This window comes from Streptomyces smaragdinus (assembly GCF_009604385.1).
GTDB lineage: Bacteria > Actinomycetota > Actinomycetes > Streptomycetales > Streptomycetaceae > Streptomyces > Streptomyces smaragdinus.
In genome coordinates this window covers 563,385-619,947 of record NZ_WEGJ01000001.1, presented here as the reverse complement: position 1 = coordinate 619,947, position 56,563 = coordinate 563,385, and the positions used below count along the sequence as shown (strand labels likewise).

50 protein-coding genes (2 of these 50 only partly in view) are annotated in these 56,563 nt (G+C 73.2%); 22 read left to right on the top strand and 28 right to left on the bottom strand.

Translation table 11 applies throughout. The features are described 5' to 3' along the window. From SRB5_RS02970 to SRB5_RS02950, 5 genes are all read right to left on the bottom strand, one after another. A protein-coding gene (locus SRB5_RS02970; RefSeq protein ID WP_153449746.1) for an SRPBCC family protein crosses the window boundary here: on the bottom strand, positions 1–541 show its 5' portion. Its footprint begins 89 nt before the window's first position; only the first 541 of its 630 coding nucleotides appear in the window; its start codon is at positions 539–541; its stop codon lies off the left edge, out of view. An 85-nt stretch (positions 542–626) separates the two neighbouring features. Continuing rightward, on the bottom strand, positions 627–1,481 hold the full coding sequence (locus SRB5_RS02965) for an FAD binding domain-containing protein (RefSeq protein ID WP_153449745.1): 855 nt from the start codon (positions 1,479–1,481) through the stop codon (positions 627–629). After that, positions 1,478–3,853, bottom strand: coding sequence for a xanthine dehydrogenase family protein molybdopterin-binding subunit (locus tag SRB5_RS02960; protein ID WP_153449744.1), 2,376 nt, complete (start codon positions 3,851–3,853; stop codon positions 1,478–1,480). The genes SRB5_RS02965 and SRB5_RS02960 overlap by 4 nt, the downstream gene beginning before the upstream one ends. Then, positions 3,850–4,350, bottom strand: coding sequence for a (2Fe-2S)-binding protein (locus SRB5_RS02955; RefSeq protein WP_153449743.1), 501 nt, complete (start codon positions 4,348–4,350; stop codon positions 3,850–3,852). Before SRB5_RS02955 ends, SRB5_RS02960 begins: the two co-directional genes overlap by 4 nt. Positions 4,351–4,529: 179 nt before the next feature. Continuing rightward, positions 4,530–5,906, bottom strand: a complete 1,377-nt coding sequence (locus tag SRB5_RS02950; protein ID WP_228389694.1) for an alpha/beta hydrolase domain-containing protein — start codon at positions 5,904–5,906, stop codon at positions 4,530–4,532. Between the two features lie 153 nt (positions 5,907–6,059). On the opposite strand from SRB5_RS02950, the gene SRB5_RS02945 reads away from it, so the two are divergent. Next, entirely contained in the window at positions 6,060–6,638 is a 579-nt protein-coding gene (locus tag SRB5_RS02945; protein ID WP_153449742.1) for a QsdR family transcriptional regulator, read from the top strand. Between the two features lie 43 nt (positions 6,639–6,681). Then, positions 6,682–7,404 carry a class I SAM-dependent methyltransferase gene (locus SRB5_RS02940; RefSeq protein WP_153449741.1) on the top strand — a complete coding sequence of 241 codons (723 nt, stop codon included), beginning with the start codon at positions 6,682–6,684 and terminating at the stop codon, positions 7,402–7,404. A gap of 4 nt (positions 7,405–7,408) precedes the next feature. Here the strand turns inward: SRB5_RS02940 and SRB5_RS02935 are convergent, their stop codons facing one another. After that, positions 7,409–7,771 (bottom strand): DUF6223 family protein, encoded by a 363-nt coding sequence (locus SRB5_RS02935; protein ID WP_153449740.1) that lies wholly within the window; start codon positions 7,769–7,771, stop codon positions 7,409–7,411. 212 nt (positions 7,772–7,983) lie between these two features. Between SRB5_RS02935 and SRB5_RS02930 the strand changes: the two genes are divergently transcribed. From SRB5_RS02930 to SRB5_RS02920, 3 genes are all read left to right on the top strand, one after another. After that, the gene (locus tag SRB5_RS02930; RefSeq protein ID WP_153449739.1) at positions 7,984–9,099 is read left to right on the top strand and encodes a sensor histidine kinase; all 1,116 of its coding nucleotides are present in this window, start codon (positions 7,984–7,986) and stop codon (positions 9,097–9,099) included. Then, positions 9,096–9,758: a response regulator transcription factor gene (locus tag SRB5_RS02925; RefSeq protein WP_323376910.1), complete on the top strand. Its 663-nt coding sequence runs from the start codon at positions 9,096–9,098 to the stop codon at positions 9,756–9,758. Before SRB5_RS02930 ends, SRB5_RS02925 begins: the two co-directional genes overlap by 4 nt. A 97-nt stretch (positions 9,759–9,855) precedes the next feature. Then, on the top strand, positions 9,856–11,106 hold the full coding sequence (locus SRB5_RS02920) for an alginate lyase family protein (protein WP_153449932.1): 1,251 nt from the start codon (positions 9,856–9,858) through the stop codon (positions 11,104–11,106). 22 nt (positions 11,107–11,128) lie between these two features. On the opposite strand, the gene SRB5_RS02915 is transcribed toward SRB5_RS02920, so the two are convergent. Next, positions 11,129–12,367, bottom strand: a complete 1,239-nt coding sequence (locus SRB5_RS02915) for an MFS transporter (protein ID WP_228389692.1) — start codon at positions 12,365–12,367, stop codon at positions 11,129–11,131. A gap of 175 nt (positions 12,368–12,542) precedes the next feature. Here SRB5_RS02915 and SRB5_RS02910 point away from each other — a divergent pair, with 175 nt between their 5' ends. Together SRB5_RS02910 and SRB5_RS02905 are read left to right on the top strand one after the other, a co-directional pair. Beyond that, positions 12,543–15,026 carry a helix-turn-helix domain-containing protein gene (locus tag SRB5_RS02910; protein WP_153449738.1) on the top strand — a complete coding sequence of 828 codons (2,484 nt, stop codon included), beginning with the start codon at positions 12,543–12,545 and terminating at the stop codon, positions 15,024–15,026. A 165-nt stretch (positions 15,027–15,191) separates the two neighbouring features. Further along, positions 15,192–15,524, top strand: a complete 333-nt coding sequence (locus SRB5_RS02905; RefSeq protein WP_228389691.1) for a hypothetical protein — start codon at positions 15,192–15,194, stop codon at positions 15,522–15,524. A gap of 46 nt (positions 15,525–15,570) precedes the next feature. Here SRB5_RS02905 and SRB5_RS02900 read toward each other — a convergent pair whose 3' ends face one another. The 4 genes from SRB5_RS02900 to SRB5_RS02885 are packed head-to-tail and all read right to left on the bottom strand — an operon-like array spanning position 15,571 to position 20,171. Beyond that, positions 15,571–16,656 (bottom strand): amidohydrolase family protein, encoded by a 1,086-nt coding sequence (locus SRB5_RS02900; RefSeq protein WP_153449737.1) that lies wholly within the window; start codon positions 16,654–16,656, stop codon positions 15,571–15,573. Next, entirely contained in the window at positions 16,656–17,975 is a 1,320-nt protein-coding gene (locus SRB5_RS02895; RefSeq protein WP_153449736.1) for a type I glutamate--ammonia ligase, read from the bottom strand. The genes SRB5_RS02900 and SRB5_RS02895 overlap by 1 nt, the downstream gene beginning before the upstream one ends. Continuing rightward, positions 17,972–19,516, bottom strand: coding sequence for an ATP-dependent DNA ligase (locus tag SRB5_RS02890; protein WP_153449735.1), 1,545 nt, complete (start codon positions 19,514–19,516; stop codon positions 17,972–17,974). The genes SRB5_RS02895 and SRB5_RS02890 overlap by 4 nt, the downstream gene beginning before the upstream one ends. Positions 19,517–19,574: 58 nt before the next feature. Then, a complete protein-coding gene (locus tag SRB5_RS02885; protein WP_153449734.1) occupies positions 19,575–20,171 on the bottom strand; it encodes a lytic polysaccharide monooxygenase auxiliary activity family 9 protein in 597 nt (198 codons plus the stop codon). A 459-nt stretch (positions 20,172–20,630) separates the two neighbouring features. On the opposite strand from SRB5_RS02885, the gene serS reads away from it, so the two are divergent. Next, positions 20,631–21,896 carry a serine--tRNA ligase gene (gene serS, locus SRB5_RS02880; protein WP_323376908.1) on the top strand — a complete coding sequence of 422 codons (1,266 nt, stop codon included), beginning with the start codon at positions 20,631–20,633 and terminating at the stop codon, positions 21,894–21,896. Here serS and SRB5_RS02875 read toward each other — a convergent pair. Then, a complete protein-coding gene (locus SRB5_RS02875) occupies positions 21,858–22,481 on the bottom strand; it encodes a TetR/AcrR family transcriptional regulator (protein WP_323376906.1) in 624 nt (207 codons plus the stop codon). The genes serS and SRB5_RS02875 overlap by 39 nt on opposite strands. Before the next feature lie 20 nt (positions 22,482–22,501). Beyond that, positions 22,502–24,058 carry an alpha/beta fold hydrolase gene (locus SRB5_RS02870; RefSeq protein ID WP_153449733.1) on the bottom strand — a complete coding sequence of 519 codons (1,557 nt, stop codon included), beginning with the start codon at positions 24,056–24,058 and terminating at the stop codon, positions 22,502–22,504. 121 nt (positions 24,059–24,179) lie between these two features. On the opposite strand from SRB5_RS02870, the gene SRB5_RS02865 reads away from it, so the two are divergent. Further along, positions 24,180–25,709, top strand: coding sequence for a cytochrome P450 (locus tag SRB5_RS02865; RefSeq protein WP_153449732.1), 1,530 nt, complete (start codon positions 24,180–24,182; stop codon positions 25,707–25,709). On the opposite strand, the gene SRB5_RS02860 is transcribed toward SRB5_RS02865, so the two are convergent. Next, positions 25,696–26,523, bottom strand: a complete 828-nt coding sequence (locus SRB5_RS02860; RefSeq protein ID WP_153449731.1) for a M15 family metallopeptidase — start codon at positions 26,521–26,523, stop codon at positions 25,696–25,698. The two genes, SRB5_RS02865 and SRB5_RS02860, sit on opposite strands and share 14 nt — an antisense overlap. Before the next feature lie 123 nt (positions 26,524–26,646). On the opposite strand from SRB5_RS02860, the gene polX reads away from it, so the two are divergent. Beyond that, positions 26,647–28,380 carry a DNA polymerase/3'-5' exonuclease PolX gene (gene polX / locus SRB5_RS02855; RefSeq protein ID WP_153449730.1) on the top strand — a complete coding sequence of 578 codons (1,734 nt, stop codon included), beginning with the start codon at positions 26,647–26,649 and terminating at the stop codon, positions 28,378–28,380. A gap of 13 nt (positions 28,381–28,393) precedes the next feature. On the opposite strand, the gene SRB5_RS02850 is transcribed toward polX, so the two are convergent. After that, entirely contained in the window at positions 28,394–28,735 is a 342-nt protein-coding gene (locus SRB5_RS02850) for a DUF3140 domain-containing protein (protein WP_323376902.1), read from the bottom strand. A gap of 243 nt (positions 28,736–28,978) precedes the next feature. On the opposite strand from SRB5_RS02850, the gene SRB5_RS36225 reads away from it, so the two are divergent. Next, complete coding sequence (locus tag SRB5_RS36225) at positions 28,979–30,730, top strand: alpha/beta fold hydrolase (protein WP_323376900.1); 1,752 nt, start codon at positions 28,979–28,981, stop codon at positions 30,728–30,730. Positions 30,731–30,741: 11 nt separating this feature from the next. Here SRB5_RS36225 and SRB5_RS02830 read toward each other — a convergent pair whose 3' ends face one another. Further along, positions 30,742–32,520, bottom strand: a complete 1,779-nt coding sequence (locus SRB5_RS02830; RefSeq protein ID WP_153449729.1) for a beta-N-acetylhexosaminidase — start codon at positions 32,518–32,520, stop codon at positions 30,742–30,744. A gap of 164 nt (positions 32,521–32,684) precedes the next feature. On the opposite strand from SRB5_RS02830, the gene SRB5_RS02825 reads away from it, so the two are divergent. Next, entirely contained in the window at positions 32,685–33,065 is a 381-nt protein-coding gene (locus SRB5_RS02825) for a nuclear transport factor 2 family protein (RefSeq protein WP_153449728.1), read from the top strand. On the opposite strand, the gene SRB5_RS02820 is transcribed toward SRB5_RS02825, so the two are convergent. After that, on the bottom strand, positions 33,062–33,841 hold the full coding sequence (locus tag SRB5_RS02820) for a DeoR/GlpR family DNA-binding transcription regulator (protein ID WP_153449727.1): 780 nt from the start codon (positions 33,839–33,841) through the stop codon (positions 33,062–33,064). The two genes, SRB5_RS02825 and SRB5_RS02820, sit on opposite strands and share 4 nt — an antisense overlap. 201 nt (positions 33,842–34,042) lie before the next feature. Between SRB5_RS02820 and SRB5_RS02815 the strand changes: the two genes are divergently transcribed. Continuing rightward, on the top strand, positions 34,043–34,924 hold the full coding sequence (locus SRB5_RS02815) for an SIS domain-containing protein (protein ID WP_153449726.1): 882 nt from the start codon (positions 34,043–34,045) through the stop codon (positions 34,922–34,924). A 66-nt stretch (positions 34,925–34,990) separates the two neighbouring features. Here SRB5_RS02815 and SRB5_RS02810 read toward each other — a convergent pair whose 3' ends face one another. From SRB5_RS02810 to ppgK, 7 genes are all read right to left on the bottom strand, one after another. Continuing rightward, entirely contained in the window at positions 34,991–37,294 is a 2,304-nt protein-coding gene (locus SRB5_RS02810; RefSeq protein WP_323376897.1) for a glycosyl hydrolase family 18 protein, read from the bottom strand. 263 nt (positions 37,295–37,557) lie between these two features. Continuing rightward, a complete protein-coding gene (gene ggt / locus SRB5_RS02805; protein WP_153449725.1) occupies positions 37,558–39,363 on the bottom strand; it encodes a gamma-glutamyltransferase in 1,806 nt (601 codons plus the stop codon). 134 nt (positions 39,364–39,497) lie between these two features. Then, positions 39,498–39,788 carry a hypothetical protein gene (locus SRB5_RS02800; RefSeq protein ID WP_153449724.1) on the bottom strand — a complete coding sequence of 97 codons (291 nt, stop codon included), beginning with the start codon at positions 39,786–39,788 and terminating at the stop codon, positions 39,498–39,500. Positions 39,789–39,791: 3 nt separating this feature from the next. Continuing rightward, complete coding sequence (locus SRB5_RS02795) at positions 39,792–40,151, bottom strand: cupin domain-containing protein (RefSeq protein WP_153449723.1); 360 nt, start codon at positions 40,149–40,151, stop codon at positions 39,792–39,794. Between the two features lie 165 nt (positions 40,152–40,316). Then, positions 40,317–42,353, bottom strand: a complete 2,037-nt coding sequence (locus SRB5_RS02790) for an NAD(+) synthase (RefSeq protein ID WP_323376894.1) — start codon at positions 42,351–42,353, stop codon at positions 40,317–40,319. A gap of 78 nt (positions 42,354–42,431) precedes the next feature. Then, positions 42,432–42,920 (bottom strand): GNAT family N-acetyltransferase, encoded by a 489-nt coding sequence (locus SRB5_RS02785; RefSeq protein ID WP_153449722.1) that lies wholly within the window; start codon positions 42,918–42,920, stop codon positions 42,432–42,434. A 95-nt stretch (positions 42,921–43,015) separates the two neighbouring features. Beyond that, entirely contained in the window at positions 43,016–43,765 is a 750-nt protein-coding gene (ppgK, locus tag SRB5_RS02780) for a polyphosphate--glucose phosphotransferase (RefSeq protein WP_323376891.1), read from the bottom strand. A 78-nt stretch (positions 43,766–43,843) separates the two neighbouring features. On the opposite strand from ppgK, the gene SRB5_RS02775 reads away from it, so the two are divergent. Both SRB5_RS02775 and SRB5_RS02770 read left to right on the top strand, forming a co-directional pair. Then, positions 43,844–44,149, top strand: a complete 306-nt coding sequence (locus tag SRB5_RS02775; protein WP_153449721.1) for a GNAT family N-acetyltransferase — start codon at positions 43,844–43,846, stop codon at positions 44,147–44,149. Between the two features lie 97 nt (positions 44,150–44,246). Further along, positions 44,247–45,245, top strand: coding sequence for a lysylphosphatidylglycerol synthase transmembrane domain-containing protein (locus SRB5_RS02770; protein ID WP_194292811.1), 999 nt, complete (start codon positions 44,247–44,249; stop codon positions 45,243–45,245). A gap of 63 nt (positions 45,246–45,308) precedes the next feature. Here the strand turns inward: SRB5_RS02770 and SRB5_RS02765 are convergent, their stop codons facing one another. The 3 genes from SRB5_RS02765 to SRB5_RS02755 are packed head-to-tail and all read right to left on the bottom strand — an operon-like array spanning position 45,309 to position 48,843. After that, a complete protein-coding gene (locus SRB5_RS02765) occupies positions 45,309–47,828 on the bottom strand; it encodes a VIT domain-containing protein (RefSeq protein ID WP_153449720.1) in 2,520 nt (839 codons plus the stop codon). Then, on the bottom strand, positions 47,825–48,496 hold the full coding sequence (locus tag SRB5_RS02760; protein ID WP_153449719.1) for a helix-turn-helix domain-containing protein: 672 nt from the start codon (positions 48,494–48,496) through the stop codon (positions 47,825–47,827). Before SRB5_RS02760 ends, SRB5_RS02765 begins: the two co-directional genes overlap by 4 nt. 32 nt (positions 48,497–48,528) lie before the next feature. Beyond that, the gene (locus SRB5_RS02755) at positions 48,529–48,843 is read right to left on the bottom strand and encodes a YkvA family protein (RefSeq protein WP_153449718.1); all 315 of its coding nucleotides are present in this window, start codon (positions 48,841–48,843) and stop codon (positions 48,529–48,531) included. Positions 48,844–49,129: 286 nt separating this feature from the next. On the opposite strand from SRB5_RS02755, the gene SRB5_RS02750 reads away from it, so the two are divergent. The 7 genes from SRB5_RS02750 (at position 49,130) to SRB5_RS02720 (ending at position 55,874) form a co-directional block, all read left to right on the top strand. Next, positions 49,130–49,927, top strand: a complete 798-nt coding sequence (locus SRB5_RS02750; RefSeq protein WP_153449717.1) for an SGNH/GDSL hydrolase family protein — start codon at positions 49,130–49,132, stop codon at positions 49,925–49,927. An 89-nt stretch (positions 49,928–50,016) separates the two neighbouring features. Then, positions 50,017–51,411 carry an amidase gene (locus SRB5_RS02745; RefSeq protein WP_153449716.1) on the top strand — a complete coding sequence of 465 codons (1,395 nt, stop codon included), beginning with the start codon at positions 50,017–50,019 and terminating at the stop codon, positions 51,409–51,411. A gap of 163 nt (positions 51,412–51,574) precedes the next feature. Then, positions 51,575–53,086 (top strand): sensor histidine kinase, encoded by a 1,512-nt coding sequence (locus SRB5_RS02740; protein ID WP_153449715.1) that lies wholly within the window; start codon positions 51,575–51,577, stop codon positions 53,084–53,086. A 20-nt stretch (positions 53,087–53,106) separates the two neighbouring features. Further along, a complete protein-coding gene (locus tag SRB5_RS02735; protein WP_153449922.1) occupies positions 53,107–53,499 on the top strand; it encodes a roadblock/LC7 domain-containing protein in 393 nt (130 codons plus the stop codon). Next, the gene (locus tag SRB5_RS02730) at positions 53,496–53,849 is read left to right on the top strand and encodes a DUF742 domain-containing protein (protein WP_153449714.1); all 354 of its coding nucleotides are present in this window, start codon (positions 53,496–53,498) and stop codon (positions 53,847–53,849) included. The genes SRB5_RS02735 and SRB5_RS02730 overlap by 4 nt, the downstream gene beginning before the upstream one ends. A 4-nt stretch (positions 53,850–53,853) precedes the next feature. After that, positions 53,854–54,450 carry a GTP-binding protein gene (locus SRB5_RS02725; RefSeq protein ID WP_153449921.1) on the top strand — a complete coding sequence of 199 codons (597 nt, stop codon included), beginning with the start codon at positions 53,854–53,856 and terminating at the stop codon, positions 54,448–54,450. Positions 54,451–54,515: 65 nt separating this feature from the next. Further along, positions 54,516–55,874, top strand: a complete 1,359-nt coding sequence (locus SRB5_RS02720) for a cytochrome P450 (protein WP_228389690.1) — start codon at positions 54,516–54,518, stop codon at positions 55,872–55,874. A gap of 47 nt (positions 55,875–55,921) precedes the next feature. Here the strand turns inward: SRB5_RS02720 and SRB5_RS02715 are convergent, their stop codons facing one another. After that, positions 55,922–56,563 carry the 3' portion of a class I SAM-dependent methyltransferase gene (locus tag SRB5_RS02715; RefSeq protein WP_153449713.1) on the bottom strand. Its footprint extends 87 nt past the window's final position, so 642 of the gene's 729 nt are visible here — the last part of the coding sequence; its start codon lies beyond the right edge, outside the window; its stop codon occupies positions 55,922–55,924.

Below are 56,563 nucleotides of genomic sequence, written 5' to 3'. Positions count from 1 at the left end.
ACCCGGCCCGGCGGGCGACCGGCGCCCCGGCCGTACGCAGCAGGTCGAGCGGCTCGTCGGCCGGGATCAGGGGCGGGACCGGGTCCTCCCGCTCCCGCTCGGCGAGCCGTTCGGCCAGACAGCCCGCGAACTGCCCGATGAGCCTCTCCCCGACGTCGGCCATCAGGCTCCGCCCGAACTGCGCGGGCCGCCCGGTGATCGTCAGATCGGTGATCACCGACACCTGCGTCCCGCCGTCGTCCCGCTCGGTCAGCTGCCCGGTCACCCGGGCCCGCGCGGTGCCCTGACCGCGCGTCTCGCGGCCGGAGGCGGCCAGCACCATCCGGCGGATCTTCTCGTCGCGTTCCTCGAAGACGGCCGTGCCCCGGTACGTCACGGTGATCGGGCCGACCTTCACCTTCACCGCGCCCCCGACGGTCTCGCCGTCGTACGACTCCACCGTCGCGCCGGGCATGCAGGGCGCGATCCGTTCGATGTCGAGAAGGACCTCCCACGCCTGGTCCGCCGGGACGGGGACGGTGAACTCGTGCTGCAACTCCATGCTGTGGCTCCTGTGCTGCTCCGGTGATGCCGGTCGGGGGTGGTACGGGGGCGGCCCGCTGACGCCGGCCGCCCCCGCCGCTGCCTCAGCCCGCGGCCGCCGTGACCGCGCGCCGGGTCAGCACCCGGGCGAGGTGCGCGCGGTACTCGGCCGACGCCGCCAGATCGGTGCCCGGCGCGGTGCCCTCCGCCGCGCTTGCCGCCGCGCGGGCGATCGCGTCGCCGGCGACGTCGGCGCCGGCGAGGGCCGCCTCCGTGGCGCGGGCCCGTACCGGTGTCGGCCCCATGTTGGTGAGGGCGACCCGGGCCTCCTCGATCCGGCCGTTGGTGCGCCGTACGGCCGCCGCGACGCCGACGACCGCCCACTCCTGGGTGGCGCGCCGGAACTTCTCGTAGTGGAAGCCCCAGCCGTCGCCCGGCTTCGGCAGCCGTACCTCGACCAGCAGTTCGTCGGGGGAGAGGGTGCTCTGCAGATAGTCGGTGAAGAACTCCGCCGCCGGAATGCTCCGCCGCCCGTCCGGCCCCTGCGCGACCAGCTCGGCGTCCAGGGCCACGATCGCCGTCGGCACGTCACCGGCGGGGTCGGCGTGGGCCAGGGCCCCGCCGAGGGTGCCCCGGTGGCGTACCGCCGGGTCGGCGACCGTCGCCGTGGCCTTGGCGAGCAGGCCCGCGTGGCGGCGTACCAGCGGATCGCGCAGCACCGTGTGATGGGTCGTCAGGGCCCCGATGACCAGGGTGTCGCCGTCCTCGCGCACCCCGCGCAGCTCCGGGATCCCGCCGACGTCGACGACCAGCTCGGGGAAGGCCAGGCGCATCCGCAGCAGCGGCATCAGGCTCTGCCCGCCGGCCAGCACCTTCGCTTCCTCACCGCCCTCGGCGAGGGCCCGTACCGCGTCCTCGACGGAGCGCGGCGCCGTGTACTCGAAGGACGGAGGGATCATGACGCCTGCTCCTTCGGCTGCGATGCCGGCTGCGCTGCTTCCTGTACGGCCCGCCACACGCGCTCCGGGGAGCACGGCATCCGCATGTCCGTCACCCCGAGCGGACGCAGCGCGTCCACCACGGCGTTGACCACGGCCGGCGTCGAGGCGATCGTGCCGGACTCGCCGACGCCCTTCGCGCCGAGCGGGTTGGACGTCGCCGGTGTCTCGGTGCGGTCGGTGACGAAGTCGGGGAGGTCGGGGGCGGCGGGGACCAGATAGTCCGCCATGGTGCCGGACACCAGGTTCCCGTCGGCGTCGTACACCGCCTCCTCGTACAGCGCCTGGGCGATGCCCTGCGCCAGTCCGCCGTGCACCTGGCCCTCGACGATCTGCGGGTTGACCACCCGCCCCACGTCGTCCACGGCGACGTACTTGCGGATGCGCACCGCGCCCGTCTCCGTGTCGACCTCCACCGCGCACAGATGCGTGCCGTGCGGATAGGAGAAGTTCTCCGGCTCGGTGACGTGCTCGGCGTTGATCGACGCCTCCATGCCGTCCGGGAGATCGTGGCTGGTGAACGTCGCGTACGCCAGCTCCTGGATGGTCTTCTTCGCCTCCGGGTCGCCGCGCACCGAGAACGCCCCGGCGGAGAACTCCAGGTCGTCCTCGCCGACCTCCAGCAGATGCGCCGCCACCCGCCGCGCCTTGTCCACGACCTTTTCCGCCGCCCGGTGCACGGCCGTCCCGCCGACGACGAGCGACCGCGACCCGTAGGTGTCCATGCCCAGCGGCGCCGCCCGGGTGTCGCCGTGCACCACCTCGATGTCGTCGAACGGCACCCCGAGGACGTCCGCGGCGATCTGGCTCCAGGACGTCACGTGCCCCTGCCCGTGCGGGCTGGACCCGGTGACGACCTGCACCTTCCCGGTCGGCAGCATCCGTATCTGCGCCGCCTCCCAGCCGCCCGCCCCGTACCGCAGATCGCGCAGCACCCGGCTCGGCGCCAGCCCGCACATCTCCGTGTACGTGGACACGCCGATGCCCAGACGCACGCTGTCGCCGCTCTCGTTGCGCTTGCGCTGCTCGGCGCGCAGCTCGTCGTAGCCGAAGAGGGCCAGCGCCTTGTCGGTGGCCGCCGCGTAGTCACCGCTGTCGTACGTCAGACCCGCGATCGAGGTGTACGGGAACTCCTCCGCCTGGATCCAGTTGCGGCGGCGCAACTCCAGCGGGTCGAGGTCCAGCTCCACCGCCAGGTCGTCCATCAGCCGCTCTACGGCGTACGTGGCCTCCGGCCGTCCGGCGCCGCGGTAGGCGTCCGTGGGGGTGCGGGTGGTGAACACGCCCGTACAGCTGAAGGAGTAGGCGTCCATCTTGTAGATCGCCGGATACATGAACGCGCCCAGCAGCGGCACGCCCGGGGTCACGATCATCAGATACGCGCCCATGTCGGCCAGCAGATCGACCTTCATCCCCAGCAGCGTCCCGTCGCGGCGGGCGGCGATCTCCACGTCCTGGATCTGACCGCGGCCGTGGTGGGTGGCCAGATAGCCCTCGGAGCGGGACTCGGTCCACTTCACCGGCTTCCCCAGGCGTTTGGCGACGACCAGGGTGATCGCCTCCTCCGCGCACACCTGCAGCTTGGAGCCGAACCCGCCGCCCACGTCGGGGGCGACGACCCGCAGCTGGTGCTCGGGGATGCCCGTCTGGGCGGCGAGCAGCACCCGCAGGATGTGCGGGATCTGGGTGGAGGAGTAGACGGTGTACTCGTTGAACTCCGCGAGCGGGGTGACCACCACGGCGCGCGGTTCCATCGCGTTGGGGATCAGCCGCTGCTGGTGGTAGCGGCGTTTGACGACCACGTCCGCCTGCGCCCGGGCGGCCTCGTAGTCGCCGCTCTCCAGCGGCCACACGAAGCACCTGTTGGTGCCCTTGTCCGCGTGCACCAGCGGCGCGTCCGGCTCGAGGGCGGCCTCCAGGTCCAGGACGGGCGGCAGCGGGGTGTAGTCGACCTCGATCGCCTCGAGCGCGTCGGCGGCCGCGTACCGGTCGCGGGCGATCACGACGGCCACCGGGTCGCCGGTGTGGCGCACCTCGTCCAGGGCGAGCGGCGGATGGTCGGGCAGCACGATGTCCTCGGTCACCGGCCAGGCGCAGGGCAGCGAGCCCAGCTCCGCGCCCAGGTCGGCGCCGGTGAACGCGGCGACCACACCGGGGCGTCCGAGCGCCGCCGACACGTCGACGCGGTCGATGCGGGCGTGTGCCATGGGGCTGCGGAGGACGGCCATGTGCAGCAGTCCGGGGGCGGTGATGTTGTCCGTCCACCGGGTGCGGCCCGTGACCAGACGGGCGTCCTCCTTGCGGAGCCGGGAGCGGCCCACTTCGGTGGTCATACGGACGCCTCCTCACCGCTGGGCGCCGGCTGCTCGCGCTGTTCCCGGGCGGCGGCCAGGACGGCGCGCACGATGTTCTGGTATCCGGTGCACCGGCAGAGGTTGCCCTCCAGCCCGTGGCGCACCTCATCGGCGGTGGGGTCGGGGTTCTCGGCCAGCAGGTCGCGGGCCGCCATCAGCATGCCGGGCGTGCAGTAGCCGCACTGCAGCCCGTGACGTTCGTGGAACGCCCGCTGCAGCGGGTGCCACTGGCCGTCGGAGGCGAGGCCCTCGACGGTCGTCACCTCGCTGCCGTCCGCCTGCACGGCGAGGACGGAGCAGCTCTTGACGCTCTGCCCGTCGAGATCCACGGTGCAGGCGCCGCAGTTGCCGGTGTCGCAGCCGATGGGGGTGCCCGTCAGGCCGAGGCGGTCACGCAGGTAATGGATGAGCAGGAGACGTGGTTCGACGTGGTCCTCGTAGGTGGTGCCGTCCACTTTCAGCGAGATGCGGTGCATGTGCCCTCCCCGGTACGGGTGGGTGATCCGTCATACGGCTGGGATGCGCGTCACTCTAGGACGGGATCACTGGGCTGCCCAGACGGCGTGGTCGGCATTTTCCCCGGGGTTCGGGCAGGTCGATCGGGCGTACGAAAGGGGGCGGCGCCCGGCGGGGGCCGCCCCCTCGTCGCGGACGTTCAGCGTCCGACGCCGGACCCCACGGCCTCCCGCAGGTTCTCCCGGGCGTCGGCGGCGGCGAGGTAGCCGGCCCGGACGTTGGCCGCGTCGGTACGGGCCACCGCGCCGATGTAGCCGCCCGGGTTCGGGTACAGCGCGTCCAGCACGGACCCGTCGAACGGGACGTGGGTGCCGAACAGGGTGCAGAAGGACTGGCCCGTGTTCCGCCCGGTGTTGAGCGCGGTCGGCACGGCCACCTGCGACAGCTGGATGCCGCCTTGGGCCAGCCCGAGTTCGTTGCGGACCGGTTCGGTGCCGGCGAACTCCAGATACGGCGCGTGCGGCGGGGTGCGCCCCTGCACCCAGGCGTCGAGGAGGTCGTACGCCCGGGTCGTCACCTGGCTCATCGGCACCCGGCTGAACGGCGGGGCCGTGCACTCGTACTGCGGCGCGGCGCCCAGATCACGCTCCGAGACCGGCGCCCGGTACACCTGCCCCTCCCACCCGGAGTGCGCCGCGCCGGCCACCTCCCAGCGGCGGTAGAGGTCGGTGTCCGCCCGCCGGCCCACGGGCGTGCGTACATCGGTCTCCGACAGCACGTGGAACACCGGCTCCGCGCCCTCGCGGGCGGGCGCCTGGCCGACGACGAACGCGTAGCCGTCGAAGGGCGGTTCGGCGGCGGACGGCAGGATCCGGTCGTAGTACACCGTCATCCGCCCCGCCGACTGGGAGGCGCCCAGCGCCAGCACCCGCTCCGCGTCCAGCCGGCCCAGCGGTCGCGCGCCCTGTGGATCGCGGACGGCAAGCGCCGCCTGGGCGAAGATGTCGTACGACAACTCGTCACCGGTGTACGCCCGTTCGCCGGTGACGTCCAGCTCCCCGTAACGCGCCGGGCTCCACCCCGCGAGCTGGTCCACACCCACGCGCTGCGCCGACACCCCGACCCAGACATGCCCCCGACGGATCACGTGGTCGGGATTCCACAGGGCGTCGAGGTCGTAGCCGGCGGTGACGTTCTGCCACTCCATCAGCACCGTGCCGCTGAAGTCGCGCTCCGCCACGGGGCGGCGGACCACGATCCGGGTCCGGTACGGCACGTCGTCGGCGACCTGCTCGCCGGTGGCGGAGAAGCCGTCCGCCCGGCCCGACAGGTAGAACTCCTGCTCGACGTAGCCCTTTGCCGCGAGGTCGACGGGCGTCGAGAAGAACGGGTAGGTGTCGGCGACGTCCCCGGCCTGAGGGTCGCCCGGCACGGTGCCGGGGATCGGCCCCTCGACGGTGGCGCGCCCCTCGTCGCGGGGCGAACCGGCGGCCGTTCGGTAGGGGGTGAGGAGGACGGCGAACGACAGGGCGGCGGCGAGCAGGACCGTACGTCCTGTCCGAAGACGCGCGGGCATGGGGCTCCTCTCGGGGCGGTGAGGTGCGGTCTTCCGCAGCGAACTGCGGCCGCCGCGGGGGCGGAAGGGCGCGCGGGGGAACGTGAGATGCCGTCTCAGCTTCCGGCGCCTGCCCTGTCGCCGTGCGCGGCCGGCGGGTGCATCCTGGATCACATGCCCTCAGCCCGCCGGGTCATCGATCACGACACGGCGCTGACGGCCGCCCGGCGCAGGTTCGTCGCCACCGGCGGGCTGCCGATGGACGAGGTCTGCCGCGATCTGAACGTCAGCCGGGCCACTCTGTACCGCGTCGTCGGCAGCCGCGATCTGCTGCTGGGTGACGTGCTGTGGCAACTGGCCCGGCGCACCCTCGACATGGCCGTGCACGAGACCCGGGGCGCCGGGGCGAGCGGGGTGGAGCTGCTGCTGGGGACGGCGGACCGCTTCGAGCGGGCGGTCGCCCGGTTCGCCCCGGTGCAGCGGCTGCTCCGGGAGGAGCCCGTGGACGCCCTGCGGGTGCTGTTCACCGGCTCCGGCCGGGTGCACGAGCGGATGGTCGACGCCTGGGCGGGGCTGCTGCGCGAGGCCCGGCGCAGCGGTGAGCTGGCCGAGCTGCCGTTCGGGGTGGACGAGTCGGCGTACGCGCTGGTCCGGGTGGGGGAGTCGATGCTGTACGGGGACCTGCTGGCGGGGGTCGTCCCGGACGGTGAGCTCGCCGAGCGGCTGCGGCGGACGATTCTGTGCGCGGGGTAAACCCGTTGGCCGGGGTGGGGTGGCGGGGGTTACGGTCACGGCCATGTCCGACGCGCAGTTCAGTGACCCCCGGCTCGCCGCCCTCTACGACCCGCTCGACACCGACCGCTCCGACCTCGACGCGTATCTGCGGATCGCGGAGGAGGAAGGCGCGCTGCGGGTGCTGGACATCGGCTGCGGCACCGGGGTGTTCGCGCTCCTGCTCGCCGACCGGGGCGTCGAGGTGACCGGACTCGATCCGGCGCGAGGCTCCGTCGACGTGGCCCGCGCGAAGCCCGGCGCGGACCGGGTGCGCTGGATCGACGGTGACATCACGGCCCTGCCGCCGCTCACGGCGGACCTCGCGACGATGACCGCCAACGTCGCGCAGGCGATCGCCGGCCCCGCGGACTGGTCGGCCACCCTTGCCGGCGCCCATGCGGCGCTGCGCCCCGGCGGACTCCTCGTGTTCGAGACCCGTGACCCCGCCCGCCGGGCCTGGGAGGAGTGGAACCGTCCGGCGACCCATCAGGTGACGGACGTCCCCGGGGTCGGTGTGGTGGAGTGCTGGACCGATCTGCTGGACGTCACCCTCCCGCTGGTGACGTTCCGCGGCACCTTCGTGTTCGCCGACGGCGAGACGCTGACCTCGGACTCGACGCTGCGCTTCCGGGAGCGGGACGAGGTCGAGGCGGATCTGGCGGCCCACGGCTACGTGCTGCGCGAGATCCGCGACGCGCCGGACCGGCCCGGCCGGGAGTTCGTGTTCCTGGCCGGGCGGCCCTGAGCCGTCACCGGGCGCGCCGCGTACGGGCCAGCGCCCTCCAGCCGAGGGCGGCACCGCCGAGGCCCACCAGCACGGCCACCACGGACCCGACGATCCCGCTGCCGGAGCCCGGACCCCCGTCGGCGGTCGCGGCGAGCACCGCGCCGGCCGCGGCGCCGGCCAGCCCGAGGCCCAGCGCCGTACGGGCGCGGGTCGGGGAGGCGCCGTCCCGGGCGCGCAGCGCCAGTACGCCGATGGCCACGGCGGCCACCCCGAGCAGGGCGGCGGCGACGGAGCCGACGCGGCCGGCCGTCAGGTCGTAGGCCTCGGCGGCGGCCGAGACCACCGGGGAGTGCACGGCCTCGGCGGACAGTGAGCGGACGGACATGGGAGGACTCCTTTTTCTTCTTGCCTCGGGTTCGCTTCGATCGGACGGGTTTCAGCGTGCCCGCCGCACCCCCGTCCGCGCGTCCGCCCGGGGAGGACACTTCGCGCTACCGCGCACGCCGCAGGAGCGGCCCGGCTACCACGCCCGCGGTAGCCGGGCACTCGCTCCCGCGGAGGACTCGCCGCCTTCCCGCGGCCCGTTAGGGTGCCCGCATGGACTTGGGGCGGATCCGCGCGACCGACTGGGGGATCGCCGCCGGAATGGCGGTGATCCTGCTGGTCACGGCGCTGTCCGCGGACCATGCGGGCTCCCGGCTCGACCCGCTCGGCTACGCGCTCGCGGCCGCCGGCGGCCTGGCGCTGGCCGTACGCCGCCTCGCCCCCGTACCGGTCCTGGCCGTCACCGGGCTGTCCGCGGTGGGCTACCAGGCCACCGGCTTCGACCTGCCGGCCGTCGCGTACCTCTTCGCCGTCTACGCGGCCGTCCGCGCCGGCCACCGCGCCCTCACCGTCGTGGCCAGCGTGGCGATGTTGCTGACCCTGCCCCTCGCGGCGCTGGCCGCCGGCGCGGACGGCGCCGGCGAGGCGTTCGCGCAGAGCCGCGGCGCCCTGCAGTTCGCCTGGCTGATCGCCGCCGGCGCGGCCGGCGAGGCGCTGCGCCAGGCCGAGCGGCGGGCCGACGAGGCCGAACGCACCCGGGAGGAGACCGCCCGCCACCGCGCCGACGAGGAGCGGCTGCACATCGCGCGGGAGCTGCACGACGCGCTCACCCACCAGATCTCGATCATCAAGGTGCAGGCGGAGGTCGCCGTCCACGTGGCCCGCAAACGCGGCGAGGAGGTCCCGGCGGCGCTGCTGGCGATCCAGGAGGCCGGCCGGGAGGCGAACCGCGAGCTGCGCGCCACGCTGGAGGCGCTGCGCGACGACACCACCAGCCCGCCCCGGGGACTCGACGACGTCGCGGAGCTGGTGGCGCGGGCCCGGACCATCGGCCTGGACGCCACCTTGACCATCGAGGGGCAGCGCCACGACGTACCGGCCGCCGTCGACCGGACGGTGTACCGCATCGTCCAGGAGTCCCTCACCAACATCGCCCGGCACGCGGGCGCCGCCACCGCCTCCGTACGCATCGACTGCCGCCCCGACGCCCTCGCCGTCCGCGTCGACGACGACGGCCGCGCGGCCCCCGGCACCGCCCCGGTGCCCGGCGTCGGCCTCCTCGGCATGCGCGAACGGGTCACCGCCCTGGGCGGCCGGCTCCTCGCCGAACCGCGCCACGAGGGCGGCTTCACCGTCCAGGCCGAACTCCCCGTGGACCGGTCCGCGTGATCCGGGTCCTGCTGGTCGACGACCAGCCCCTCCTGCGCAGCGGATTCCGCGCGCTCCTCGACCTCGAGGACGACATCGAGGTCGTCGCCGAGGCCGCCGACGGACGCGAGGGCCTGGAGCTGGTCCGTACGCATCTGCCCGACATCGCGCTGATGGACATCCGGATGCCCGTCGTCGACGGCATCGAGGCCACCCGCCGCATCGCCGCCGACCCCGCCCTGTCCCGGGTGCACATCGTCATCCTCACCAACTACGGCATGGACGAGTACGTCCTGGACGCGCTGCGCGCCGGCGCCGCCGGGTTCCTGGTCAAGGACATCGTGCCGGAGGACTTCCTGCACGCCGTACGGGTCGCAGCCCGCGGCGACGCCCTGCTCGCCCCGTCTATCACCCGCAAGCTCATCAATCGCTACGTCACCCAGACGCCCGCCACCGCCGGCACCGACGCGCTGGGCGAGCTCACCGGCCGCGAACGCGAGGCCGTCGGACTGGTCGCCCGCGGACTGTCGAACGACGAGATCGCCGGCCGGATGGTGATCAGCCCCATGACGGCCAAGACCCACGTCAACCGCGCCATGACCAAACTGAGGGCCCGTGACCGCGCCCAACTCGTCGTCCTGGCCTACGAGTCCGGCCTCGTCACCCCGGGCGCCGGCTGACCCGCCGCCGGCCGCCGCTCACCCGCTCGGCCCAGGCCGCACTGCGGACACGGTCGCGCGGGCCGAGCCTTGAGGCTGGAGGTGGGCCATGGCGGACATGGGGCGCAGCAGGAGTATCGGGCGGCACGGCAAGGACGGCCGGGGCAAGCGGGTCCGCTGGCTGGTCGTCGCGCTGGCGGCCGCCGCCACGGTGACCGGCTCCCTCGCCGCGACGCTGCACGGCGGCGGCACGCCCGCCCGCGCCCGGGCACAGGCGGGCAGGCCCTTCCACCACCCCGGCGTGCTCGACACCCGGGCGCAGCTCGACGCCGTACGCCGCCATCTGGCCGCCGGCGACGAGCCGTGGACCGAGGCGTACGCCGCGATGCGCGCGAGCAAGTACGCCTCCATGGGCTACACCGCGAAACCCGTCGCGGACGTCAAGTGCCCCTTCGACGGCAAGCCCGGCCGCGGCTGCACGGAGGAGCGCGAGGACGCCATCGCCGCCTACACCCAGGCGCTGATGTGGTACTTCACCCGCGACGAGGCGCACGCCGAGAAGGCCGTGCAGATCATGGACGCCTGGTCCGGCACCATCGAGCGGCACTCCGACGACAACGCCGGACTGCAGACCGCCTGGTCGGGCTCCAGCTGGGCGCGCGCCGCGGAACTCGTCCGGTACACCTACCAGGGCTGGAGCCGGCCGCAGGTGCGCCGCTTCCGGACGATGCTGCGTACGGCCTACCTTCCCGAGGTGGAGCACGCCTGGCCCGACCGCAACGGCAACTGGGACCTGGCCATGACGGACGCCGCCATCGGCATCGCCGTCTTCCTCGACGACCGGCCCGCGTTCGACCGGGCGGTCAAGCGCTTCCGCGGCCGTGTCCCCGCGTACTTCTATCTCGCCTCCGACGGACCCGTCCCGCAGGCCCCGCCCGGCGGCACCCTCAAGACCCCCGCCCAGCTGCGGACGTACTGGTTCGACCAGAACCGCTACGTCGACGGCCTGGGCCAGGAGACCTGCCGCAACTTCATGCACGTCGGGTACGCGCTGGCCGCCACCGCCCATATCGCCGAGACCGCCTGGCACCAGGGCGTGGACCTGTGGTCGGAGAACAGCGACCGGGTCCGCGCGGCGCTGGACTTCCACGCCGGCTACCAGCTCGGCGACAAGGCCCCTCCGTGGCTGTGCGGCGGCAGGATCGAAACCAACATGGGCCCGGACGTCGAGGTCGCGGTGAACCATCTGCGCAACCGGATGGGCCTGAAGGTGCCCGAGGCCGAACGCCTCGCCGTCCACCAGCGCCCCGCCGGCACCGACGACCTGTTCGTGGCCTGGGAGACCCTGACGCACGCGGACAACCCGTGACGTACCGGCCCCGTCATGTGTCTCACCGCTGGTCGCGGGCCAGTACGCCCCACGCGGCCAGCGGCGCCAGCAGCGCCGTGAGGCCGCCGGAGACGACCAGGCTCGCGGTGGTGCCCGTCCACGAGACCAGGGGGCCGCCCGCCAGCAGGCCCAGCGGGGAGGCGAGCGTGGAGCCCGTCGTCCACAGCGTGACGACCGGCTGCTGCTCGTCGGGGGCGAGGCCCGACTGCACGAAGCTGTACGCGAGCGGCGTGAACGGCGCCCAGATCAGCCCGCCGACCGCGAACACCACCATCGCCGCGGGCTGCGTACCCACGCACGCCAGCGCGATCGGACACGCCGCCCACAGCGCGATCACCGTCACGAGCAGCGGCCGCTGCGGCAGATGACGCAGCCGGTCGACCAGCGCCGCCCCCACCAGCGCGCCCGCGCCCAGTGCCGTCCACAGCCACCCCAGCGCGGAGGCGTCGCCGTGCAGCGAGTCCCGTACGTACAGCGGCAGCGCCACCTCGACCGGCATGTACAGGAAGTTGAAGAAGAACACGACCACCAGCAGCCGCCCCGCCACCGGCCGCCGCCGCAGGATCCGCCACCCCGACGCCCGCTCCCCGCCCGCCGCCGCGGCGGCCACCGTGCGCGGCGTGCACCGCAGCACCGCCGCCAGCAGCACCAGCGCCCCGCACACGTCGGCGAACAGCGCCCACCCCGCGCCCGCCCACGCCGCGAGCAGCCCGCCGGCCACCGGCCCGAGGACGTACAGCGAGAGGCTGCCGCCCAGCCCCAGCAGCCCATTGACGGCGAACCGGTCCGCGTCGTCCACCAGCGTGGTCGCCAGCAGGCGCCGGCCGCTCGACCCCGCCAGCCGGAACGTACTCCCGAGCAGCAGCACCCCCACCAGCACGGGCAGCGTCAGCCGTCCGGTCACGGCGAGCACACCCAGCGCGGTGAACGACACCGCCCGCAGCACGCAGTCCGCGAGCAGCAGCCGGCGCGGCGGCACCGCGAGGCGCCCCAGACTCAGGGTCAGGGCCAGCACGGTGGAGAGCAGGAACGGCGCCGCCTCCACCAGACCGATCGCGAGCGCCGGATCCACCGCCCCGTGCACGGCCAGGGTCTGCACGGGCATCGCGACGATCAGCATGCCGGTGCCGGCGTTCGCCAGCAGATCACCCAGCAGCAGACAGGCCAGCCGCGGATTGCGCCGCAGGACGACACGGTACGAGCGGTTCGCGGCGGACTCGGTGACGGTGGTGGCGGTCAACGGTGCCTCCTTCGACGGGGATCACGGTACGTCGGACGACCCCAGCACAGCCGAACACGCTTGCCTTTACGAGACAGATGGGACACCGTGGGACAGCCGGAGCCGCTCTGAACTGGGGCGACTCGGCGTCCGCAGGGCGATTCGGGGCGGGACGACGGGGAAGCGGGGAAGCACGATGGCGGGGGAACAGCGCGCGAGGACGGCGCATCCGCAGGACGAACTGGCGGCCCGGCTGCGGCTGCTGCGGGAGGTGTCGGGCCTGGGCGTACGAGCCCTCGCACGGGACGCGGGCCTCAGCTCGTCGTCGCTGTCGCGCTATCTGAGCGGGCAGACCGTACCGCCCTGGCCGACGGTGATCGCCCTGTGCCGGCTCGTCAAACGCGACCCGCGCCCACTGCGCCCCCTGTGGGAACGGGCCGCGAACCCCCTGCCCGCGCCCCCGAAGACCAGCCGCCAGGTCCATCCCCCGGCGCCCCCGGCCGGCGCACCGCGCCCGCCGCGCAACGACCTCCCGCGCGACGTCCCGGACTTCACCGGCCGCGAGGCCCCCCTCGCCGCGCTGCTGGCCGCCGTGGACACGCACCGGGTGGTCGCCGTCGACGGCATGGCCGGGGTCGGCAAGACCTGTCTGGCGGTGCACGCCGCGCACCGGCTCGCCGCCGGCTACCCCGACGCCCAGCTCTACCTGGACCTCCACGGCTTCACCGACGGCCGCGAACCGCTCGGCCCCGACCCCGCGCTGCGGACCCTGCTCGCCGCGCTCGACGTCCCCTCCGAACGGATCCCGCAGGAGGGCGGCATCGAACCCCTGGCCGCCTGCTGGCGGTCCGAACTGGCCGCCCGGCGGGCCGTGATCGTCCTCGACAACGCCGCCGACGCCGACCAGGTCCGCCCGCTGCTGCCCGGCGCCGGCGACTCCGTCGCCGTGATCACCAGCCGCACCCGGCTGCTCGGCCTGGACGAGGTGCCCCCGCTCTCCCTCGACGTCCTCGGCACCGAGGAGAGCGCCGCGCTGCTGGCCGCCGCCAGCGGCGCCGACGGACGGCTGGACCGCGACCCGGAGGCCACGGCCGAGGTGCTGCGCCTGTGCGGGCGGCTGCCGCTGGCGCTGCGGCTGGCCGCCGCCCGGCTGCGGCACCGGCCGGGCTGGACGGTGGGCGTCCTCGTCGACCGGCTGGCGGAGGGCGCCGACGAGTTCGACACCGCGTTCGCCATGTCCGTCCGGCAGCTCGACCGCGCGGGCCGCCGGATGTTCCGGCTGCTGGGGCTGCTGCCCGGGTCGGCGTTCGACGACTACGTGGCGGCGGCGCTCGCGGACGTACCGCTGCGCACCGCCCGCACCATGCTCGAGGACCTGCTGGACGCGCACCTCGTCCAGCAGCCGGCGGCCGGCCGCTACCGGCTGCACGACCTCGTGCTCCAGCACGCCCGCCGGGCCGGCGAGGAGCAGGACACCCCGGCGGAACGGCAGCAGGCGCTGGGCCGGGTGCTCGACTACTACGTGCACGCGGCCGCCGCCGCGGACGCCGCGATGCCGGCGCTGACCCCCTGCCGCCCGCCCACCGCGGGGCGCCCGCCCGGCGAGCTGCCGCGGTTCGCCGACAAGCACGCCGCCCTCGGCTGGTACACCACCGAGTACGGCAACCTGATGGGCGCCTTCGAGGTCGCCGCGGCCGTCGGGGCGGACACGCACGTGACCGAACTGCCGCGCTTCATGCGGGCGTACTTCGCCCGCCGCTGCGGCACGACCCACCTCAACGCCCTCTTCGAACGGTCCCTGGCCGCCGCGGAACGCCTCGGTGACCCGCTGCGACTGGCCGAGGCGCACAGCGACCTGGGCTTCGCCCGCTACAACGCCGGCCGGATGGCGGAGGCCGGCGCCGCGTACGACACGGCCGCCCCCCTGGTGGCCGCCACCGGGGACACCCGCGCCGAGGCGGAGCTGACGATGCGCCGCGCGAGCCTGCGCTGGGACGAGGGCTACGTGGAGGAGCCCCTCGAGCTGTTCCGGCACGCGGGCAAGCTGTACGCCGACGCGGACTTCCCCCTGGGCACCGCCCACGCCACCGCGTACGAGGCCTGGGCGATGCTGCAGCTGGGCCACCGGGGCGAGGCGGCGCGGCTGGCGCGCGCGGCGCTGGACATCCCGCACGCCGACCCCGCCTGGCCGCACACGCTCACCGCCCGGATCACCCTGGGCGTCGCCCTCGCCGACGAGGAACCCGACGCGGCCGTGGCCGAGCTGACCTCGGCGCTGGAGCTGGCCCGCGAGGACGGCCACCGGCACAACGAGGCGTGGTGCCTGAACTGTCTGGGCGTCGCCCTGCGGCACATGGGCCGCCACGAGGAGGCCCTGGACAGCCACCGGCGGGCGTTCGCGCTGCTGGAGGAGCTGTTCGAGGAACACTGGAAGATCCATTTCCTCAACGGCTACGGCGAGACCTGCCGCCTCGCCGGCCTGCCCGAACAGGCCCTGGCACTGCACCGCGAGGCCCTGGAGCTGGCCCCCCGGATCGGCTACCGGTACGAGGAGGCGCTGGCCCACGAGGGCATCGCCGCCGTCCTGGAGGCCACGGACCCGGACACCGCCGACACCCACCGGGCGGCCGGGGAGGCCATCCTGCGGGATCTCACGGGTGGACCGCAGGAGCCGGTGTGACCTGCTCCGCCGCAGGTGGCGGACGGTGTACGGCATCCGCATGAAGCACGGCGTGTCGGCCGCGGACCACGGTTCCGGAATCGCACGGTCTGTCTAGCTTCGTCGAGTACGGGCCTGACCGGGCAGCGATCCGGTCGGGCCGCAGACTCGAGGGAAGGACCCCCCGTGCGCAAGATCCTGACGGCCATCGGCCTCACCGCGGCCACCGTCGCCCTGTCCGCCGCTCCGACGTTCGCGGCCGCCCCGCAGCAGATCGACCCCCCCGGCGGCGACGTCATGGGCGTCGGCAACAACCTGTGTGTCGCTCCCTGGATGTGGACCGGCCCGCTCACCGCGCTCTCGCCCTCCGGCGACTACGCGGCGTGCAACCAGACCGGGACCGCCGGCGGAGACACGATGGGCGTCCTGAACAACGTCTGTCTGCTCCCGTGGGACTGGACCGGCCCGCTCACCATCCTGTCGCCCTCCGGCGACTACGCGGCGTGCAACAGGACCTGATCCCGGCCGCACAGCCGTGAGAGCGGACGCCCGCCGCGTCTACCGGTCACGGAGACAGCCGGTAGACGCGGCGGGCGTTCCCCGCCGCCAGCAGGTACGCCACCCGGTCGGCGTCGGCCGCCGCCCAGTCGCCGTCGTCCGTCCACCGCCGCAGCAGCCGGCCGAGCGCGGTGCGGAACAGCTCCGCGCCCACGACGTACAGCTCCGCGAGCGCGTACGCGTCGGTGGAGAACAGCAGTTTCCCGAAGGGCGTCAGCTCCAGCATCTCCGCCAGCACGGCCTCGGCCCGCGCCCCGGTGTGGCTGAGCGCGAGCCCCACGTCGGCGTAGACGTGCGGGAAGACGTGGGCCAGATAACCGGCGCTCCGGTGGTACGGGTAGCCGTGCAACAGCACCAGCGGCGTGCCCGTGGGGTGCACCGCCCGGACGAAGTCCGTGAGCAGCAGGGGGTCGCAGCGGCGCAGCGCCAGATCCGGGTCGCCGAAGCCGGTGTGCAGCTGGAGCGGCAGTCCGGTGCGTACCGCCGACCACAGCAGATGCCGCAGCAGCACGGGGTCCGTGAGCCGTCCGGCGCCGGCGTCGAGCCAGCGCGCGGCGGCCCCGCGTACCTCGCCGGCGGCCGGGGGAGCCGGGTTGAAGTCGAGTCCGTGGCGGTAGGCGGCGATCGACTTGAAGCCCACCGCCGTACGGGACTTGGCCGCGATAGCCTCGCCCAGCGCCTGCGTGAAGCCCCGCGCGTCCGCCGCCGTGCGTGCCACCTCCTCCGCCAGCCGCTCCAGCCGTACGACCTCCCGCTCGGTCCCGCCGCCGTACGATCCGGGGCCGGTGCCGGGCAGCCCGGTGTCCACCAGGAACGTGCCGATCCCGGCGGCGGCCAGCAGCCGCCGCCCGCTCTCCGCCGGACCCAGGGCGCCGCGGCCGGCCAGATAGTCCCCGTACGGACAGTGCGGCTCGAGTCCGAGCACCGGCGGGCACCACCGGCGCAGGGCGAAGCCCAGCTGGGAGTCGGCGAAGTCCGCGCCGGGCGCCGGGGGTTCGGCGGACTCCGTCAGACACGACGCGAACTCCTCCGGCGTGGGGTCGGTGTCCATCACCCCGTGGCAGTGGTGGTCGACCAGCGGCGGAAGGTCCATCAGTACCGCCCGCGCGTGGCGGCGGCGACGTGCTCGGGCTCCGCGTCCCGGAACAGCTCGATCTCCGCCCGCCGCACCGCCGTGAACGCGTCGAACAGCGGCGCCCCCATCGCCTCCCGCAGCACCGTCGACCCGGTCAGCCGGGCGAGCGCCTCGTCCAGCGTGTCCGGCAGCCGCCGCTCGGTGTCCTCCCGCGCCGGATCACCCGCCACCGGCGCCGGCAACCGCAGTTCCTCGGCCACCCCCGCCATCCCGGCGGCGATCACACAGCCGACCGCGAGATACGGGTTGGCCGCCGGATCGAAGCACTTCACCTCCGCGTTGGCCGCCCCCGGATCCTCGTGCCACCCGGGGACGAACCGCAGCGCCGCCTCCCGGTTCTCCACCCCCCAGCACTGGTACACGCCCGCCCACCGCGACGGCCGCAGCCGCAGATAGCTCGCCGGCGACGGCGCACCCACCGCCAGCAGCGCGGGCAGCTCCCGCAGCACCCCGGCCAGGAACGCCTCCCCGACGGGCGTCATCCCGTCCGCCAGCAGATTGCGCCCGCCCTCCCACACGCTCAGATGCAGATGCCCGCCGTTGCCCACGGCGTCCGCCTCCACCGCCGGGCCGAACAGCGGGGTGAGCCCGTGCGCCAGGGTCACCGACCGGATCGTCTCCCGTACCAGCACCGCCAGATCGGCCGCCCGCACCGGGTCGGCCGGCGCCACCGACACCTCGAACTGCCCGGGGGAGTACTCCGGATGGAGCTGCAGCACCTCGACGCCCTGCGCCGCGAGGGCGTCCAGCACGTCACCCAGATACCCGGCGAGCTCCGCCAGCCGCGCCATCCCGTAGGCGGCGCCCGTGCACGGGTACTCGAGGCCGTCGCCCTTCGTCGGCCGTACGACCACCCACTCCGTCTCGAAGCCCATCCGCAGCGACAGCTCCCGCCCCGCCGCCAGCTCCGTCATCCGCCGCGCGAAACGGCGCTGGCAGCCCGCATACGGGACGCCCCGCTGGTCGTAGCGGTCCACCGGCGCCCACGCCCAGTCGGGCTGCCCGGCCAGCACCGTCAGCCGGTCCAGGTCGGGGAAGAGCCGCAGGTCACCGTCCGGTCCGCCGGTCAGCTCGCCGGCGGTGATGGAGTCGTCCACCACGAACACGTCGAACACCGGCGACATGCCGACCCCGCTGGTCGCGACCTGCGCCAGCCGGGCCACCGGGACCGTCTTGACGCGGGTGATGCCCGCGTTGTCCACCCAGGTCAGGGCGATGCCGCGGATGCCCTCGGCGGACAGTCGCGCCGCGTGCAGCCGGGCCTGTTCGATACTCAACGGTCCTCCTGGGATCGTCCCCGCAGCAGCCCCAGCACCGTCCGTACGGTGTCCGCCTCGGCCGCCGGCTTGTCCTCGCGATAACGCAACACCCGGGCGAACCTCAAGGTCACGCCCTCGGGATAGCGCGACGAACGCTGCACGCCGTCGAATGCGATCTCCACCACCAGCTCCGGCCGCACCCGCACCAGCCAACCGTCGTCGCTGACGGCCAGCTCCCGCAGCTTCTCCGTCTGCCAGGCGAGCAGCGCGTCGGTGAGACCCTTGAAGGTCTTGCCGAGCATCGCGTACGAGCCGTCCTGGCGCCGCGCGCCCAGATGCAGGTTCGACAGCTTCCCGGTGCGCCGCCCGTGACCCCATTCGGCGCCCAGGACCACCAGGTCGAGGGTGTGCACCGGTTTGACCTTCAGCCAGGAGGCGCCGCGCCTTCCGGCGACGTACGCCGAGTCGAGGGCCTTGCACACCACGCCCTCGTGTCCCCGGTCCAGCACCTCGTCGAGGAACGCGCGGGCGGCGGCGCGCTGGCGGTCGTCCGCGGGGTCGGTGACCGTGAGGCGGCGTACGCGGGCCTCCTGGGGGACGATCCGGGCCAGTTCCGTGTGCCGGTCGGTGACGGGGAGCCCGAGCAGGTCCCGGCCGTCGACGGCGAGGACGTCGAAGAACACGGGGGACAGGGGGACGTCGGGGCGGGCGGTGCGGGTGCCGACGCGGCTCGCGGTCTCCTGGAAGGGGCGGGGTGTGCCGTCCGGGCCGAGGGCCAGCACCTCGCCGTCGAGGACCAGTGCGGCGGCGGGGAGGGCGGCGGCGGTGCGGGTCACCTCGGGGAGGCGGGCGGTGATCTCGTCGAGGGTGCGGGTGTAGACCCGTACTGTGTCGCCGTCCTTGTGGACCTGGACGCGGATGCCGTCCAGCTTCTCCTCGACGGCGCACGGACCGAGCCGGTCGAGGGCCTCGTCGACGTCCTTCGCCGTCTGAGCCAGCATCGGCTGCACCGGATGCCCCACGGTGAGCCGGAACTCCGCCAGCGCCGCCGGGCCGTGCTCCAGCACCGCCCGCGCCACGGTCCCCAGGTCACCGGCCAGCATCACCGCCCGCCGCACCTCCGCGGGCGCCGCGCCCACCGCGCCGGCCAGCCCGTCCGCCGCGAACGCGTCCAGCGCGCCCTGGCGCAGCTCGCCGCCGAGCAGCCGCAGCAGGAACTCCTGCTCGCCGGCGGTCGCGGCGTCCATGAGCCCGTGCACGAGCCGTCTGCGCTCGGTCTGCGCGCCCTTGCCGGACACGGCGGCGATCTCGTCGAACGCCTCGTGCACCTCACGCACCGTCAGCCGCGGCTCGGCGGCGGGCGGGCGGCGCTCCTTCAGCGTCGCCCAGCCGACACCGATGCGCCGCTGGGGGAGCCGGCCCGCCAGATAAGTGACGACTATCGGGGCGTCGTCCGGCTCGGTGGCGCGAAACAGGTCGGCCAGCAGCGCGGTCTTGTCGGTGCGCGAGGAGGTCGCGGAGATCTCGAGGGAGGTGCGGGCCACGTCGGCGAGCAGCATGCCGTCAGTCTCGCTCAGCCGGTGCCCGCGCGGGCGCAACCCGCGCGGGCCCGTGTCCTCAGCCGAGCTGGACGTCCGAGCAGGCGTAGAACGCGTTGGCCGTGTCGTACACGTCCCAGACGGCGAGGATCAGATGCCGTCCGGACTTGCCCGCCGGGATGGTGCCCGGGTGGATGGTCGACCGGGTGGGCATCCGGCCGCCGTACTGGACGGTCAGGAACGGCGCGGGCTCCAGGGCGGCCCGGGTGAGCGGGGCGGTGGGGTCCCAGCCGTCACGGGTGATGTAGTAGTGGAACTTGCTCGTGGCGTGCGGGGTGTCGAGCCGCCAGACGAAGTCGTAGCTCTGGCCGGAGCGCAGACTCGTGGCGGGCCAGGCGCCGCCGCGCATGTTGTCCAGCTCCCCGAAGCGGCCGATGCCGCCGCTGCACAGATGCCCGTCGGCCGGGCCGCGGGTGGGGAATCCCTTCTGGCCCTCGACGGACCAGGGCTCCCACTGGATCTGGCCGCAGTTCCTGACGGTGTGCTGATAGCACAGCTGTTGCCGGCTGACGGGCGCGGTGGTCTGGCCGTGGCTGCTGGCGCTGCCGCCGGTGGCGAAGAGCGTGATGCAGCTGAGGCCCAGGGCGGTCAGTCCGGTGACGATCTTTCGGCGCATAGGCGCTCCCATGACGTGGGGGGTCGTCCCGCCGCGAGAGCGGGCGGGATCTGGTGCGCGTGCAGGTCTAGACCAAGTCCGACGGTAGACCCCGACGGCTTGCCATGTCCAGACCAATGAAAGACGCGCGGGAAAATGAGGCTGACGCCTTCCCGCCGGACGCCTAGACTCCGGGACAACGCGTTGACGGAGACAAGTAGCCCGGGATCCGTGAGCCGAGAGAGCTGCCGTTCGCTGTGAGGCAGCCTCACGACCCGGGGCGAATCCCCTCCCGAGTGCGGGGAGGAACGGCCGCCGCCCCGGCGGCCCGATGCCCTGCCGGCCGGCCCCCGTCACCGGGCCGAGACGAGACCGCCGCAGGGCGGTGAAGGCGTGGTGGCACCGCGAGCACCCTCTCGCCCACGCTCCCAGGGATCCACCCCGGAGCGCGTGTGCTCCGGACGCAGGAATGGACCCGCCGTGCTGGACATCAACGAGATCCGAACCGACACCGAACGCGTCCACCGCGCCCTGCGCAAACGGGGGCTGGACATCGACCTCACCGGCTTCCTCGAGCTGGACGACGCCTACCGCAGGGCCCGTACGACCACCGAGGGGCTGCGCGCCGAACGCAACCGCCTCGCCGGGGAGATCGCCGCCGCGAGCCGGGCCGGGGAGGGCGCCGAGGAGCTGCGCGCCGCCGCCAAGGCCCTCGCCGGACGGCTGGAGGAGGCAGAGGCCGCGTTCACCGGCCTCGCCGACCGCCACCACACCTTCCTGGCCGCGCTGCCCAACCTCCCCGACGAGGACGTCGTCGCCGGCGGCAAGGAGAACAACCGCGTCCTGCGCACCCACGGCACCCCGCCGGACTTCACGTTCCCCGCGAAGGCGCACGTGGAGCTGGCCGAGGACCTGGGCCTGATCGACTACCGGCGCGGCGCGAAGCTCGCCGGCAGCGGCCACTGGGTCTACCGGGGCGCGGGCGCCGACCTCGAATGGGCGCTGCTCAACCACTTCCTGGACGCCCACCGCCGGGCCGGCTTCGAGTTCGTGCTCCCGCCGCACCTCCTCACCCGCGAGGCCGGGTACGCGGCCGGCCAGTTCCCCAAGTTCGAGGAGGACGTCTTCCTGCTGGACGGCGGCGAGCGGTTCCTGCTGCCCACGGCGGAGACAGCGCTGGTGAACCTGCACCGCGGCGAGACGGTCGACGGCGCCGAACTGCCGCTGAAGTACGTGTCGTACACCCCCTGCTACCGCAAGGAGGCCGGCAGCCACCGGGCGGCGGACCGCGGGACGCTGCGCGGACACCAGTTCAACAAGGTCGAGCTGTTCGCGTTCGTCCGCCCCGAGGAATCGGCCGCCGTGCAGGAGGAGCTGCTCGCCCGGGCGGAGGAACTCGTCGCGGGCCTGGGTCTGCACCACCGGGTGACCAAGCTCGCCGGCGAGGACATCTCGGGCGCGATGGCCAGCACGTACGACGTCGAGGTGTGGCTGCCCGGCCTCGGCGCGTACGCGGAGGTCAGCTCGGTGTCGAACGCCCGCGCCTACCAGGCCCGCCGCGGCGGCATCCGCTACCGCCCGGAGCCCGGCGCGAAGGCGGAGTACCTGCACACCCTCAACGCCTCGGGCCTGGCCACCAGCCGCCTCGTCCCGGCCCTGCTGGAGCAGCACCAGCGCCCCGACGGCACGGTCACCGTCCCCGAGGTGCTACGCCGGTGGGGCCTGCCCGAAGTGCTGGGCGCCTAGCGGCCGCCCGTCCGCGTCCACCCCGACGGCCGCCAGCAGGGTGCGCGCGCACAGGTCGCGCAGCTCGGCGCGGGTGACCGTGGCGCGTTCCAGCCAGTCCAGACAGACGGAGATGACGAACATCAGCCAGCCGCGGGCCGCGACGCGCACCGTGTCGTCCGGTTCGCGCAGGGCGGTCACCGCGTCCACGATCCGCTGCTGCTGGACCGCCACGCTCTCCTCGAAGACGGCGCGGATGCCCTCGTCCACCGAGACGGCGGCCCGGTGCATCACCAGATAGCCGGTGCGGTGGGCCTCGACGTACTCCAGATACGCGTCGAGGCCCGCCACCAGCTGGTCCAGCACTCCCAGCGCCGGATCGGGCTCGGTGAGCGCCAGGATCCGCTCGCTCTCCGCCCGTACGACCGCCGCGAAGAAGTCCCGCTTGGTGGGGAAGTAGTGGTACAGCAGCCCCCGCGAGACCGCCGCGAGCTCCGCGACCTCCTCGATCCACACCTCGTCGTACGGCCGCTCGGCGAACAGCCCCGCGCCGACGGCGAGTAGCTGCTCGCGGCGCTGTTCGCTGGTCAGTCGGGTGCGGCGCACGGATGCACAGTAGCGGGAACTCACCTCTGCGGCGTCACCCGCAGCCGGATCGCGGCGCCTTCGCCCAGGATCGGGCGGGCGGTCGCCGGGACGCGGACCACGCCCTCCCAGCACTCCGGCGCCGGGTTCGCGTCGGGCAGCGGGGCGCCGTCCGGCACCCAGTCCCGCAGCGCGCCCCCGATCGCCGAGTTCCAGCTCGCCCACGCCCGCGGCTTGTCCGTCCCCGAACCGGGCGCGATGTCCACGACGAGGGTGTCGTCAAAGTCCGCCGTCTGCTCCAGATGGTCCCCGAAGCCCAGGATCCCGTCGTGTTCGCGCACCGACAGCAGCCGTACGCGCAGGGCGTGCCGCAGGGTCGCCAGCGGGGCCTCACCCGCGCGCGGGCGCGGGGCCGTACTGGACAGGAACGTCGTCAGCAGCCGCACCTCGCGCGGCCCGGTGTCCGTGGCCTGGCGCCGCGGCAGCGGGACCGGGCAGTGGTGGGCGGCCGTCTGCTCGTGCATCACGACCGGCAGCCCGCGCACCGCCAGCTGGGTCTCGAGCTGCCAGTACACGTCGTCGTCCGCCTCGCCGGCGAGCTCCAGCCCGGTCAGATCGACCGCCACCCGCAGATCGCCGAAGAGGAACCGCCGCAGGTTCTGGTAGCCCTCCTCCGAGTTGACCACGCCGTAGCGCCCGCTGTGGCTGCGGTGGATGTACGCGCGGTGCGCCCCCCGCACCGCGGCGTCCTCGATCTGCACCAGCCCGTCGCTGCGCACCCCCACCGCCTTCGCGGGCGGCCCGAGGCCCACCGTGTAGTCGGCGGCGTCGGTGCCGACCAGACACATGATCCGCTCCACCGGGAAACCGTCCGCCGGCATCCGCACCGCCCGCCAGCCGTCGGGGCGTGCGGGCAGCCGCGGGGCGCCGGGCAGGTCCGGGGTGAGGTACTGGTACATCCGGTCGGGGCCGAAGATCTCCGCGCCCGCGATGTCGAAGAAGTCACGGATCCGCTCGAGCATCCCGAAGCCCACCGCGAACTCGATCCCGCCGTGCGGCGTCGCATACGTGACCAGCCGGTCCACGAGATCCGCCGCCGCGTCCGGCCGCTGCCGGGCGTCCAGCTCCGGCGCCACACGCTGCATCATCGAGCGGCAGATCAGCCCGCCCATCGAGTGCGCGACCAGATGCACCCGCTCGGCCCCCGTCTTGGCCAGCACCAGCTCCACGAACCGGTACAGGTCCAGCGCCGCGTCCTCCAGCACGAACGCCTCGCCCCCGGTGCCGAACGTGGACGCCGAGGCGTCGTAGAACCGGTGCACCCACACGGTCGCGGTTGGCACCGACTTGTCGGGCTGCGCCAGCAGATAGCCGCGCTGGTTGCCCTGGACGATCACCTGATAGCCCTCGTCGGTCATCAGCCGCAGCATCGGTGACTCGAACTGGTGGAACACCGGCCGCCGCCCCGCGCCCACCCGGACGTGCACCGACCCCTCGTTGAACCCGCAGAACGGGTCGTCGACCGCCGAGTTGATCCCCGACGCGCCGCCGGCGAAGCCCCGGACGTAGACGACCGGCAGCTGACGTGTGACGCTCATGCTCTCCCCCTGTCCCCCCGCCCCCGCGGCTCCCGGCGGGTGGCGCGGTTCCATCATGCCCGCCGTCCGGGGACCGTACGGGACAACGCCCACTACTTGACGTCGGTTCAATAGGGGCGCGATGCTGGGGCCGGTAGAAGCACTGTCAGCAACGGCGAGTGGGAGAACGGCCGTGCAGACCCAGGCAATCCCGCATCCGCCGTACCGGCTGCCGCTGCTCGGGGACATTCTCGGCGCCCGGCCCTCGCGGCCGGTGCAGACCTCGATCGCCCTCTCGCGGCGCCTCGGGCCGATCTTCGTACGGAAGTTCCTGTACCGCGAGATCCTGCTCGTGGCCGGCGCCGAACTCGCCGCGGACCTCTCCGACGAGACCCGCTTCGCCAAGCACGTCGGCCTGGGCGTGGACAATCTGCGCCGGCTGGCCGGGGACGGGCTGTTCACGGCGTACAACAGCGAACCCAACTGGCAGCTCGCGCACGACATCCTGCTGCCGGCGTTCGCCCGCGGCGCGATGGAGAGCTACCACCCCGTCATGCTGGACGTGGCCCGCGAGCTGATCGCCGACTGGGACGCCAAAGCCGATGGGCCGCCGGTGGACGTGGCCGCCGACATGACCAAGCTGACGCTGGAGACCATCGGCCGGACGGGCTTCGGCTACAGCTTCCAGTCCTTCGAACGCGAGCGCCCCCATCCCTTCGTCGCCGCGATGGTCGCCGCCCTGCGCCACGCCCAGCTGCGCAGCTTCCGCTTCCCGGTGATCAGCAGGCTGCTCGGCGCCCGGCGCGCCGACCGGCGCAACGACGTGCAGCTGGCGTACATGAGCGACCTGGTCGACGAGGTGATCCGCACCCGGCGCGAGTCCGGCGCCGGCGGCGACGACCTGCTCGGGCGGATGCTGAACGAACCGCATCCCGAGACCGGCGAGAAGCTGAGCGACCTCAACATCCGCAACCAGGTGATCACGTTCCTGGTGGCCGGCCACGAGACGACGTCCGGGGCGCTGTCCTTCGCCCTGTACTACCTCTCCCGCAACCCCGGGGCACTGGAAAAGGCCCGCGCCGAGGTGGACGCCGCCTGGGGCCAGGAGAGCGACCCGAAGCCCGCGTACGGGGAGGTCGCCAAGCTCCGCTACGTGCGCCGGGTGCTGGACGAGTCGCTGCGGCTGTGGCCCACCGCCCCCGCGTACGCCCGGGTGGCGCGCGAGGACACCATGCTCGGCGGGCGCTATCCGATGTCCGCCGGGGACTGGGCGTTCGTGCTCATACCGGGCGTGCACCGCGATCCGGCGGTGTGGGGGCCGGACGCGGAGTCCTTCGACCCGGACCGGTTCGCGCCGGGGCGGGTACGGGAGCGGCCGGCGCACAGCTACAAGCCGTTCGGCACCGGGGAGCGGGCCTGCATCGGGCGGCAGTTCGCGATCCACGAGGCCACCCTCGTCCTGGCGCTGCTCCTGCACCGCTACGAGCTGATCCCCGACCCCGCGTACGAACTGCGCGTCACCGAACTGCTCACCGTCAAGCCCGAGGGCTTCACCCTGCGGCTGCGCCGGCGCACCGCCGCCGCCCCGCGGCCCGCCGCCGGGCCCCCCGCCCGGCCGGAGCGGGACGAGGAGCCGGCGTGCCCATACGCGGGAGGTGTCAGCGGCCGCTGAGCGAGCGGCGGTGGACGGGGAAGTCGAAGTACGTCTGCGGGAACAGCTCCGGCTGGTGGGTGAAGTGCCACCACTCGTACGCGTAGTTGACGAACCCGACCCGCTCCAGCGCGTCCTTCAGCAGCAGCCGGTTCGCCAGCTGCTCGCCCTGGATCCGGGGGTCCAGGGTGTGCGACAGGGTGTCGAAGCAGTCGTAGCCGGTGCCCATGTCGACCGAGTTGTCGGGGAAGCGGTCTTCCTTCGCGCCGAAGCAGGGCGCCAGCTCCTCGCCCGGCACGTACGGGCGGGTCGTCGCGGCGGGCAGCTTCACCAGCGTGAGGTCGACGGTGCTGCCGCGGCTGTGCCCGGACTTCTCGGCGATGTACCCGTCGTCGAACAGCACGCTCTTGTCGACATGCGGATAGAACTCCTCCTTCATCCGCTCGTCGTCCAGGTCCTTCGCCCAGGCCACGAAGTGGTCGACGGCGCGCTGCGGGCGGTAGCAGTCGTAGACCTTCAGCGAGTAGCCGTCCTTCCGCAGCTCCGTCTGGGCCCGGTGCAGGGCGTCGGCGGTGGAGCGGGTGACGACGCACAGAGGCTGGCGGTAGCCGTCGACCGGGTCGCCGATGAAGTTGTGGCGGGTGAGGTAGCGGATGTCGTGCAGGATCGTCGGGTCGACGTCGGAGAGCGCGACGAATTCCTGCGGGGCCTTGGGCTCGGGGTCGGCGACCGCGGCGGGCGCGACGGCGGTCCCGGCGGTCAGGGTGGCGGCCAGGAGCGCGAGGGCGCCCAGCAGTCGGGGGATTCCCGGGGTGACACGCGAGATTCTTGGCATGACTCACTCATGTATCAGGAGTCCCACCGGTTACGGAAGATCCGGAGTGGTGAGACGGCGCACGGATCGATTCCCGGTAGCTTTCGCCGTACCACCGGCCGCCGCACGAGAGCGAGCACCCCCATGGCCGCCACCGGCAACAAGGACATCGCGGCCGTGCTCCAGGAGTACGCCGACCTCCTCGCCATCACCGGCGGCGACGCCTTCAAGGCCCGCGCGTACGAACGCGCCGCCCGGGCGGTCGGCGGCCACCCCGCCGAGCTCGCCGGACTCGGAGCGAAGGCGCTCACGGACATCCCAGGCGTCGGGAAGTCGATCGCGGGGAAGGTAGCCGAATACCTGCGCACCGGCACCGTCACGGAGATCGACGAGCTCCGCGAACGGATCCCGGCCGGGGTCCGCGAGCTCACCCGCGTACCGGCGCTCGGCCCCAGGAAGGCGCTGCTCCTCCACGACGAGCTCGGGATCTCCTCCGTCGACGAACTCGCCGAGGCCATCGAGGGGCAGCGGCTGCGCGGCCTGAAGGGCTTCGGACCGAAGACCGAGGAGAAACTGCTCCACGGCATCGGCCTGCTGAAGGCCTCCGGCGAACGCGCCCCCCTCGACACGGCGACCGAACTCGCCGAGCGGATCACGGCCGCGCTCGCCGGGGTCGAGGGCTGCGAACGGTGCGCGTACGCCGGGTCCCTGCGCCGGATGCGCGAGACCGTCGGCGACATCGACGTCCTGGCCGCCGCGCAGGATTCCGGACCCCTGATGGAGGCCTTCGTCGCCCTGCCGGTGACCGCCGAGGTCATCGCGCGCGGCACGACGAAGACCAGCATCCGTACGACCGACGGCATCCAGGTCGATCTGCGGGTCGTCGCCCCCGACTCGTGGGGCGCGGCGATGCAGTACTTCACCGGCTCCAGGGAACACAACATCCGCACCCGCGAGATCGCCCGGCGCCGCGGACTCAAGCTCTCCGAGTACAGCCTCTCGCGCGTCAAGTCCGGCCGCCGGGTCGCCGCCGAACGCGAGGAGGACGTCTACGAACACCTCGGCCTGCCCTGGATCCCGCCCGTGCTGCGCGAGGACCGCGGCGAGATCGAGGCCGCCCGGGACGGCGAACTCCCCGAGCTCGTCACCGAGGGCGACCTGCGCGGCGATCTGCACACCCACACCGACCTCACCGACGGACTCGGCACCCTGGAGGAGATGGCGCGGGCGGCGGCGGACCGCGGCTTCACCTACTACGCCGTCACCGACCACGCCCCCGACCTGCGGATGCAGCGGATGACGAAGGCCAAGATCCTGGCCCAGCGCGAACAGGTCCGCGCCCTCGACGGCACGCTCGGCAAGCGGCGCGGCGGACTGCGCCTGCTGCACGGCACCGAGCTCAACATCGACCCGGACGGCGAGGTGGACTGGCCCGCCGATTTCCTGGCGGGCTTCGACCTGTGCGTGGCCTCCGTGCACTCCCACTTCGACCTGCCGCGGGCCGCGATGACCCGGCGGCTGGTGAAGGCCGCCGGGAACCCGCACGTGCACGTCATCGGCCACCCCACCGCGCGGATGCTCGGCAAACGCGGCGGCATCGACGCCGACTGGGACGAGGTCTTCGAGGCCTGCGCCCACTCCCGCACCGCCCTGGAGATCAACGCGCAGCCGCACCGGCTGGACCTGCCGGACGAGCTGATCCTGCGCGCCCGGCGGCACGGCGTGCTGTTCTCGATCGACAGCGACGCCCACTCCGTACCCGATCTGGCACAGCTGCGCTACGGCGTCGGCACCGCCCGGCGGGGCTGGGTGACGAAGGCCGAGGTCATCAACACCTGGACCCTGACCCGGCTGAGGGCGTTCCTGCGCCGGGGCTGAGACCGGCGCCCCGTCAGAGCTGTCTGACGGGGTCGTGGCCGAGGCACATCAGCCGGCTCCGCCACTGTTCGCGGCCGCCGGCCGGCACCTGCGCGCGCCGCTGCGCGGTCACCGTGTCGACCACGACGTACATCACGTCGACGTCCTCGGCGGTCAGCTCGGAGCGGCGCTTGCGCAGGATTCTCAGCACATGGCGGCCGGTGTGCCGGGACACCTCCTCCCCGTCCGTCTCGTGCGCGGCAGTCGACAGCAGCCAGGAGGCCAGCTCCCGCGCGGTCATGTTCACGGTCTGGTGGAACTCGTCCCACAGTGCGTCCAGTTCGAACCCCGGGATCCCGGCAGGGGGGTGAGCCACGGCAATTCCTCTCGTCGTGTCCGTGCGCGGTGGCGCAGCCGGTGGTGGTGCCCGATGTCGCTGAGAGCTGTCCGCGAACCCACTTCTTCGCGCGTAGAGCGTAAGTGTGCGGACAGCTCTCAGGTACCCCGATAGCCAGGGCGGCCACACGTTCCGCCGCGGGTCTGCTCGGGCCAGGCGCCCCCTTGTGTCACCGAGCAGCGTCTACGCTGCCGGAAGAGGCGCGGCGGCGGAAGGAGTCCGGTGAAACGGTTCGTGGTGGAGGCGGACGGGGAACGGCTGAGCGGGGTGGAGACCGGCTCCGGCGGCACGGCCGCGGTGCTGATGCACGGGGCGGGGCAGAGCAGCAAGGACCGGTTCACCGGGCTGCTGCGCGATCTCGCGGAACGCGGCGTGCACGCCCTCGCGTTCGACTTCTCCGGCCACGGCGACAGCTCCGGCGAACTCTCCCGGCTCAGCCTCGAACGCCGCTTCGCACAGGCGCGGTCCGTGATCGACGAACGGATCGCCGGCGACGCCGGGCTGGTGCTCGTCGGCTTCAGCATGAGCGGGCAGACCGTCGCCGACCTCACCGCCCACTACGGCCCCCGGGTCCGCTCCATCGGCCTCGGCGCGCCCGCCGTGTACGCCCGCCGGGCCTGGCCGCTGCGCTTCGGCGACGGCTTCACCGGCGTCATCCGCACCCCGGACAGCTGGCGCGACTCGGCCGCCCTGGACGCCTACCGGGACTTCGCGGGCCGCGCGGTGCTGGCCGTACCGGCGGCGGACGCGGTGATCCCGCCGGCGGTGACGGAGGAGGTGGCGCGGGCGCTGGGGGAGCGGTCGCGGTTCACGCGGCTGGTGTACGAGGACGCCACCCATCATCTGGGGCAGTGGTACCGCGACAACCCCGGCCTGCGCCGCGCGTTCGCCGCCGCCCTGCTGACGGGGCACGGGTCGGCCGCCGTGCCCCGGCGCTTCGGCGCGGACGAGGCGGCGGCGTATTACCGCGCCCACCCGGCGCCGCTGATGACGGCCACCAGGATCGTGCACGACGAGCAGGGGCGGGTGCTGGTGCTGACGCCCGCGTACAAGGACCACCTCGAGCTCCCCGGCGGGCTCATGGAGGCAGCCGAGACGCCTCAGCGGACCCTGGCCCGCGAGCTGGCGGAGGAGCTGGACCTGACGGTCCCGGTCGGCCGGCTCCTCGCGGTGGACGCGCGGCCCGACGACGGGCGCGGGCGGGCCCTGGTGGCGCATCTGCACGACGTCGGCCCGCTCACGGCCGCGCAGGCGGCGGCGATCCGGTTCGCCGACGGCGAGATCCTGGACGCCGGCTGGTACGAACCCGCCGACGCCGTACGGCTGCTGCCGCCCCCGCTGGCCGCCCGGCTGCGCGCCGCGCTCGCCGCCCGCGCGGCGGGGTCCGTCGCGCATCTGGTCGGCGGGGTGGTGCAGCCCGGGTCCGCCGCCGCGCAGGACCCCGTGGTCCGGGCGGGGCGGGAGCTGCGGGGGGAGCTGGACTACGCGTCGTACCTCGCCGGGCGGCCGAAGGTCTTCGCGGGGGCCTGCGTGCTGTGCACGGACGGCGACGGCCGGGTGCTGCTCGTCCGGCCCGCGTACACCGACGACGGACGCTGGCAGCTCCCCGGCGGCGGCGTCGAGGCCGACACCGGGGAGCACCCGCGGCAGGCCGCCGCGCGGGAGGCCGCGGAGGAGCTGGGCCTGGAGCTCACCCCCGGCGCGCTGCTCGCCGTCGACTGGCGGCGGGCGGACGGGATGCCGGACACCGTGATCCACGTGTACGACGGCGGCGTCCTGGACGCCGCGCGGCTGGCGGCGATCCGGCTGGACCCCCTGGAACTCACCGGCTGGCGGCTGGCGACCCCGGAGGAGGCCCGCACCCTGGTCCGGCCCACCCTGCACGCCCGCCTGACGGCGATCCTCACCGCCCGGCGGGAGGGCGGGGCGGGGGCGCTGGAGCTGGTGGACGGGAAGCCGCCGGAGGGGGCCTGACGCCCGCCGGCTCAGCTCTCCCCGTACTCCGCCGCCGTGGCCGCCAGCGACTTGAGCCCCGCCTCGATCCCGCCCGGGCGGCTGCGCTCCAGCCACGCCGCCCGGTGCAGCCCGGTCGCCTCCGCCAGATCCGCCGCCAGCGCACCGGCGTCCGGCGCCGCGCCGCCCGCCTCCCGCAGCAGCCGCCACGCCCCGTGCCGTACCAGCCGCGCGGCGGCGGTCAGCTCCCGGCGGACCACGGCGCCGTCCGCGCACCCGGGGGTGGCGGCGGCGATGTCCGCCAGCACCGCGTCCAGGTCCGCGAGCAGCTCCGTCAGCCGTCCGGCGTCCGGCTCGCCGCCCTGCAGATACGACGCCGGGACCACCGCCGCCGCCAGCGGGCTGGCGTTGAACGCCTGGCGCCCGGTGCGCCGCCAGGCGTGGCCCAGGGTGTCGAGCGCGGCGCTCAGCCGGCCGGAGGCGTCGTCGAACACGTACCGGTTGAGGACCGGGCCCAGCTCGAGGTCCCGGTTGGCGTCCGTGGCCCAGCCGACCGCGGCGCCGTACACCAGCGGCGGGAAGCTCACGGACGGCGGCTGCAGATGCCCGTTGTCGCCCCAGTCGGTGATCAGATAGCCGCCGGCGCCCGCCGACCGGCCGGCCTCGGCGGCGTCCAGCAGATTGGCGCGGGCGTTGTCGAGCCGGCCGGTGAGGGAGTTCCAGGTGGAGGTGCCGGGGGCGACCCAGAACGGGTAGCCCGCCTCGGCGAACGGCTTGGCGACCTCCGCGAACCCGGGTGCCAGCCGGTCGGCGCTGTTGCCTGCGCCCGCGAGCCGGTCGTGCACCGACTGCGGCCACGGGCCCCACGTCGCGCGGATGTCGGGCGACTCGTACTCCCAGGCCACGGCCGTCGCCCCGGCCGGCAGCCCGGCGACCAGCTCCGGGTGGTGGGAGATGATGTCGCCCCAGAACTGCGGCTCGTAGCCCTTCTCCAGCAGCGGCACCAGCAGCCGGCGCAGCTGGTCCGCGTACACCTGACCCTTGCCGCGCTTCTCGGCGTCCGGAGCGCTGACGCCGCGCCCCAGCTCCCACGTCTCGTCGCAGCCGATGTTCACCCGGCGGCTCGTGACATGCCCCAGCAGCTCCTCGACCAGGCCGAGGGCGAAGTCCGCGTTGTCCTGGGTGGGCGCGAGGGTGGAGGGGCCGCGGTGCCGGCCGAAGAGCTCGAAGCCCTCGGGGAGCTCGGCGCGCTCCAGATACGGCTCGTGGGCCAGCCAGCGCTCCATGTGCCCGAAGGTGTTCTGGTTCGCCACCAGTTCCACCCCGGCGTCCGCGCACAGCCCGTCGAGCCACCGCATGTCGTCGGCGGTCAGCGGGGAGACGTCCCGCCACACCGTCTCGTGGCCCTCGTACGCGAAGGTGTGCTCGGTGTAGAGCTGCAGCTGGTTGATCCGCAGCAGCCCGAGCAGCCCCACGATCCGCTCGAGCGTCGCCCGGGTCGGCACCCGGCCCCGGCTGATGTCCAGCATGTAGCCGCGTACGGGGAAGTCCGGCCAGTCCCGCACCCGCAGCGCCGGCCAGGTGCCCTCGGACTGCTGCCGCACCTGGGCCAGCAGCGCCCGTCCGTACCGCAGCCCGGCGTCGTCGGCGTGCCGCAGCTCCGCGCCGCGGTCACTGATCTCGATCTCGAAGCCCTGCGCGGGCAGGGTGCCGACGCGGGTCTCGCGGACGGGGGCGGACAGCGGCAGGGTGCTGTCGCCGGGGAAGTCGATCTGCTGGGGACGGGGGACAAGGGCCAGGTCGGTACGCATGACATCGGACGTTACCCGGGTTGTCTAGACCTCACCAGAGCCGGGTCCCCGGGCCGCGTGTACTCCCGCGGTTGTAGCCGGATGAACTCCTTACGGCCGATGCGGCAACGCGGGCGACGGGCCAGGCTGATGCGCTGGGACGGAAAGACGCAGGGAGGCGGCGTATGGACGGGCAGATCACGGAGTTCGCCCGGCGGTGGGCGGCGGCGGAGCTGGCCGGTGACGTGGGCGCGCTGGAGGAGCTGCTCACCGAGGACTTCCGGGCGGTGGGGCCGCGCGGGTTCGTCCTCGACAAGGAGGGCTGGCTGCGGCGGTACCGGGAGGACCTGCTGCTGCACGACCTGTTCGAATGGCGGCAGATCGAGGTGCGGCGGTACGGGAGCACGGCGATCGTCATCGGGGTGCAGAGCCAGCAGTCGACGTACAACGGGACGGACGCCGACGGGCACTTCCGGATGACGCAGTTCCTCACCCGCGTCGACGGCCGCGGCTGGCGGCTCGCCGGGGCCCATCTGAGCCCGATCAGCGAACTGTCGGCCGTCTAGACGGCGACGACCGTGACGCCGGCGTCCTCGAAGCGGGCCGTGGTCTCCGGGTCGATGCCCGTGTCGGTGACGAGGGTGTCGACCTGGCCGGCCGCGCAGATGTCGGCGAACGCGCGCTTGCCGAGCTTCGAGGAGTCCGCCGCGACCACGACCCGCGCCGCCCGCTCGCACAGCAGCCGGTTGATCGCCGCCTCGGCCTCGTCCTGCGCGGCGGCGCCGTGCACGACGTCGAACGCGACGACGCCGAGGACCGCGACGTCCATCGTGATCTGGCTGAGGACGCCGTCGGCGAGCGGGCCGATCAGCTCGTACGACTGCGGCCGGGCCACCCCGCCGGTCACCACGATCTTGAACTGGGGCCGCACCGCGAGCTCGTTGGCGATGTTCAGGGCGTTGGTGACCACGGTCAGCGCCGGACTGCCCTGCGCCAGCTCCGGCCTGGTCGCCAGCGCCCGGGCGACCTCGGTGGTCGTCGTGCCGCCGGTGAGGCCCACGGCCTCGCCCGGGGTGATCAGCTCCGCCACCGCCCGGGCGATGCGCTGCTTCTCCGTCGCCCGGCGGGCCGTCTTGTAGCGCAGGGGCAGCTCGTACGACACGCCGTGCACCACGGCGCCGCCCCGCGTGCGGACCAGCATCTGCTGCTCCGCGAGCTGGTCGAAGTCGCGGCGGATCGTGGCGGCGGAGACGCCGAGGGCCTTGGCGGCCTCCTCCACGTCCAGGCGGCCCTGCTCGACGAGCAGTTCCAGCAGGGCCTTCCAGCGGGCGTCGCGGGACATGTGTGGGGCGCTCCGTTCTCTCCGGTCAGCGCACACTACTGCCATTTTTCGGGGGGCGGCCTCCGAACCCCCCGGCCGGACAAGCGGGAGGTCGGCCCTCGAGCCGGGCATCCTGCTCTACCCGGAATCCATGTGCTTGAAACTGCGCGAAACCTCACTGTAGATTGCATAAAACTGCAGTTTCAAAACGAGGGGACCCACATGACCTACGTAGCGGACGAGCTGGCGAGCCAACCGGAGTGCTGGACGCGCGCCGCCTCCCTGGCCGGGACCGCGGCCGGACTGCCCGCCCCCGGTGAGCGCACGGCCGTCGTCGGATGCGGGACGTCGTTCTTCATGGCCCAGGCGTACGCCGCCCTGCGCGAGGGCGCCGGACAGGGGGAGACCGACGCGTTCGCCGCCTCCGAGTTCCCCGCCGGGCGGCGCTACGACCGGGTGCTCGCCCTGACCCGCTCCGGCACCACGACCGAGGTGCTGCGGCTGCTCGAGGACCTGCACGGACGTACACCCACGACCGCGATCACCGCGGACCCCGACACCCCGGTGATGTCCTCGGCCGACGATGTCGTCGTCCTCGACTTCGCCGACGAACGCTCCGTCGTGCAGACCCGGTTCGCCACCACCGCCCTGACCCTGCTGCGGGCGAGCCTGGGACTGCACACCGACGCCGTCGTGGCGGACGGCCGCACCGCGCTGGCCGAGCCGCTGCCCGACGGGCTCGTGGAGTGCGGCCAGTTCACCTTCCTGGGCCGCGGCTGGACCGTCGGCCTGGCGAACGAGGCCGCGCTGAAGATGCGCGAGGCCTCCCTGTCGTGGACCGAGTCCTACCCGGCCATGGAGTACCGCCACGGCCCCATCAGCATCTCCACCGCCGGCACCGCCACCATGATGTTCGGCGAGGCGCCCGAGGGCCTCGCCGAACAGGTCGCGGCCACCGGCGCGCTCTGGGTGGCCGGCGGCCTCGACCCCCTGGCGGAGCTCGTACGGGCCCAGCGCCTGGCCCTCGCGGTCGCCGACGCCCGCGGCCTGGACCCCGACACGCCCCGTCATCTCACCCGCTCGGTGATCCTCACCCAGCCCTGAGCACGTGGAAGGACCCGTCTCCCGCATGCCAAAGGCACGCGGGAGACGGGTCCGGTCAGTGGGCGGTCAGCTGGTCAGGCCCTGGTCGATGGCCGTCATCAGCGTGCCGTTCGAGGTGTCGCCGGACATCTCCCAGATGAAGACGCCCAGCAGCCCCTGCTGGCGCAGCCACGCCGTCTTGCGCTGGATCGACCACGCGTCGTCGAACGACCAGAACTGGCCGCCCGGTCCCGTGTAGCCGTACGTCGAGACGGACTGCTCGTCGTGGTACACCGTCATGCCCGGCACCATCGCGAGCATGTTGGAGTACCCCCGGACCCCGGCCTCTTCGGCGAACTGCCCGGGTGCCGCCCCGTTCGCGGCCTGCCACTCGCCGTGCACGCCGCCGTCGGTGACCCCCTGCCAGCCGCGTCCGTAGAACGGCAGGCCGATGGTCAGCTTGCGCGGGTTGACGCCCGCGTCGAGATACGGCTTCACCGCGTTCTCGATGCTGAAGTGGAAGCTGTACGGGTCCTGCGTGTCCGTGTACAGGTTCGACTGGAGCCCGGTGCGGTTCGGCTCCCACGAGTTGTCGCTGCCCGAGCCGTGGAAGTCGTAGCCCTGGACCATGGCGTAGTCCATCGACGTGAAGATCTGGTCCAGCGCCCAGCCCTGGCCGATCTTCACCGGGTCGGCCGGGGTGAAGGCCGTGAGCAGCTTGTGCGTGCCGCCCAGCTCGTCGAGCTGCTTGCGGAACTCGGCGATCAGCGCGGCGTTGTTGGCCTTGTCCTGCGCGCTGTAGTGGTTGCCCGGGTGCCCGTCGGGCGAGCCCGGCCACTCCCAGTCGATGTCGATGCCGTCGAACACACCGGCGCCGGTGCCCTCGCCGCCGGCACCGTTGTACGCCGGCAGATTGCCCTTGATCCAGATGTCGATGCAGGAGCGGACGAACTTCTCCCGCGACGCCTGGGTGGCGGCCGCGTCGGAGAAGAACTTCGAGTACGTCCAGCCGCCGAGCGACACCACGACCTTCAGGTTCGGGTGCTTGGCCTTGAGCTTCTTGATCTGGTTGAAGTTGCCGCGCAGCTTCTCCCACCCGGTGTCGCCCACGCCGTCGACGGACTGCGACGCGGCGAACGGCCGGGCGTAGTCGGCGTCCGCGTCACCGGCGCCGGTGCCCTGGTCGGGGTCCTGCGGGTTGGTCGACACGCCCCGGGTGACGCCGGCCTGGCAGGTCAGATTGGTCGGGTCGATGTTCTCGAACGCGTAGTTGATCACGTCGAGCTTGGCCGCCGCGCCCGAGGTGTCGAGGTTCTTGATGAAGTACTGGCGGCCGTAGATGCCCCACTGGGCGAAGTACCCGACGCGCAGATGCCGCCCCGCCGACAGGTCGTCGGTGGTGACGGTCAGCGCGTTCGACGCGGCGGAGGCGTTGTCGGCCGCGTCCCGGGCCCTGACCGTGAAGGTGTACGCGGTGACGGGCGACAGCCCGCTCACCGTGAGTGTACGGGTCGCGGCGTCCACCGTCCGGTAGAGGGCCGAGCCCTTGTAGACGTCGTACGCCACCACCCCGACGTTGTCCGACGCCGCGTCCCAGGCCAGGGTCACGGAGGTGGACGTCTTGGCGGTGGAGCGCAGATTGCCCGGCGCGCCCGGCGGGGTGGGGTCGGTGGAGGGGTCGTACGTGGACACCGTGAACGGCGGGCTCTCGGGTCCCCGATTGCCGTGGGAGTCCACGGCGCGGACGGTGAAGGTGTAGGACGTGGCCGGGGTCAGCCCCTCCACCAGGGCGGACGTCGAGGTGCTGGACGCGACGACGGTGCTCGCGCGCAGCACCTCGTACGAGGTGACCGGATAGTCCCCGCCCGTCGCGGGCGTCCAGTCGAGCATGATCGAGCGGGCGGCCACCGAGGTGGCGCGCGGGGTGCCGGGCGCGGACGGCGGCGTGTCGGCGCTGCCGTCGCACTTGTCGCCGTTCAGGGTGCAGCCGGTCGGGGTGGCGATCGGCCCGTTGGCGACGAACCAGTACGAGTACGGCTCGGTGGTGCGGCCGGCGGCGACCGTGCCGTTGTAGAAGGCGTTGCGGACGGTCAGGTGCCGGCCGTTGGTGGTCACCTCACCGTTGTAGTTGCCGGTGATGGTGATCCCGGCGGGCAGGTCGAACTCGAGTGTCCAGCCGTTGATGGCGGTGGTGCCGCCGTTGTTGATGACGAAGGTGCCCTTCCACCAGCTGCCGTTGTCCTGCGTGCTGAAGGTGGCGGTGACACCGGGGGCGGCCTGGGCCTGGGGGGCCAGGGCCGTGAGGAGGCCGAGGGGAAGAAGGAGGGCGGCCAGGAGGGACAGCAGGCGTGTGCGGGCTGCGTGGTTGGGTCGGACGGGAGGTCTTTTCACTGGTGCTCCCTGACGCGATGGGGGGTGATGGGAGGTGCGTCGGGGATCGTGTCCGTGCGGCGGTGCCGTAACTGGGGTCACTCGCACCGTAATTGGTACGTACCAAGTCGTCAATGCTTGACGCCGTGATTGGTCTACGCCACTGTTAAGTCATGCCCAGGACAACTCCTGCTGTTAGGGGAGCCGTCGGGGCGTTCGCTGTTGTGGGGATCGTGTTTCTGGGGTGGCGGCGCAGACGGTGGCCCGTCTGCGCCGCCGTGGGGTCAACGCGTGTGTACGACGGCCGCCGAGCCGCCGCCCCGGCGGACGGGCTCGGCCGCTGCCAGCCAGCGTCCGTCCGGCAGGCGTTCGATGCCGGTCGCGGCGCCGATCTCCGGGGTCGCGCCGAAGCCGTGACCCAGCGCCTCCAGCGCACCCTGTTCGGGGGCGAAGCCGGGCTCGGCCTGGGTGAGCGCCGTGTTGCGCTGGCTCGCGCGCGGCGCCGCGATGGCCTCCGGCAGGGACATGCCCCGGTCGAGGCGGCCGGTGAGGATCTGCAGCACCGTCGTGATGATCGTCGCGCCGCCCGGGGAGCCGGCGGCCAGCAGCGGACGGCCGTGGTCGAGGACGATCGTCGGCGACATCGAGGACCGCGGCCGCTTGCCGGGGCCGGGCAGGTTCGGGTCGGGCACGCCCGCGGCCAGGGGGACGAAGTTGAAGTCCGTCAGCTCGTTGTTGAGCAGGAACCCGCGTCCCGGCACCGTCATGCCGCTGCCGCCGGTCTGCTCGATGGTGAGCGTGTACGACACGACGTTGCCCCACTTGTCGGCGACCGTCAGATGCGTCGTACTGGGCCCCTCGTGCCCCTCCGGGACCGCCGTGCCCGCCGCCTCGCACCCGTCGGACGGCCGCCGCGTCGGGTCGCCCGGGGCCAGCGGGCTGGTGAGCGCCCGGTCGTCGGAGATCAGGCAGGCGCGGGAGTCGGCGTACGCCTGGGACAGCAGACCCTGCGTCGGGACGTCCTCGAACCGGGGGTCACCCACCCAGCGGTTGCGGTCCGCGAACCCGATGCGTGACGCCTCCAGGTACCGGTGCAGATAGGCGGTCTGCGACGCGTCGGACAGGTCCGTGCCCTCGAGGATGTTCAGCGCCTCGCCGACGGTCGTCCCGCCGGACGACGACGGGGCCATCCCGTACACGTCCAGCCCGCGGTAGCCGACCCGCGTCGGCTTCTGCAGCCGCACCGAGTACGACCCGAGGTCCTCGGCGGCCAGCCTGCCGGGGCGCGCCACCCGGGTGGACGCCGGGTCGAGCGGCGGGTGCTGGACGGTGGACACGATGTCTGCGCCGATGTCGCCGTCGTACAGCGCCCGTACGCCCTCGCGGCCCAGCTCGCGGTACGTGGCCGCCAGATCGGGGTTCCGCAGCGTGCTCCCCACGACCGGCGGCGCGCCGCCCGGGAGGAACAGCTCGCGGGTGGCGGGGAAGTCCCGGAAGCGGGCCTCGTTGGCGGCGGTCTGGTCGGCGAACGTCTGGTCCACCGTGAACCCGCCGTCGGCCAGCTTCTCCGCCGGCTTCAGCACCGTGCCCAGCGACCGGCTGCCCCACTGGCGCAGCGCCCGGTCCCAGGTGGCCGACGTGCCGGGCGTACCCACGGACAGTCCGCTGGTCACGGCGTCGGCGAAGGGCAGCGGGGCGCCGTTCTCCAGGAACAGGCCCGCGTCGGCGGAGAGCGGCGCCGTCTCCCGGCCGTCGATGGTGTGCACCTGACGCGTCCGGGCGTCGTAGTACACGAAGTAGCCGCCGCCCCCGACCCCCGCCGAGTACGGCTCGGTGACGCCCAGCGCGGCGGCCGTGGCCACCGCGGCGTCCACGGCGTTGCCGCCGCGGCGCAGGATCTCGATGCCCGCGGCGGTGGCGTCGGCGTCGACGCTGGCTACGGCCCCGCCGTGGCCGATCGCGACCGGTGACTTGGGCGGCGGGGCGGCCGCATGGGCCTGCGGCGGGGCGGTGACGGCGGACGCGGCCAGCGCGGCGGCGGCGACGACCGGTGCGATCGTTCGGGCTCTGACCGTTAAGGCGAACGGCATGGGCGCCTCCCTCTCGGATGATCCGGGCGACCGATCCTCGCAGGGTTGCGCCCGTGACCCAAGAGCACCGGCGCCATCGGACGAAAGCGTCCCCTCCGCCCCGGCGGGGGCGGAGGGGACGCGGGAGAGGGGCGTCAGAATTCGCCGACGACGTCCAGGTCGACGAAGCGCGGTTCGCCGGTGCACAGGTCGCGCAACTGCTGGGCGGTGCGCTGTGTCTCCGGCAGATTGCTGTTCGTCATCGCCTGCTCGTACGAGGGAAATTCCACGATGTCCACGTAATGCCGCGAATCCTCGCGGTCGCGGCCGTGCGACTCACGGGTCACCGTGCGCTTACCCTCCGTCTTCTTCAGCCATTCGTCGAAAACGGCGTTCACCTCTTCGGGGCGATCGGTTTCGTATTCAATGATCTGTACGAAGGTCATTGCTCAGCCTCCCTTCGCGTATCCGGCGGCCATGGGACCGGCGAAGTCGTGCACGATGACCTGGTCGTCGCCGACGACCCACGCATCGTGCCCGGGCGGGCACACGAACACGTCACCGGGGCCCACCTCGCCTTCTTCTCCGCTGTCCATGCGGATGTGCATCCGTCCCTGGACCATGTATCCGTTGTGGTGGACCAGGCAGCTGTCGGTCCCGGCGATGGGCTTGACGGATTCGGACCAGCGCCAGCCCGGTTCGAAGGTGGCGACAGCGAAGTCCAGACCACTCATATGCAGGGCTTCGATGTGGCCACGAGGAAAGTCCCGACGCTCGTCCGCCTTGTCGGTTGTTTTGATTTCCAGCATGACTCACACTCCCAATCAGGAGACGTATTCATTGTCATCCCGATGGCGTAACGTGTAAACGCGAGCCGGACTCACGCCTCCCCGAGCGCCTCCCCGAGACCGACGGTCACCCGCAGCCCGGTCCCGCCGTCCGGCCTGGATTGGCGCCGGGGCGCGCCGCCCGTCTCAGGCGCTCTCGTCCACCCGGGCGAGGTCGCGCAGCCACGCCGCCGCCGTACCGTCCGACGGCGCCCGCCAGTCGCCGCGCGGCGACAGCGAGCCGCCCGCCGACACCTTCGGCCCGTTCGGCATCGCCGAGCGCTTGAACTGCGCGAACGCGAAGAACCGGCGGCAGAACGTCTCCAGCCACCGCCGGATCTCCGGCAGCTCGTACGCCGTGCGCTTCGCCTCGGGGAACCCGGGCGGCCAGGCGCCGCCGTCCCGGTCGTGCCAGGCGTGCCACGCCAGGAACGCGATCTTCGACGGGCGGAAGCCGTACCGCAGCACGTGGAAGAGGGTGAAGTCGTGCAGCGCGTACGGGCCGATCTTCGACTCGGTGGACTGCAGTTCCTCGCCCGGGACGAGCTCCGGGCTGATCTCCGTGTCGAGGATCGCGGTCAGGGTCTCACCGGTCTCCTCGTCGAACTGGCCGCTGCTGACCACCCAGCGGATCAGATGCTGGACGAGGGTCTTGGGTACCCCGGAGTTGACGTTGTAGTGGCTCATCTGGTCGCCCACACCGTACGTGCACCAGCCGAGTGCCAGCTCCGACAGATCGCCGGTGCCCAGCACGATGCCGCCGCGCTGGTTGGCGAACCGGAAGAGGTAGTCGGTGCGCAGCCCCGCCTGCACGTTCTCGAACGTGACGTCGTACACCGGCTCGCCGGCCGAGAACGGGTGGCCCATCTCCTTCAGCATCAGCCGCGCGGTGGGCGTGATGTCGAGTTCGGCGGCGGTGACGCCGAGCGAGGCCATCAGCTTGTGGGCGTTGCCCTTGGTGTGGTCGCTGGTCGCGAAGCCCGGCAGGGTGAACGCCAGGATGTCGCTGCGCGGCCGGCCCGCGCGGTCCATCGCCCGCGCCGCGACGATCAGCGCGTGCGTGGAGTCCAGCCCGCCCGACACCCCGATGACGACCTTGGGCCCGCCGATCGCCGCCAGCCGCTGCTGCAGTCCGGCGACCTGGATGTGGTACGCCTCGTAGCAGTCCTGCGCCAGGCGCTCGGGGTCGGCCGGTACGAAGGGGAAGCGCTCCACCCGGCGCTTCAGGCCCAGGTCGGTGACCGGCGGGTCGAGGTCGAACGGGATCCGGCGGAAGGTGCCGGCGCGGGCGGCGTGGGTGCGGCGGTTGTCGTCGAACGTGCCCATCCGGGCGCGTTCCTGGCGCAGCAGGTCCAGGTCGATGTCGGCCACCGCGTACCGGTCGTCCTGCGGGAAGCGTTCGGTCTCGGCGAGCAGCGCGCCGTTCTCGTAGATCATCGTCTGGCCGTCCCACGACAGGTCCGTGGTCGACTCGCCCTGCCCGGCCGCCGCGTATACGTAGGCGCCCAGACAGCGCTGCGACGCCGAGCGGCACAGCAGCTCGCGGTCCTCCGCCCGGCCCACGGTGATCGGGCTGCCCGACAGGTTGAGCAGCACCGTCGCACCGGCCAGGGCCGCCTCGGCGCTCGGCGGCACCGGCACCCACATGTCCTCGCAGATCTCCGCGTGCAGCACCAGCCCGGGCACGTCGCGGGCGGCGAACAGCAGATCCACGCCGAACGGCACGTCCGTACCGGCGACGCGGATCGTGCCGCCGCGCTCGTCGTGGCCCGAGGCGAGCTGGCGGGCCTCGTAGAACTCGCGGTAGTTCGGCGGGTACGACTTCGGCACCACGCCCAGGATCCGGCCCCGGTGCACGAGCACCGCGCAGTTGTAGACCCGGTTGCGGTGGCGCAGCGGGGCGCCGACGACGAGGACCGTCAGCAGGTCGGCGGACGCCCGGGTGATCGTGGTGAGGGCTTCCTCCACCTGGTCCAGCACGACGTCCTGGAGCAGGAGGTCCTCGATCGAGTACCCGGTGAGGCACAGCTCCGGGAAGACGGCGACGGCGACACCGTCGTCCGCGCAGCGCCGCGCCTGGGTCAGGACGGCGTCGGCGGCCGTGAGCGGATCGGCGATGGCGGCGTGGCCGGTGCACGCGGCGACCCGCGCGAAACCGTGCTGATAGATCGACCAGAAGTTCACCGGCTCATTATGCCGAGGCGGGCCGGGGCGCCCGGCGGCGGCACACCTGCTGGGCGGCCCTCGGGACGGGTATTCGGTCTACAGCGGGAGTTTCCTGACGTACCTGCGGCACGGCACGGTGACCGGGCCCTCGGCGCTCGCCGCCCGGTAGTCGAAGGGGCCCTCGTCGTACCAGCCGTTGCGCTCGTAGAACGTGCGGGCGCGGACATTGCCGGCGACCACCGCCAGCCAGGCGCGTTTGTGGCCGTGGGCGGCGACGATGCTCTCCGCCTCCGCCAGCAGGACGGCCGCGATTCCGCTGCCCCGCTGCTCCCGGGCGACGTACATCTGCTCGACCTCGTCGGCCACGACCATCACGAAACCGGCGAGCCGGCCGCCGACCACCGCGACGACCGTGTCCGCCAGCCGTTCGGCGGCACGGACGTCGAAGGACTCCGCGGTGCGGACCGCCAGCAGCTCATCGGGCACGTTGCCGAGGTGCCCGTCGGCCCAGCCGGTCCGCCAGATGTCCGCCACCACGGGCACGTCGTCGGGACGGCCCGGGCGCAGCTCGATCGGTTCTGCCATCGCACAAATGTATCGGTCTACGCCTGATCGGGCGCCGCGTTTGCCGGGGGCATGTGCGCCCAACTTGCCGGGTGCGTACGGGAGTTGGGCGATCCTCAGGTGTGGCGTGAGGCCGCGGCCATCGCCGCGCCGACGATGCCCGCGTTGTTCTGCAGGGCCGCCGGGACGATCTCCGCCCGGATGTCGTGGATGTCGTCCAGGAACTTCTCCGCCTTGCGGCTCACCCCGCCGCCGATGATGAACAGCTCGGGGGAGAACAGCATCTCCACATGGGCCAGATACTTCTGCACCCGGTGCGCCCAGTCCTTCCAGCTGAGGTCGGCGTCCTCACGGGCCTTCGCCGACGCGTGGCTCTCCGCGTCGCGCCCGTGCAGCTCCAGATGCCCCAGCTCGGTGTTGGGCACCAGTTGTCCGTCGGTGAACAGGGCGCTGCCGATGCCGGTGCCGAAGGTCAGCATCATCACGACGCCGCCGCGGCCGCGCCCGGCACCGAAGGCCATTTCGGCGATCCCCGCCGCGTCCGCGTCGTTGAGCACGGTGACGGGGCACTGGAGCCGTTCACCGAGGAGCTGCTCGGCGTTCACGCCGATCCAGCTCTTGTGGACGTTCGCGGCGGTGCGGATCGTGCCGTGCGTGACGACGCCGGGGAACGTCACGCCCACCGGGCCGCCCGGTCCGCCGAAGTGGTCGGTCACCTCCCTGACCTTGTCGATCACGGCTGTGGCCGTGGACGGATGGGGCGTCAGTACCTTGTGGCGTTCGTCGGCGAGATCGCCCCGGTCGAGGTCGACCGGGGCGCCCTTGATGCCCGAGCCGCCGATGTCCACTCCGAAGATGGTGTTCACACGCCCGACCCTAACCGCCTCCGGGCGCCCGGGGGCGGGGGCACGGTGACCTTGATCGCCGGGACGTATTCTGGCGGCATGGAGACGCGAGTAATCGATAATACGGACAAGTCCCGATACGAGATCTTCGAGGGCGAGGAGCTGGCGGGCTTCGCCGACTACCGCCGCACGCCGGCGCAGATCGCCTTCACCCACACGGAGATCGGCGAGGCGTTCGGGGGCCGCGGTCTGGCGGGCAAGCTGGCCCGCACCGCGCTGGACGCCGCCCGCGCGGACAACCTGTCGGTGCTGCCGTACTGCCCGTTCTTCCGGGGCTGGATCGCCAAGCACCCCGACTATCTGGACCTGGTGCCGGAGGACAAGCGGAGCAAGTTCGACCTGTAGGTTCCCCCTATTGGTCGCGTTCCTGACACCGGAAAGTCCTGCGGAGCGGGCATACCTCTTGAGGGGGTCCCGCACCGGCCAGGAAGGACAGCGCCGTATGGCACTTGCCACGCCGTCGACGGAACACCGCGACGAACACCCGGTCACCGGACAGGGCTCCGCGAAACGGCCGGTGCTGCGTCGGCTGATCTTCCTCGTCCCACTCCTCCTCATCGCGGGCTGGGCGGTCGCCAACCGGTCGCTCCTGGTCGACGGCTGCCGTGAACTGGTCGCCGCCGACCGGGGCTGGCTGGCCGCGGCGGTCGTCCTGATGGTGGGCTGCTGGGTGCCCGTGTGCGTGGCGCGGCAGGGCGCGACCCTGGAACCGCTGCCGTTCGGGCGGCTGTTCGCGACCCAGGTGGCCGCCGGCACCGCCAACCATGTGCTGCCGGCGGGCCTCGGCGCCCACGCCGTGACCCTGCGCTTCCTCACCCGGCGCGGGATCCCGCCGGCCCGGGCGGCGGCGTCGCTGGCGCTGTACTCGCTGGTGGAACCGGCGGCGCGGGTGCTGTTGCTGCTGGCGCTGATCGCGGTGTACCCGGAGTCCCTGCGGCCGGCCGGTCTGCTGCCGGACGGGGGCGTCCTGGCCCTGACGCTGGGCGCGGTGGTGGTCGTCGCCGGGCTGGTGGCCGCGGTGGTGTTCGCCGTGCCCGCGGTACGCCGGGGGGTGGGCGGCTTTCTGCGGATCGCGCTGACGGACGCGCGGGCGGTGCACTCCCGCCCGCCGCGGCTGCTGGCGCTGTGGGGCGGGGCGTTCGCGTTCCCCGCGGCGCAGGCGACGGTGCTGATGGCGGTGGCCACGGCGATGGATGTCCCGGTGGCGTCGATGGACGTGGCGATCGCCTACCTCGCCGCGAGCGTCGTGGCCGGCGGCATCCCGACCCCGGGCGGCATCGGCTCGGTGGAGGCCGCGCTGACCCTGGCCCTGGCGGCGGCGGGCTGCCCCCTCGCGCTGGCCACGGGCACGGTCCTGGGCTTCCGCATGATCACCCTGTGGCTCCCCCTCATCCCGGGCGCGCTGCTCCTGGGGATGCTGATCCGCCGCAAGATCCTCTGACGCCGGCCCCCGGCCCCCGGCCCCCGGCCCCCGGGTCCCGTGACCCGGAGGCCGAGGCGTCCGTCAGCCCCGCTTCCAGAAGGGACGACCGGCGGTCTCGTCGGCGGGGGTGGCCGCCGGCGGTGTGGGGCCGCCGTCCGTCGTGAGGGCCGTCAGCAGGGTGATCGTGCGCTTCCACAGGCCCGGCAGATCCGCCTCCGGGCGCTCCGCGTCCCTCAACTCGCCGGCCAGCACCGCCAGGTCGGTGTAGCGGTGGCCGTCGGCTATCCGCGCGCCGGGGGCCAGGAGCGCGGAGAGGCGGGTGCCGAGGTCGGCCAGGGCCTGGCGCCGCTCGGCGGAGGACGAGGTCTCGGCAGCCCTCAGCCGGGCCAGCTCCCGCGTCAGCAGCGCGCGCAGGTCGAGGCCGGCGGGCCGGTCGGGGGCCACGGATCCGAGCCCGCCCGACAGCCGGCGCCGGTGGCCACCGGGGCCGGCGCCGATCCCCGGACCGCTCGTCGGCGCGGGCCCGCCGGGGGCCGGCGCCGCGTAGTGACCCGGCGCCGGCGGCACCGCGGCGGAGGGCGCCGGCGGCGGCACCGAGCCCGGAGGCACCGGGGCCCCGCCGGGCGGGGGCGGGACGGCGCCGTACGTCCCCGTCCTCGGCATCATGCCCGTCCGGGGGGCGGCCATCGCCCGTCGCGGCCTCGCCGACGGGGGCGTCGCCGGACCCCACCCGCTCGGCATCTCCACCGGCTGCGTCACCCGGTGCCGCTCCCCGCCCTCGGTCACCACCCGGGTGTCGACGGCGACGAACGCGGTGAACCGGCACAACACCCCGAACCGCAGCGACGTCTCGAGGATCTCCTTCTCCAGGGCGAGCTCCCCGATGACATACCGGTCCTCCAGCGTCCGCAGCCGCGCCCGGGCCCACGTCGACCGAACAGCCGCACCCGTGCCCTCCGTACCGCTCACCCGGCGCACCATCGGCCGTCCGTCGCCCGTGAGCCCCCGAAGCGTCACCGCCGGAGCTCCCGACGTCCGCCGATAACGCCCCTGGACCCGCAGCGGAACGCCCGGGAAGAACGAACCGAGTTCGGTCACCGTCCGGAGCTCCAGCCCCTCCGCGTCCAGGGACAGTCCCGTGGCCAGCGGGGCCCCGATGCGCCGGTGGATGTGCTCCATCGCCTCGTCGAGCCGGTCCTCGGACTCCACCAGTTCGCACCGCCCGGCCCCGAGCGCCGCGAGCCGGCCCAGGAAACCGGCGTTGACCGCCCGGTCGATGCCCACCGTGTGCACCCGCACCCCGGCCATCAACGCCCCGGTCTGCTCGAGTATCTGGTCCTCGTGTCCCACCTGGCCGTCGGTCACCAGCACCAGCACCTGCTCCCGGGCGGCCTCTTCGGTCCGCGCCGTCCCGGCGGACAGCAGTCCCAGGGCCTGCCGCAGCGGCTGCAGCATCTCCGTGCCGCCGCGCGCCTCCAGCCCTGCCAGATGCTCCACCGCCCGGAAGCGGTTGCGGTCGGTCGCCTCCGCCAGTCCCGACGGGAGCGTCTCCGGCCGCTCCACCAGATGGTCGAAGGAGACCACCGCGAAGCGGTCGTGCACGGTGAGGGTGTCGACGATGCGCGCCGCCGCCCGGCGTGCCGCGACCATCTTCCAGCCGCCCATGCTGCCCGAACGGTCCAGCACCAGCACCACGTCACGCGCCCGCCGCACCGACTCCTCGGCCCCCGGCACCACGGTCAGGGCGAAGGTCCCCGAGCCGTCCCCGGCCGGCCCCTCGTCGGGGACCAGCACCAGCGCGTCGGACGCCGCGAAGTCCAGCCGCAGAATGAAGTCCCGGTCCAGCCGCTCCCCGGGGCGCAGGACTGTCCGCGCCGCGCCCGGACCCGTCCGCTCCAGGTCCGTCACCTCGTGCAGGCTCGACCGGATCCCCCGCAGCTCCAGCCCGGCCGGATCCAGCTCCACCTCCAGCGACAGCCGCACCGGGTCGGGGAACCCGGGAAGCAGCACCGGGGGAGTGATCCGCGAGGCGTCCGGCACCGCGTCCGTGTCCGGCGCCGTGCCGCTGCCCGCCGGGTCGACCGCCAGCGGAGCACCGGGGACATAGCGCGGCGCCACCACCAGCGGGAACCGGAACTCCGCCGCCCCGTCCTCGTACGCCAGGGGCTGGTCCAGCGTCAGCCGGACGCGGACCCGCTCGCCCGGCACGATGTTCCCCACCCGGATCGTGAAGACGTCCGGGCGCTCCTCCTCGGCGATCGCCGCCCGCCGGCCCTCGGCGACGGCCGTGTCGTAGTCGGCGCGGGCCTGACCGCGCTCCTTCAACTGCCCCTCGATCACCCGGTCGTCGGCCTCCATCCGGAAGGCCGTGACCGCCGCCCGGGGCGGGAGGGGGAAGATGTACGTCGCCTCGAGGGGCAGGTCATAGGCGTTGCGGAACCCCTGCGTGATCTCGACGCCCGCCGTCAGCCCGGTGATCCGGGCCCGGACGCCGAGGCTCTCCAGCGGCAGGTTGCCCCGGTCCGTGCACAGGGCCCCCAGACCGGCGTCGGGCAGCGGGGCGCCCTCTCCGGGCGCCAGGGGAGTGATCGAAAGGGTCATCGTGGGCTCCTTCCCGAGTCCGTGCGGGCCGGTCCCGGTGTGGTGTCGGTGGCTGCCGGCGGCAGCAGTCCGCGGCGGCCCAGAGCCGCCAGCAGGGGGCCCGCCGCCTCGGTGAGCGCGGCGAGGTCGTCGGCGGAGGGCCGGCCAGGGGCCGTCTCCGCGAGCAGCAGGGTCACGCCCGGGGCCAGTTGCACCGCGGGGTGGACGGTGGGCGTGAACGCCCATTCCACGGGCCCGTCGGAAGAGTCGGTGTCGGGCCGGACCACGGCGGCGTCGGCCCGGCCCTCGGCCGCCCAGAAGCGGCCCCGAGGCGCGGGCGACGACCCGGGAGCCTCGGGCTCCGGCGTGTCGTCACCGGACGGCCCGGCCACCGACCGCAGTCGCGCGTCCGTCGCCCCGGCCAGCATCGTCTGGATCTCGGCGATGGAACGCCCCCGCGCCTGCAGCCGCTTGACGGCCACGAGCTGGAGGAGATGGCGCCGTCCGTACAGCGCCACCCGGCCCCGCCTGGTCAGCGGTGGATCCACCAGGCCGATCGTCGCGTACCAGCGGATCAGCCGTTCGTTCGGCACCTCGCGGACCCGGCCGCCGGCCGAGGCGGACCCGGCGCGCAGCTCCCGCGCCGCCCGCTGTGCCAACTCCCCGATGGTCCACGTCGTCTCGCTCATACTGCAATAGTGACAGTGTCGATCTGACAGTGTCAACGACCTGTGGACGATCCATCGGACTCGCCCTGCTCGCCCCGGAGTTCCCGGGCCCGTCCGCGCAGGTTGTGCAGGGCGAGCAGCACCGCCCCCAGGTCGTCCAGGTACACGGGGTCGGGGAGGAGGTCCACCGGCCAGAAGAAGTAGCAGACGGCCGCGTAGAACCACAGCTTCGCCCCGCCGGGCACGCCGGCGTCCCGCAGCTCGCGCCAGACCCGGAACAGCCGTGCCAGCGCCACGATCCCGAGGACGAGGAAGAGGGCGGCGACCGCCGCCAGGACGACGACCGCGGTGGTCGTGAAGTCGTTCATGACGAGCCTTTTCGGTGGCCGGCGGCCCACGACCGGGCCCCCTCCACGCTAAGCGCGCTCCCCGCGCGAACGGCGCCCCGCCGGTAGTGCGCGTGTCGCGGCGGCGCGCACCGTCATGTGCCGCCGAACAGCCGCGCCACGTGCAAAAAGGGTGCTCTCCGGCATACCGGCGCACCGTCGTCCGATGGCCCAAAAACTTTGTCGTCGCAGTCACTTGATGTTGGCATGGACACGCGTAGACTCCGTTGTTACCTGTGAGTTAACGCACACTAACCGAAGGGGTTCCATGAGAACGTCCCGCTCCGTCTCAGCCCTGCTGGGACTCCTGCTCGCCGCCACGGCGGTCCTGTTCGGCACCTCCGAGGCGCACGCCGCGGGCGGCAACTACGTCGCGCTCGGCGACTCGTACTCCTCCGGCACGGGTGCCGGCTCGTACGACTCGGCCAGCCCCAGCTGCAAGCGCAGCTCGAAGTCCTACCCGGTGCTGTGGAAGAACGCCAACGCCCCGGCGACCTTCAACTTCACCGCCTGTTCGGGTGCCATCACCACCGACGTCATCAACAACCAGCTCGGCCCGGTGAACTCCTCCACCACGCTGGTCTCGATCAGCATCGGCGGCAACGACGCGGGCTTCGCGGACGCGATGACGACCTGCATCCTGCAGGGCACCAGCGGATGCGTCACGCGGATCAACACCGCCAAGACCTACATCGCGAACACCCTCCCCGCGCGGCTCGACGCGGTCTACAACGCCATCCGCGCCAAGGCCCCCTCGGCGAAGGTCGTCGTCATGGGCTACCCGCGCTTCTACCAGCTCAACGGCTCCTGCATCGTGGGCCTCAGCGAGACCTCCCGCGCCGCCATCAACAGTGCCTCGGACGCGCTGAGCAACGTCATCAGCGCGCGTGCCGCGGCGCACGGCTTCACCTACGGCGACGTGCGCGGGACGTTCACCGGTCACGAGATCTGCTCCGGCAGCTCGTGGCTGCACAGCCTCGAGATCTTCAACATCGGTGAGTCGTACCACCCCACCGCCGCGGGCTACTCCGGCGGCTACTACCCGGTGCTCGAGTCCAAGGCCTGACCGGCCGTGCCGTGGCCGGGCGATCCCCGCGAGCGCCCGGTCACGGCACACACCTTGGCCCCGCCCCCGACCGCGCGGATACTGACGCGATGACAGCCGTGCACGCCCCCACCGACGACGTCCTCGACCGCCACGACGCCGTGGCCCTCGCCGCCCTCGTACGCGACGGCGAGGTGAGCGCCGCCGAGCTCGCCCAAGCCGCCCTCCGCCGCGTCGAGCACGTCGACGGCGACCTGCGGGCGGTGGCCGTACGGCTGCCCAGCCCGGCCCTCCAGGACAGCGGACCGCTCGCCGGCGTGCCCACCTTCGTCAAGGACAACACCGACTACGAGGGACTGCCGACCGGCCACGGCAGCGCCGCCTTCACCGCCCGCCCCGCCCGCCGCCACGCACCCTTCACCCGCCAGTTCCTCAGCGGCGGGATGACGGTCCTGGGCAAGACCCGGCTGCCGGAGTTCGGCTTCAACGCCAGCACCGAATACGCCGGTGAGCCGCCCGTACGCAACCCCTGGGACACCGGCCGCTCCCCGGGCGGCTCCTCCGGCGGCAGCGCCGCCCTCGTCGCGTCCGGCGCCGTCCCCCTCGCGCACGCCAACGACGGCGGCGGCTCCATCCGGATCCCCGCCGCCTGCTGCGGCCTCGTCGGACTCAAGCCGACCCGCGGCCGCCTCGTCCCCAGCGAACAGGGCCGCAGGCTCCCCATCGACGTGGTCACCGACGGCGTCCTGACCCGGACCGTACGGGACACCGCCGCCTTCTTCGCCGCCGCGGAGGCCCACCGCCCGGCCGCCGGACTGCCGCCCCTCGGACTCGTCGGGGGACCGTCGGAGCGACGGCTGCGCATCGGCCTCGTCCTCGAGTCACCCACCGGCGCCGCCACCGACGACGAGACGCGCGCCGCCGTCACCGCCACCGCGAACGCCCTGGCGGACCTCGGACACACCGTCGAGCCGATGACCCTGCCCCTCGACCCCCGCTTCGAGCCGGACTTCCTCACCTACTGGGGTCTGCTGGCGTTCCTCTGCGGAGCCGGCGGCCGCCTTCTGTTCGACCGCCGGTTCGACGCCCGCCGGATGGACGGCCTCAGCCAGGGCCTGCGCGCCCGCTTCCGCCGCCACCTGACGACCACCCCCGCCGTGCTGCGCCGTCTGCGCCGCGCCGCGGCGGAATCCTCGCGCGCGGCACTCGACGGACACGACCTCGTCCTGACTCCGGTGCTGGCCCATACCACCCCCGAGCTCGGCCACCTCAGCCCCAACGTCCCCTACGACGAGCTCGTCGACCGGCTCACCTCCTACGTCGCCTTCACCCCCCTCGCCAACGTCGCCGGGACCCCGGCGCTCGCCCTCCCGGGCGGAACGACCGCCGGGGGACTACCCGTTGGAGTGATGTTCTCCGCCGCCCACGGCGACGAGCGGACCCTCCTGGAGATCGCCTTCGAGCTGGAGGCCGCGCGGCCCTGGAAGCCGAGCACACAGGCGTAGCGAAGGTCCCGTTACGGCCCTGCACAAGCGGACAACCCCCCTCCATATCATGTGAGTTGTCGTTCAGGTGAATATGCCAAGAAGTGGCACACCGCACTCCTGGAGGGGCTACGCTGCGTGCCTGTTCACACGGCTTGACGTAATGGACCAACCGAGGATGCCGATGGATCCCACAGGACCGGCCACCGGAATGCGGCGCGACCGCGCCGTGTCGCCCTGGGTGATACCGCCCATAGCAGTCGCCCTGGGCACACTGATCGCCCTGCTCGTCATCGGCACGGACGCCCGCGTGCCCGTCGCCTGGGTCGGAGGCTTCGCCACACTCGTGGTGTCCTTCGTCGCCCTGGTGGTGGACCAGCGCAGCAGCACCCTGGCCGCGCTGCGGGCGGACTACGCCGGACAGGAGGCCGCGGCCCGCGGCCGGCTGGCGCAGCAGGAGGCGGAGACGGTGCGGCTGGCCGCGCTGCTCCCCGAGGCGGTGCACAGACTGCAGAAGGGCGAGTTCGCCGAGGACGTCCTCAGCGAAGTGCGCTACGACCCCGCGCTGGCCCACGAGTTCCAGCTCGCCCACGAGGCCGCCCTGCGCGCCGTCGTCGACGCGATCCAGAACGCCGAGGACCTGCGCGAATCGGCGGAGCGCGGCTTCGTCAACATCGCCCGCCGGGTGCAGGCCATCATCCACCAGCAGGCGCAGAGCCTGCGGGAGATGGAGCAGCGCCACGGGCAGGACCACCAGGTCTTCGCCGACCTGCTGAAGCTCGACCACGGCACGGCCCTGGTCGGCCGCCTCGCGGACTCCATCGCGGTGCTCGGCGGCGACCGTCCCGGCCGCCAGTGGGGCAGGGCGGTGCCGCTGTACAGCGTGCTGCGCGGCGCCATGTCGCGGATCATCGACTACCAGCGCGTCGAACTGCACCCCGTCTCCGAGGTCGCCGTCGTGGGCCCCGCGGTGGAGCCGCTCATCCACGCCATCGCGGAGCTGCTCGACAACGCGACCCGCTACTCGCCCCCGCAGACCAAGGTGCATCTCACCGCCGCCGAGGTGCAGTCGGGCGTCGCCATCGAGATCGAGGACGGCGGCGTCGGCCTCAGCGAGGAGGCCCGCGAGCGCGCCGAGCGGATGCTCCGCGAGGCGCAGGCCGGCATCGACCTGCACGACCTCGGCGAGACCCCGCGCCTCGGACTGGCCGTCGTCGGCCGGCTCGCCCAGGCGTACGACCTCACCGTGGCGCTGCGTTCCTCCGCGTACGGCGGTGTCCGGGCCGTGCTCATCGTCCCCGCGACGCTGATCACGTCGACGCCCGCGACCGGCGCCGCGCACGGCATCGGCACCACCTTCGGCCCCCGCCCCCTGGCGGAGGCCGGAACCCGGCGCCGGGTTGCGGGGCCCAAGGCCTCGCCGCCCGTGGAGCTGGGCGCCGACCCGTCGGCCAACGGACTGCCGCAGCGCCGCCGCCGGCATCTCGCGACGGCGGCGGAGACCAGCGAGGCGGCCCCGGCCGCAGGCCCCGCTGCCCCGGCCGCGACCGCCACCGCGAAGCCGGAGGGCAGCAGCGAACCCGGGATGTGGCTGGGCGAATTCACCGATGCTCTGGCCGGAAGGGATGGTGCACCCGACGTGCCGTTCCCGCAGAGTGGTGACGAGTCAACGGACGAGCGCGACAAGAGGGAGTAATCGTGGTGCGTCGAGCGGACATGGACTGGATGCTCAAGGAACTCGCCGAGAGCGTTCCGCAGACCCGCCACGTCGTCGTGCTGTCGTCGGACGGGCTGCGTATAGCCCAGCACGACACGGAGCCCGACACCGCCGACCGGCTGGCGGCCGCGTGTGCCGGACTGCAGAGCCTGGCCCGGTCGATCTCGGACGTGTTCCCGGGCAGTACCCGGCAGTTGAAGATGATCGTGATCGAGGTGAGCGGCGGCTTCTTCTATCTGATGGCCGCAGGTGCCGGGGCCTATCTGGCCGTGGCGGCGGACGAGGGCGTCGACGCGGGCCTGATGGGCCGGCGGATGCGGGATCTGGTGGCCCGTATCGGCGCGCATCTGACGAGCCCACCCCGCAGTACCGTCGACGGATCGGCCATATGAGCGACGAGGACCACGCATGGCACGAAGCAGGACCTGAGCGGCTCTACGTCATCACCGGCGGCCGCTCGGGCGAGGCTGCCAAGGAACCGCTGGACCTCGTGACGCTGGTGATCGCGCGCTCCGGACCGCCGCACGGTATGCAGCCGGAGCAGGCCGCGATCCTGCGGCTGTGCACCGCGCCGATCTCCGTCGCCGAGATCGCGGCCTATCTCGGGCTCCCGTTCAGCGTGGTGAGTGTGCTCCTCGGCGACCTGCTCGCCGAGGAGCTGGTCGTGACCCGATCGACCGTCCCCCCCGTCGCCGACATGGGACTGATCAAGGAAGTCATCCGTGGGCTCGAACAGCTTTGACGCGATGGCCGGACCGCGGCCTCAGGACGTGCTCCCCGACTCGGCCAGCGTCGCCGTGAAGATAGTCGTGGTCGGCGGCTTCGGGGTGGGCAAGACCACCCTGGTGGGCGCCGTGAGCGAGATCTCGCCGCTCACCACCGAGGAGACGATGACCCAGGCCGGCGCCGGGGTCGACGACCTCTTCGGGGTGGAGGAGAAGGACGCCACCACCGTCGCCATGGACTTCGGCCGGATCAGCCTCAACGAACGGCTGGTCCTCTACCTCTTCGGCACCCCCGGCCAGCAGCGCTTCTGGTTCCTGTGGAACGGCCTCTTCGACGGCGCCCTCGGCGCCGTCGTCCTGGTCGACACCCGCCGGCTCGAGGCCAGCTTCGACGTGCTCGGCCGGCTCGAGGAGGCCGGCGTGCCGTTCATCGTGGCCGTCAACCAGTTCCCCGAATCCCCCGTACACCCTCTCGACGAGATCCGTGCCGCCCTGGATCTGGCTCCGGACATCCCCCTGGTGGGCGCGGACGTGCGCCGGCGGGACTCCGGCAAGGACGTACTGCTGGCGCTGCTGCGTCATCTGCACGATCTCGCTCAGCCCCTGGAGGCAAGGTGACCACAACCCCGCAAGACTCCGCAGACGGTGGTCAAGTACCACCACCCGGCTGCCCGGCCCACGGCATGTCCGCGGAGGGACTGACCCGGCTCTACGGCCCGGAGATGGAGGACAACGCCCCCGCGCTGTACGAGAAGCTGCGCGCCGAACACGGCGGGGTCGCTCCCGTCCTGGTCCAGGGCGACGTACCAGCCTGGCTGGTCCTCGGCTACCGGGAGAACCTGGACGTCACCCGCAACCCGACCCGCTTCACCCGGGACTCGCGGCTGTGGCGCGAGGCCCACGAGGGCCGGGTGGCGATCGACAACCCGCTGCTGCCGATCACCATGTGGCAGCCGATGTGCGCGTTCCTCGACGGCGAGGAGGCCAAACGGCTGCGCTCGGCGGTCACCGACTCCATGAAGCGGATGGACCGCCGCGGCGTCCGCCGCTACGTGACGCGCTACGCCAACCAGCTCATCGACGAGTTCGCCTCCGCCGGCCACGCCGACCTGGTGGCGGACTTCGCCGGCATCCTGCCGATGCTGGTGTCGACCAAGCTCCTCGGCATGGCGGACAGCGAGGGCCCCCGGCTGCTGGACGCCGCGCGGGACATGGTGAAGGCCTCCGAGACGGCGATCGCCTCCAACGCCTTCATCATCGACACCCTGCGTGCCCTGGTCGCCGAGAAGAAGCGCAAGCCCGGTGACGACTTCGCCAGCTGGCTCATCGGACACGAGTCCCAGCTGTCGGACGACGAGCTGGCGGAGCATCTGCGCCTCGTACTGATCGCCTCCTACTCGACCACCGCGAACCTGATCGCCAACACGCTGCACATGGTGCTCACCGACAAGCGGTTCCGCGGCAATCTGGCGGGTGGTCACATGACGCTGCCGGACGCGCTGGAGCAGGTGCTGTGGGACGCTCCGCCGTTCACCGCCGTCTACGGGCGGTGGGCGACCGGGGACACCGAGCTCGCCGGGCACCACATCAAGGAGGGCGACATGCTGGTGCTGGGCCTGGCCGCCGGCAACACCGACCCGGCGATCCGGCCCGACATGTCCGCGCCCGTCCACGGCAACCGCTCGCATCTGGCGTTCAGCGGCGGGCCGCACGAGTGCCCCGGCCAGGACATCGGCCGGGCGATAGCGGACACCGGCATCGACGCGCTCCTCGCCCGGCTCCCCGATCTGCGCCTCGCCGTGGACGAGGACAAGGTGCGGTGGCGTACGTCGCTGCTGTCCCGGGACCTCGTCGCGCTGCCCGTCGCGTTCACCCCCCTGGACCCGGCCGTGGTCGGCGACGCGGGCCGTGTCGCGCATCATACGGAGCCGTCCGCCCAGCAGTCCCGGCTCCCCGTCCCGGTCCCGGACGCCGCCGCCCCGGCGCGCACCGGACGGCAGTCGTGGTGGCAGTCGGTCCTCAGGTGGATCAGGGGCGCCTGATACCGGCGGGGGCGCGGACCCGCCCGCGCCCCCGCCTTCCCCATCCCCTACCGCCGCCGGGCGACCACCAGCCGGCACCGCGGGCTGCCGTCCGCGCGGCGGCCCAGGGCCTCGAGCGCGGTGGTCGACACGTCGAACCCCGCCACCGCCAGATCCCGGGTGACGTCCGCCAGCCGGAACGTGCGGTAGTACATGACGAACCGCGGCCACCACACCGTGTTGCGCAGCCGCATCGCCGCGTCGAAGCCCCACAGCGTCCAGTACGCCCGCGACCCCACCCGCGGCGGCGCCACGACCGGGAACGCGAACACCCCGCCGTGGCGCAGCACCGACCGCACCTCCGCGAACAGCGCCGGGAACTCGCGGGGGAGGAAGTGGCCGAACGCCCCGAAGCCGGTGACCACGTCGAACGCCGGGGCGAACGGCAGCCGGCGCACGTCCGCCCGTACCCACCGCACCGCGGGCCCCTCTGCCCCGGCCGGGAACGCGCGGCGGGCCCGGGCCAGCATGCCGGCGCTGAAGTCGACGCCCACCACCCGGTCCGTACACACCTCGCGCAGCACCCCGACGCCCGCGCCCGTCCCGCAGCAGTGATCGAGGCCCGTGGCGAACGGGCCGAGCTCCCGCAGCGCGTCCGCCACCGCCGCCAGCACCCGCTCGCCGGTGCGGAAGGCGGTGGCGTCGAACTT

Coding starts and splice junctions, on each gene's coding strand:
- SRB5_RS02885 (WP_153449734.1), bottom strand. CDS start 20,171: ATGCGCCGAAAGATCGTCACCGGACTGACCGCCCTGGGCCTCAGCTGC.
- SRB5_RS02820 (WP_153449727.1), bottom strand. CDS start 33,841: ATGTCCCGCGACGCCCGCTGGAAGGCCCTGCTGGAACTGCTCGTCGAG.
- SRB5_RS02775 (WP_153449721.1), top strand. CDS start 43,844: ATGGAGACGCGAGTAATCGATAATACGGACAAGTCCCGATACGAGATC.
- SRB5_RS02830 (WP_153449729.1), bottom strand. CDS start 32,520: ATGCGTACCGACCTGGCCCTTGTCCCCCGTCCCCAGCAGATCGACTTC.
- SRB5_RS02920 (WP_153449932.1), top strand. CDS start 9,856: ATGGGGCGCAGCAGGAGTATCGGGCGGCACGGCAAGGACGGCCGGGGC.
- SRB5_RS02935 (WP_153449740.1), bottom strand. CDS start 7,771: ATGTCCGTCCGCTCACTGTCCGCCGAGGCCGTGCACTCCCCGGTGGTC.
- SRB5_RS02735 (WP_153449922.1), top strand. CDS start 53,107: ATGGACTGGATGCTCAAGGAACTCGCCGAGAGCGTTCCGCAGACCCGC.
- SRB5_RS02890 (WP_153449735.1), bottom strand. CDS start 19,516: ATGCTGCTCGCCGACGTGGCCCGCACCTCCCTCGAGATCTCCGCGACC.
- SRB5_RS02950 (WP_228389694.1), bottom strand. CDS start 5,906: ATGCCCGCGCGTCTTCGGACAGGACGTACGGTCCTGCTCGCCGCCGCC.
- SRB5_RS02860 (WP_153449731.1), bottom strand. CDS start 26,523: ATGCCAAGAATCTCGCGTGTCACCCCGGGAATCCCCCGACTGCTGGGC.
- SRB5_RS02930 (WP_153449739.1), top strand. CDS start 7,984: ATGGACTTGGGGCGGATCCGCGCGACCGACTGGGGGATCGCCGCCGGA.
- SRB5_RS02795 (WP_153449723.1), bottom strand. CDS start 40,151: ATGCTGGAAATCAAAACAACCGACAAGGCGGACGAGCGTCGGGACTTT.
- SRB5_RS02815 (WP_153449726.1), top strand. CDS start 34,043: ATGACCTACGTAGCGGACGAGCTGGCGAGCCAACCGGAGTGCTGGACG.
- SRB5_RS02720 (WP_228389690.1), top strand. CDS start 54,516: ATGTCCGCGGAGGGACTGACCCGGCTCTACGGCCCGGAGATGGAGGAC.
- SRB5_RS02940 (WP_153449741.1), top strand. CDS start 6,682: ATGTCCGACGCGCAGTTCAGTGACCCCCGGCTCGCCGCCCTCTACGAC.
- ggt (WP_153449725.1), bottom strand. CDS start 39,363: ATGCCGTTCGCCTTAACGGTCAGAGCCCGAACGATCGCACCGGTCGTC.
- SRB5_RS02765 (WP_153449720.1), bottom strand. CDS start 47,828: ATGACCCTTTCGATCACTCCCCTGGCGCCCGGAGAGGGCGCCCCGCTG.
- SRB5_RS02900 (WP_153449737.1), bottom strand. CDS start 16,656: ATGGACCTTCCGCCGCTGGTCGACCACCACTGCCACGGGGTGATGGAC.
- SRB5_RS02730 (WP_153449714.1), top strand. CDS start 53,496: ATGAGCGACGAGGACCACGCATGGCACGAAGCAGGACCTGAGCGGCTC.
- SRB5_RS02750 (WP_153449717.1), top strand. CDS start 49,130: ATGAGAACGTCCCGCTCCGTCTCAGCCCTGCTGGGACTCCTGCTCGCC.
- SRB5_RS02955 (WP_153449743.1), bottom strand. CDS start 4,350: ATGCACCGCATCTCGCTGAAAGTGGACGGCACCACCTACGAGGACCAC.
- SRB5_RS02825 (WP_153449728.1), top strand. CDS start 32,685: ATGGACGGGCAGATCACGGAGTTCGCCCGGCGGTGGGCGGCGGCGGAG.
- SRB5_RS02745 (WP_153449716.1), top strand. CDS start 50,017: ATGACAGCCGTGCACGCCCCCACCGACGACGTCCTCGACCGCCACGAC.
- SRB5_RS02865 (WP_153449732.1), top strand. CDS start 24,180: ATGCTGGGGCCGGTAGAAGCACTGTCAGCAACGGCGAGTGGGAGAACG.
- SRB5_RS02965 (WP_153449745.1), bottom strand. CDS start 1,481: ATGATCCCTCCGTCCTTCGAGTACACGGCGCCGCGCTCCGTCGAGGAC.
- polX (WP_153449730.1), top strand. CDS start 26,647: ATGGCCGCCACCGGCAACAAGGACATCGCGGCCGTGCTCCAGGAGTAC.
- SRB5_RS02800 (WP_153449724.1), bottom strand. CDS start 39,788: ATGACCTTCGTACAGATCATTGAATACGAAACCGATCGCCCCGAAGAG.
- SRB5_RS02945 (WP_153449742.1), top strand. CDS start 6,060: ATGCCCTCAGCCCGCCGGGTCATCGATCACGACACGGCGCTGACGGCC.
- SRB5_RS02870 (WP_153449733.1), bottom strand. CDS start 24,058: ATGAGCGTCACACGTCAGCTGCCGGTCGTCTACGTCCGGGGCTTCGCC.
- SRB5_RS02770 (WP_194292811.1), top strand. CDS start 44,247: ATGGCACTTGCCACGCCGTCGACGGAACACCGCGACGAACACCCGGTC.
- SRB5_RS02740 (WP_153449715.1), top strand. CDS start 51,575: ATGGATCCCACAGGACCGGCCACCGGAATGCGGCGCGACCGCGCCGTG.
- SRB5_RS02755 (WP_153449718.1), bottom strand. CDS start 48,843: ATGAACGACTTCACGACCACCGCGGTCGTCGTCCTGGCGGCGGTCGCC.
- SRB5_RS02785 (WP_153449722.1), bottom strand. CDS start 42,920: ATGGCAGAACCGATCGAGCTGCGCCCGGGCCGTCCCGACGACGTGCCC.
- SRB5_RS02910 (WP_153449738.1), top strand. CDS start 12,543: ATGGCGGGGGAACAGCGCGCGAGGACGGCGCATCCGCAGGACGAACTG.
- SRB5_RS02960 (WP_153449744.1), bottom strand. CDS start 3,853: ATGACCACCGAAGTGGGCCGCTCCCGGCTCCGCAAGGAGGACGCCCGT.
- SRB5_RS02760 (WP_153449719.1), bottom strand. CDS start 48,496: ATGAGCGAGACGACGTGGACCATCGGGGAGTTGGCACAGCGGGCGGCG.
- SRB5_RS02725 (WP_153449921.1), top strand. CDS start 53,854: ATGGCCGGACCGCGGCCTCAGGACGTGCTCCCCGACTCGGCCAGCGTC.